General features: G+C 67.6%; 54 protein-coding genes (1 of these 54 cut by a window edge). 20 read left to right on the forward strand and 34 right to left on the reverse strand.

All coding sequences use genetic code 11. From position 1 onward, the window contains the following. Positions 1–589, forward strand: the 3' portion of a protein-coding gene (locus CA237_RS04530; RefSeq protein ID WP_066688531.1) for a hypothetical protein. It extends 17 nt beyond the left edge of the window; the window shows 589 of its 606 coding nt (coding positions 18–606); its start codon lies beyond the left edge, outside the window; it ends in the stop codon at positions 587–589. Next, positions 552–1100, forward strand: a complete 549-nt coding sequence (locus CA237_RS04535; protein WP_232307862.1) for a 5'-methylthioadenosine/S-adenosylhomocysteine nucleosidase — start codon at positions 552–554, stop codon at positions 1098–1100. The genes CA237_RS04530 and CA237_RS04535 overlap by 38 nt, the downstream gene beginning before the upstream one ends. 178 nt (positions 1101–1278) lie before the next feature. On the opposite strand, the gene CA237_RS04540 is transcribed toward CA237_RS04535, so the two are convergent. Genes CA237_RS04540 through xseA form a run of 5 tightly spaced genes read right to left on the reverse strand, consistent with a single transcriptional unit; the run spans position 1279 to position 5439 of the window. Next, positions 1279–2355, reverse strand: coding sequence for a lactonase family protein (locus CA237_RS04540; protein WP_066688526.1), 1077 nt, complete (start codon positions 2353–2355; stop codon positions 1279–1281). A 35-nt stretch (positions 2356–2390) separates the two neighbouring features. Beyond that, entirely contained in the window at positions 2391–2912 is a 522-nt protein-coding gene (locus CA237_RS04545) for a superoxide dismutase family protein (protein WP_232307866.1), read from the reverse strand. A 59-nt stretch (positions 2913–2971) separates the two neighbouring features. After that, positions 2972–3763 (reverse strand): M23 family metallopeptidase, encoded by a 792-nt coding sequence (locus CA237_RS04550; protein WP_066688524.1) that lies wholly within the window; start codon positions 3761–3763, stop codon positions 2972–2974. Beyond that, positions 3760–3957, reverse strand: coding sequence for a DUF2093 domain-containing protein (locus CA237_RS04555; protein ID WP_066688522.1), 198 nt, complete (start codon positions 3955–3957; stop codon positions 3760–3762). Before CA237_RS04555 ends, CA237_RS04550 begins: the two co-directional genes overlap by 4 nt. A gap of 12 nt (positions 3958–3969) precedes the next feature. Then, complete coding sequence (xseA, locus tag CA237_RS04560) at positions 3970–5439, reverse strand: exodeoxyribonuclease VII large subunit (protein ID WP_232307865.1); 1470 nt, start codon at positions 5437–5439, stop codon at positions 3970–3972. Positions 5440–5461: 22 nt separating this feature from the next. Here xseA and purD point away from each other — a divergent pair, with 22 nt between their 5' ends. Together purD and CA237_RS04570 are read left to right on the forward strand one after the other, a co-directional pair. Continuing rightward, complete coding sequence (gene purD, locus CA237_RS04565; protein WP_066688516.1) at positions 5462–6733, forward strand: phosphoribosylamine--glycine ligase; 1272 nt, start codon at positions 5462–5464, stop codon at positions 6731–6733. Between the two features lie 4 nt (positions 6734–6737). Continuing rightward, positions 6738–7343: a hypothetical protein gene (locus CA237_RS04570; protein WP_066688513.1), complete on the forward strand. Its 606-nt coding sequence runs from the start codon at positions 6738–6740 to the stop codon at positions 7341–7343. A 21-nt stretch (positions 7344–7364) separates the two neighbouring features. On the opposite strand, the gene CA237_RS04575 is transcribed toward CA237_RS04570, so the two are convergent. Together CA237_RS04575 and CA237_RS04580 are read right to left on the reverse strand one after the other, a co-directional pair. Further along, a complete protein-coding gene (locus tag CA237_RS04575) occupies positions 7365–8624 on the reverse strand; it encodes a cation:dicarboxylase symporter family transporter (RefSeq protein ID WP_084401306.1) in 1260 nt (419 codons plus the stop codon). 64 nt (positions 8625–8688) lie between these two features. Continuing rightward, entirely contained in the window at positions 8689–9993 is a 1305-nt protein-coding gene (locus CA237_RS04580) for a hemolysin family protein (RefSeq protein WP_126013120.1), read from the reverse strand. A 173-nt stretch (positions 9994–10166) separates the two neighbouring features. Here CA237_RS04580 and CA237_RS04585 point away from each other — a divergent pair, with 173 nt between their 5' ends. Beyond that, on the forward strand, positions 10167–10844 hold the full coding sequence (locus CA237_RS04585; RefSeq protein ID WP_066688507.1) for an OmpA family protein: 678 nt from the start codon (positions 10167–10169) through the stop codon (positions 10842–10844). 128 nt (positions 10845–10972) lie between these two features. Here the strand turns inward: CA237_RS04585 and map are convergent, their stop codons facing one another. Genes map through CA237_RS04605 form a run of 4 tightly spaced genes read right to left on the reverse strand, consistent with a single transcriptional unit; the run spans position 10973 to position 12726 of the window. Then, entirely contained in the window at positions 10973–11746 is a 774-nt protein-coding gene (gene map, locus CA237_RS04590; RefSeq protein ID WP_126013177.1) for a type I methionyl aminopeptidase, read from the reverse strand. 1 nt (position 11747) lies between these two features. Then, on the reverse strand, positions 11748–11954 hold the full coding sequence (locus CA237_RS04595) for a ParD-like family protein (RefSeq protein WP_066688503.1): 207 nt from the start codon (positions 11952–11954) through the stop codon (positions 11748–11750). Positions 11955–12002: 48 nt separating this feature from the next. After that, the gene (locus CA237_RS04600) at positions 12003–12437 is read right to left on the reverse strand and encodes a nucleoside deaminase (protein ID WP_066688605.1); all 435 of its coding nucleotides are present in this window, start codon (positions 12435–12437) and stop codon (positions 12003–12005) included. Between the two features lie 58 nt (positions 12438–12495). Further along, entirely contained in the window at positions 12496–12726 is a 231-nt protein-coding gene (locus tag CA237_RS04605) for a hypothetical protein (RefSeq protein WP_055791532.1), read from the reverse strand. Positions 12727–12889: 163 nt separating this feature from the next. Between CA237_RS04605 and rpmB the strand changes: the two genes are divergently transcribed. The 3 genes from rpmB (at position 12890) to CA237_RS04620 (ending at position 14327) form a co-directional block, all read left to right on the forward strand. Beyond that, a complete protein-coding gene (gene rpmB, locus CA237_RS04610; protein WP_066688500.1) occupies positions 12890–13189 on the forward strand; it encodes a 50S ribosomal protein L28 in 300 nt (99 codons plus the stop codon). Between the two features lie 230 nt (positions 13190–13419). Continuing rightward, positions 13420–13836 (forward strand): NUDIX domain-containing protein, encoded by a 417-nt coding sequence (locus CA237_RS04615; RefSeq protein WP_066688498.1) that lies wholly within the window; start codon positions 13420–13422, stop codon positions 13834–13836. Continuing rightward, positions 13833–14327 carry a DUF523 domain-containing protein gene (locus tag CA237_RS04620; RefSeq protein WP_126013123.1) on the forward strand — a complete coding sequence of 165 codons (495 nt, stop codon included), beginning with the start codon at positions 13833–13835 and terminating at the stop codon, positions 14325–14327. Before CA237_RS04615 ends, CA237_RS04620 begins: the two co-directional genes overlap by 4 nt. A gap of 169 nt (positions 14328–14496) precedes the next feature. Here the strand turns inward: CA237_RS04620 and CA237_RS04625 are convergent, their stop codons facing one another. Both CA237_RS04625 and CA237_RS04630 read right to left on the reverse strand, forming a co-directional pair. After that, positions 14497–15663, reverse strand: coding sequence for a nucleotide sugar dehydrogenase (locus CA237_RS04625; RefSeq protein WP_066688494.1), 1167 nt, complete (start codon positions 15661–15663; stop codon positions 14497–14499). Positions 15664–15781: 118 nt separating this feature from the next. Continuing rightward, positions 15782–16753, reverse strand: coding sequence for an esterase-like activity of phytase family protein (locus tag CA237_RS04630; RefSeq protein ID WP_066688492.1), 972 nt, complete (start codon positions 16751–16753; stop codon positions 15782–15784). Between the two features lie 69 nt (positions 16754–16822). Between CA237_RS04630 and dapE the strand changes: the two genes are divergently transcribed. Then, on the forward strand, positions 16823–17989 hold the full coding sequence (gene dapE / locus CA237_RS04635) for a succinyl-diaminopimelate desuccinylase (RefSeq protein WP_066688490.1): 1167 nt from the start codon (positions 16823–16825) through the stop codon (positions 17987–17989). Here the strand turns inward: dapE and CA237_RS04640 are convergent. Together CA237_RS04640 and CA237_RS04645 are read right to left on the reverse strand one after the other, a co-directional pair. Beyond that, positions 17974–18954, reverse strand: a complete 981-nt coding sequence (locus tag CA237_RS04640; protein ID WP_066688488.1) for an NAD-dependent epimerase/dehydratase family protein — start codon at positions 18952–18954, stop codon at positions 17974–17976. The genes dapE and CA237_RS04640 overlap by 16 nt on opposite strands. 64 nt (positions 18955–19018) lie before the next feature. Further along, positions 19019–19486 (reverse strand): PilZ domain-containing protein, encoded by a 468-nt coding sequence (locus CA237_RS04645; RefSeq protein ID WP_164523831.1) that lies wholly within the window; start codon positions 19484–19486, stop codon positions 19019–19021. Positions 19487–19870: 384 nt separating this feature from the next. On the opposite strand from CA237_RS04645, the gene CA237_RS19990 reads away from it, so the two are divergent. Then, positions 19871–21178 carry a sugar transferase gene (locus CA237_RS19990; protein WP_232307861.1) on the forward strand — a complete coding sequence of 436 codons (1308 nt, stop codon included), beginning with the start codon at positions 19871–19873 and terminating at the stop codon, positions 21176–21178. Between the two features lie 90 nt (positions 21179–21268). Here CA237_RS19990 and CA237_RS04655 read toward each other — a convergent pair whose 3' ends face one another. The 3 genes from CA237_RS04655 to CA237_RS04665 form a co-directional block, all read right to left on the reverse strand. Beyond that, a complete protein-coding gene (locus tag CA237_RS04655; protein WP_066688483.1) occupies positions 21269–22642 on the reverse strand; it encodes an HlyD family type I secretion periplasmic adaptor subunit in 1374 nt (457 codons plus the stop codon). A gap of 4 nt (positions 22643–22646) precedes the next feature. Further along, positions 22647–24404: a type I secretion system permease/ATPase gene (locus CA237_RS04660; RefSeq protein ID WP_126013126.1), complete on the reverse strand. Its 1758-nt coding sequence runs from the start codon at positions 24402–24404 to the stop codon at positions 22647–22649. An 88-nt stretch (positions 24405–24492) separates the two neighbouring features. Then, positions 24493–25431 (reverse strand): glycosyltransferase family 2 protein, encoded by a 939-nt coding sequence (locus CA237_RS04665; RefSeq protein ID WP_066688481.1) that lies wholly within the window; start codon positions 25429–25431, stop codon positions 24493–24495. Positions 25432–25693: 262 nt separating this feature from the next. On the opposite strand from CA237_RS04665, the gene CA237_RS04670 reads away from it, so the two are divergent. The 5 genes from CA237_RS04670 (at position 25694) to CA237_RS04690 (ending at position 30216) form a co-directional block, all read left to right on the forward strand. Then, a complete protein-coding gene (locus tag CA237_RS04670) occupies positions 25694–26473 on the forward strand; it encodes a WecB/TagA/CpsF family glycosyltransferase (protein WP_066688479.1) in 780 nt (259 codons plus the stop codon). Beyond that, positions 26473–27546 (forward strand): acyltransferase, encoded by a 1074-nt coding sequence (locus CA237_RS04675; RefSeq protein WP_066688477.1) that lies wholly within the window; start codon positions 26473–26475, stop codon positions 27544–27546. The genes CA237_RS04670 and CA237_RS04675 overlap by 1 nt, the downstream gene beginning before the upstream one ends. After that, on the forward strand, positions 27543–28460 hold the full coding sequence (locus CA237_RS04680) for a glycosyltransferase (protein WP_066688475.1): 918 nt from the start codon (positions 27543–27545) through the stop codon (positions 28458–28460). The genes CA237_RS04675 and CA237_RS04680 overlap by 4 nt, the downstream gene beginning before the upstream one ends. 99 nt (positions 28461–28559) lie before the next feature. Continuing rightward, the gene (locus CA237_RS04685) at positions 28560–28820 is read left to right on the forward strand and encodes a hypothetical protein (protein WP_066688474.1); all 261 of its coding nucleotides are present in this window, start codon (positions 28560–28562) and stop codon (positions 28818–28820) included. Between the two features lie 4 nt (positions 28821–28824). Next, positions 28825–30216, forward strand: a complete 1392-nt coding sequence (locus tag CA237_RS04690; protein WP_126013129.1) for an SGNH/GDSL hydrolase family protein — start codon at positions 28825–28827, stop codon at positions 30214–30216. Between the two features lie 49 nt (positions 30217–30265). Here the strand turns inward: CA237_RS04690 and CA237_RS04695 are convergent, their stop codons facing one another. The 12 genes from CA237_RS04695 to CA237_RS04750 all read right to left on the reverse strand — a co-directional run bounded on the left by CA237_RS04695 (position 30266) and on the right by CA237_RS04750 (position 43192). After that, a complete protein-coding gene (locus tag CA237_RS04695) occupies positions 30266–30577 on the reverse strand; it encodes a hypothetical protein (protein WP_126013132.1) in 312 nt (103 codons plus the stop codon). Between the two features lie 57 nt (positions 30578–30634). Continuing rightward, positions 30635–31573, reverse strand: a complete 939-nt coding sequence (locus CA237_RS04700) for a glycosyltransferase family 2 protein (protein ID WP_066688467.1) — start codon at positions 31571–31573, stop codon at positions 30635–30637. Between the two features lie 84 nt (positions 31574–31657). Further along, positions 31658–32686, reverse strand: coding sequence for an acyltransferase (locus CA237_RS04705; protein WP_126013135.1), 1029 nt, complete (start codon positions 32684–32686; stop codon positions 31658–31660). Between the two features lie 10 nt (positions 32687–32696). Then, positions 32697–34157: an O-antigen ligase gene (locus tag CA237_RS04710; RefSeq protein WP_084401299.1), complete on the reverse strand. Its 1461-nt coding sequence runs from the start codon at positions 34155–34157 to the stop codon at positions 32697–32699. 3 nt (positions 34158–34160) lie between these two features. Beyond that, positions 34161–35612 (reverse strand): MOP flippase family protein, encoded by a 1452-nt coding sequence (locus tag CA237_RS04715; RefSeq protein WP_066688455.1) that lies wholly within the window; start codon positions 35610–35612, stop codon positions 34161–34163. Beyond that, the gene (locus CA237_RS04720) at positions 35609–36439 is read right to left on the reverse strand and encodes a glycosyltransferase family 2 protein (protein ID WP_126013138.1); all 831 of its coding nucleotides are present in this window, start codon (positions 36437–36439) and stop codon (positions 35609–35611) included. The genes CA237_RS04715 and CA237_RS04720 overlap by 4 nt, the downstream gene beginning before the upstream one ends. Continuing rightward, positions 36432–37703 (reverse strand): hypothetical protein, encoded by a 1272-nt coding sequence (locus CA237_RS04725; protein ID WP_066688448.1) that lies wholly within the window; start codon positions 37701–37703, stop codon positions 36432–36434. Before CA237_RS04725 ends, CA237_RS04720 begins: the two co-directional genes overlap by 8 nt. A gap of 69 nt (positions 37704–37772) precedes the next feature. Next, positions 37773–38504, reverse strand: coding sequence for a P-loop NTPase (locus tag CA237_RS04730; protein ID WP_066688445.1), 732 nt, complete (start codon positions 38502–38504; stop codon positions 37773–37775). Positions 38505–38524: 20 nt separating this feature from the next. Continuing rightward, positions 38525–39865 (reverse strand): GNVR domain-containing protein, encoded by a 1341-nt coding sequence (locus CA237_RS04735; RefSeq protein WP_066688443.1) that lies wholly within the window; start codon positions 39863–39865, stop codon positions 38525–38527. Between the two features lie 37 nt (positions 39866–39902). Then, complete coding sequence (locus CA237_RS04740) at positions 39903–41114, reverse strand: ATP-binding protein (protein WP_066688441.1); 1212 nt, start codon at positions 41112–41114, stop codon at positions 39903–39905. Positions 41115–41143: 29 nt separating this feature from the next. Beyond that, entirely contained in the window at positions 41144–41947 is an 804-nt protein-coding gene (locus CA237_RS04745; RefSeq protein ID WP_066688439.1) for an SLBB domain-containing protein, read from the reverse strand. Between the two features lie 18 nt (positions 41948–41965). Next, on the reverse strand, positions 41966–43192 hold the full coding sequence (locus CA237_RS04750) for an outer membrane beta-barrel protein (protein ID WP_066688435.1): 1227 nt from the start codon (positions 43190–43192) through the stop codon (positions 41966–41968). Between the two features lie 359 nt (positions 43193–43551). Here CA237_RS04750 and CA237_RS19585 point away from each other — a divergent pair, with 359 nt between their 5' ends. Beyond that, entirely contained in the window at positions 43552–46920 is a 3369-nt protein-coding gene (locus CA237_RS19585) for a family 16 glycosylhydrolase (protein WP_164523832.1), read from the forward strand. 67 nt (positions 46921–46987) lie between these two features. Here the strand turns inward: CA237_RS19585 and CA237_RS04785 are convergent, their stop codons facing one another. The 3 genes from CA237_RS04785 to CA237_RS04795 are packed head-to-tail and all read right to left on the reverse strand — an operon-like array spanning position 46988 to position 49456. Next, the gene (locus CA237_RS04785) at positions 46988–47542 is read right to left on the reverse strand and encodes a Smr/MutS family protein (protein WP_066688429.1); all 555 of its coding nucleotides are present in this window, start codon (positions 47540–47542) and stop codon (positions 46988–46990) included. Beyond that, on the reverse strand, positions 47523–48809 hold the full coding sequence (locus tag CA237_RS04790) for a murein transglycosylase A (protein ID WP_206432946.1): 1287 nt from the start codon (positions 48807–48809) through the stop codon (positions 47523–47525). The genes CA237_RS04785 and CA237_RS04790 overlap by 20 nt, the downstream gene beginning before the upstream one ends. Positions 48810–48814: 5 nt before the next feature. Beyond that, positions 48815–49456: a Tim44/TimA family putative adaptor protein gene (locus CA237_RS04795; RefSeq protein ID WP_157092677.1), complete on the reverse strand. Its 642-nt coding sequence runs from the start codon at positions 49454–49456 to the stop codon at positions 48815–48817. Between the two features lie 183 nt (positions 49457–49639). Between CA237_RS04795 and secB the strand changes: the two genes are divergently transcribed. From secB to CA237_RS04815, 4 genes are all read left to right on the forward strand, one after another. Further along, complete coding sequence (gene secB, locus CA237_RS04800) at positions 49640–50140, forward strand: protein-export chaperone SecB (protein ID WP_066688424.1); 501 nt, start codon at positions 49640–49642, stop codon at positions 50138–50140. 255 nt (positions 50141–50395) lie between these two features. Then, complete coding sequence (gene murJ, locus CA237_RS04805) at positions 50396–51976, forward strand: murein biosynthesis integral membrane protein MurJ (RefSeq protein ID WP_066688422.1); 1581 nt, start codon at positions 50396–50398, stop codon at positions 51974–51976. 15 nt (positions 51977–51991) lie between these two features. After that, positions 51992–52996, forward strand: a complete 1005-nt coding sequence (gene trpS / locus CA237_RS04810; protein WP_066688421.1) for a tryptophan--tRNA ligase — start codon at positions 51992–51994, stop codon at positions 52994–52996. Between the two features lie 103 nt (positions 52997–53099). Beyond that, positions 53100–54728, forward strand: coding sequence for an alpha-D-glucose phosphate-specific phosphoglucomutase (locus CA237_RS04815; protein ID WP_066688416.1), 1629 nt, complete (start codon positions 53100–53102; stop codon positions 54726–54728). Between the two features lie 328 nt (positions 54729–55056). On the opposite strand, the gene dnaA is transcribed toward CA237_RS04815, so the two are convergent. Beyond that, positions 55057–56475: a chromosomal replication initiator protein DnaA gene (gene dnaA, locus CA237_RS04820; RefSeq protein WP_066688415.1), complete on the reverse strand. Its 1419-nt coding sequence runs from the start codon at positions 56473–56475 to the stop codon at positions 55057–55059. Between the last annotated feature and the right edge of the window lie 128 nt (positions 56476–56603).

Here is a 56603-nt window from a genome sequence, read left to right on the forward strand (position 1 = left end):
GCGGCACGACGGGTGGACGCCGCAGCGGCAGCGGGCGTTTCTGCGGGCGCTGAGCGAGACGGGGTGCGTGCGCGATGCCTGTGCGCGGGCGCGGATTTCGACCACTTCCGCCTATCGGATGCGGCGGCGGTCGGAGGCGTTCGACCGGGCGTGGCGGCGGGCGCTGGCGAAGGTCGCGCCGACGATCGAACAGGCGGCGTTCGAACGCGCGGTCAACGGGTGGGAGGAGCCGGTTTGGCATGGCGGCAAGATCGTCGGGCATCGGCGGCGCTATTCGGACGGGTTGTTGCGGTTGTTGCTGACGCGGGGCGCGACGCAGGGGGCCGAGGACGACGACCGGCGGATGCGGAGCGGTGGCTGGGACCGAGCGACGCAGGCAGAGACCGATGCGATGCTGATCGCAAACATCAGGGCGTTCAAGCGGCAGCAGGACGCGAATGCGGCGCGGAAAGCCTTGCCTGCGCCCGCCCCTGCCGCCACCACGCGGCCGGTCGAAGAGGGGAATGGCGATGCAGGTGATGCGAATCGGGGGACGGCGGGTGCTGTTCGTGATGGCGACGGACCACGAATATGGACCCTGCCTCGCTGAACGCTTCGTGCCGCTGATGACCGGGGTCGGGCCGGTCGAAGCGGCGATCGGGACCACGCAGGCGCTGGCCGGGATGACCGAGCTGCCCGATCTGGTCGTGTCGATCGGGTCGGCGGGGTCGCGCAGGCTGCCGCTCGGGTCGATCTGGCAGGTCGCGAGCGTGTCGTGGCGCGACATGGATGCGACGCGGATCGGCGTGGCGAAGGGGGTGACGCCCTTTGCCGACCACCCCGCCGAGATGGCGCTGGCGACGCCGATCGACTGGCCGGTGGCAAGACTGTCGACCGGGGCGAATATCGTCGGGGGCAGCGACTATGACGGCATCGATGCCGATATGGTCGATATGGAGACGTTCGCAGTGCTGCGCGCGTGCGGGCGGTTCGGGGTGCCGGTGATGGGGTTGCGCGGCATTTCCGATGGGCCGGGCGAGCTGGAGGCGCTGGGCGGGTGGACCGCGATGCTGGGGGTGTTGGACGAACGGTTGGCGGAGGTAGTGGACCGGTTGGGGTAGGAATTGGGTTCACGCGGAGGCGCGGAGACGCGGAGGGGTTGCGACCCGGGCGAAGCGCTCGCGAACGGCAGACGTCTTCCTGCGCTGAACCGCAGAGCAAAGCCCGCTGGCGCGGGAATGATCGCCGCAAGCGCAACCTCTTCGCGCCTCCGCGCCTCCGCGTGAACCAATGTCTACGTCACGCCCGGTCGAGGAACACCACCCCCGGCACCTTGATCCGCGCCGCCGTCGGGCGGACCGGGCCGTCGACGGTCACGTCGAACAGCGCGACGTCGCCGCTGCGTTCGTTGGCAACGAGCAGCTGGCCGCTATCCTCGAGCAGCAGGAAGAAGCGCGGCCAGTCGCCGCCGCAGTCGACATGCTGGGCGAGGGTCGCGGTGCCGTCCTCGGCCAGGTCGAACACGGCGATGCTGTTATGCCCCCGGTTCGAGGCGTAGAGGCGGCGGCCGGCGCTGTCGATCGCGATATGCGCCGCCTGCGACGTGCCCTGCCAGCCGGGCGGGAGCAGCGAGGTGGTGGCGCGGTCCTTCAGCGTGCCGTCCAGCTGCGCGTCGAGGGTGACGAGCGTGTTGGCGAGTTCGGTAACGACATAGGCGATCGGCAGCGTCGGGTGGTACGCCAGATGACGCGGGCCGGCCCCGGCGGGGGCGCGCCATGCGATGGCCGGTTCGGCGATCTCTCCGGTCGACAGCGGATAGACGAACACCGCATCGGCGCCGAGATCGACCGCATGCAGGAAGCGATTGTCGGGCGTGAAGCCGACCCAGTGCGCGTGCGGCCCCGCCTGGCGATCGGCGCGCGGGCCGGTGCCCCGGTGCTGGCGGATGATCGGGGGTTGCGGCATGCCGGCGGCGAGCGGGTAGAGTGCTACCGTGCCCGAGGAATAATTGGCGACGGCGAGCAGCGCGCCGTTCGGAGCGATGGCGACGTGGCAGGGATCGTCACCGCCGCTCGGCAGGTCGGCGAGGATCTTGCCGGTGCGGTCGGTGGCGACCATCCGGCCAGCGGCGGATTCGCGGACGAAATAGCGCATGTCGCCGCGGGAGACGCCGAACGAGGCATTGGTCAGCGCCGGATCGGCGGGGCCGACGCGCCAGCTGCGGCTGCTGGCCGGGAGGGTGTAGAGGCCCGCCCCGCCCTTTCCGGCATAGGTGCCGGCGATCAGCGAGGTCCGCCACGCCTGCGCACGGGCTGGCAGGGCGGACAAGGTGGCGGTGGCGGCCATGCCGGCCAGAACGGAGCGTCGCGTGGTCATGGACCCGCTATGCTCCGCTCCGGCCCCTTCCGCAATCAGGCGGCGGTGAACACGCCGCAGGCGATGCGGCCGCCCGAATTGCCCGACGGGTCGGTCTTGTAATCGTCGGCCTGCGCATGGATCACGAAGGCCGAGCCATCGGTGTCGAGCAGCCCGTCCATCGTGCCGGACGGTAGCATGATCGTCAGCGAGCCGCTGCCGTCCGCGCCGATGGTCAGGTTGGGCGCGTCGCCGGCGTGCGGGCCGGCGGGGTTGCTGGTGCCGTGCTGCCTGGCCGTGGGGTTCCAGTGGCCGCCGGCGGTGGTGAAGTCGGGCGCGTCGCAGCGGCCGACCGCGTGGACATGCGCGCCGTGCAGCCCGGCGGGCATGCCGCGCGCGTCGATCCTGATCTGGATGCCGCCCGCCATCTCGGTCGCGGTGACGGTGCCGACATCGGCCCCGGCTGCGGTGCGCAGCGGTGCGGTGGCGGTGCGGCCGGCGGGCGCGTCGGTGGAGCCGGTGGTGGTGCAGCCGGCGAGCGCGGTGGCGGCGATGGCGGTCAGGAAGGTGGCACGCAGCATGATCGGGTTCCCCTTTGATACCGTTGCGAAATGTTTCGTGGGCGCGGGCGGTTCCGTCAGGGCGTCATCGGCCCGGCGAGCAGCAGCGGATCGATCCGCGCGTCGTGCCACTTCATGCCCCAATGGAGGTGCGGGCCGGTGGCGCGGCCGGTGGCGCCGATCGCGCCCACCACCTGCCCCTGCCGCACCTGGTCGCCGGGCTTCACGTCGATGCGCGAGAGATGGAGGAACGCGCTGTTCAGCCCCATGCCGTGATCGATCATCAGCAGATTGCCCTCCAGCGTGAAGGGCGCGGCCGCCGCGAGGATGACGACGCCATCGGCCGGCGCGGCGACGGGCGTGCCGGTCGGGCGGGCGACGTCGACGCCGGAATGATAGGCGCCGGGTTCGCCGGCATAGATGCGCTGCGACCCGAACAGGCCGGAGATGCGGCCCCTGACCGGCCAGACGAAGCGTTGCCGCCAGCCCTGCGCGTCGGTCGCCATGTCGCGCGCGGCCTCGATCTGCGCCAGTTCGGGGGCGCGGCGGCGCCGGAATTCGGCGGAGGGTTGGGAAATGCGCGGCAGGGTCGGCAGGCGCTCGATCCGCCATGCGCGGGGGGCGACGCTCAGGGGACGGACGATGCGCTGGCCGTCGGGGAGCGTCGCGAGGAGCGTGGCCGCGGGGCCGGCGTCGCGGTCGAAGGCGATCAGGAAGCGGCCATCGGCGGCGACCGCGACCGGTTGGCCGTCCAGTTGCAGCGTGGTGCCCGGCGGCACGCTGCCGGTCAGCGCCGCCCCCTGCCCCGGCGTGCCGTCGAGCGCGAGGACGGCGGGGGCCGCCGCGATCAGGGCGGCGGCGGCGATCATTGTGGGGCGAGCGCCCTGGTCGAGGCTTCGGCATCGACATAGGCTTCCTGCCGCGCCGCGCTCCAATAGCGCAGCTCGTCGAGCGGGATGCGCGTGCCGGTGACGGCGCAGGTCACGAAATCGCCATCGGCCAGCACCCGGAAATTGTTGGTGAGGTAATGGAGCTTGGCGGGGCGGCTTTCGGGTTTCAGCATGGCAGGTCCGGGTCAGAGCAAAGTGGGTTGCGTGGGTTCGACATAGGCGCGGCCCCCGGAGCGCTCAACCTTCGCGTCGAGCACGCCGTCGCGGAAGTGGAGCTGGAGCGCGCCGGCGGTGCGGGCATCGGCGGCGGAGGCGACCGTCTTGCCGTTCGCCTTCGCGACGACGCGGACATAGCCCTTTTGCAGCAGATTGTCGGGGTTCACCTGTTCCAGCATGCGCGCGGTGCCGTCGAAACTCGCCCGCGCCTGCGCCAGCCGCTGGGTCAGCATGGCCGGGCGCAGCGCATGGCCGTGGCGGTCGAGGCTGCGGCGCGCCGTCGCGACGCGGCGTTCGAGCGCGAGCGACAGGCGGCCGGCGACATCGTCCAGCCGCTGACGCTGCGGCCCCAGCAGCGCGTCGCGGCGGGGCATCACGCGGACCAACGCCGCCAGCTGCTCGCGGCCCCGGTCGTGATAGCGGCGCGCGCAACGCTGGGTGCGGAGCGACAGGGTGGCGATGGTGTGGGCGAGGTCGGCGCGGACGGGAACGGCGAGTTCGGCGGCGGCGGTCGGCGTCGGCGCGCGCAGGTCGGCGGCGTGGTCGCACAGTGTCGTGTCGGTTTCGTGGCCGACGGCGGAGATGACCGGGATCGGCGAGGCGGCGACCGCGCGGACGACGACTTCCTCGTTGAAGCACCACAGGTCCTCGATGGAGCCGCCACCGCGGGCGACGATCAGGAGGTCGGGGCGGTAGATGGTAGCATCGCTCCCCGTCGACCCCCCGCGCAGGCGGGGGTCCAGGGTTTCACCCACGGACGTCGGTGCTTCCGGCTCTGGCCCCCCGCCTGCGCGGGGGTATGGTTGTGGTTCACCTAGGGTCGGCCTCTCGGGAAGGGCCGCGAACCCCCGCACCGCCGCAGCGATCTCGGCTGCGGCGCCTTCGCCCTGCACCTTGACCGGCCAGACGAGCACATGGGTCGGGCAGCGATCCTCCAGCCGGTGGAGGATGTCGCGGATCACCGCGCCGGTCGGCGAGGTGACGATGCCGATGGTGCGCGGCAGATAGGGGAGCGGGCGCTTCTTCGCGGCGTCGAACAGCCCCTCGCCCGCCAGCTTACCTTTAAGCTTTTCGAGCAGCGCCATCAGCGCGCCTTCGCCGGCCAGTTCGAGATGGTCGATCACGATCTGGTAGCGCGAGCGGCCGGGATAGGTGGTGAGCTTGCCGGTCGCGATCACCTCCACGCCGTCCTGCGGGGTGAAGGCGAGGCGGCCGGCCGATCCGCGCCACATCACCCCGTCGATCAGTGCGGCATCGTCCTTCAGCGCCAGGTAGACATGGCCCGACGAAGCGCGCTTATAGCCCGAGATTTCGCCGCGCAGGCGGACGCGACCGAACTCCCCCTCTACCATGCGCTTCAGCCGGCCGGCGAGTTCGCTGACGCTTTCCGGCGCGGCGTTGTCGTTCGCGCGCGGCTCGGCTACGAGCCGGCTCGACATAAAATCGGGGAAACGATCGTCCATGAATGTCCTGTTGATCGGATCGGGTGGGCGCGAACATGCGCTGGCGTGGAAGCTGGCGCGCTCGCCGCTCCTCGATACGCTTTATGCCGCGCCCGGCAACCCCGGCATCGCGCAAGTCGCGACGCTGGTGCCGCTGGACGTGACCGATCACGCCGCGGTGGTGCGGTTCTGCGTCGAACGGGCGGTCAAGCTGGTGGTGGTCGGGCCGGAAGCGCCGCTGGTCGCGGGACTCGCCGACGATCTGCGAGCCGCGGGCATCGCGACGTTCGGGCCATCGGCGGCAGCGGCGCAGCTGGAAGGGTCGAAGGGCTATACCAAGGATCTGTGCCGCGAGGCGGACATTCCGACCGCCGGCTATGTCCGCGTGACCGCGCTGGACGAGGCGATCGCCGCGCTCTCCCCCTTCTCGCTGCCGGTGGTCATCAAGGCCGATGGCCTTGCCGCGGGCAAGGGCGTGACCGTGGCGATGGATCGTGCCGAGGCGGAGGCCGCGCTCCACGCGATCTTCGAAAAGCCGGGCGGCGAGGCGGTGATCGAGGAGTTTCTGGCCGGCGAGGAAGCCAGCCTGTTCGTGCTGACCGATGGCGTGTCGCTGCTGCCGTTCGGGTCGGCGCAGGACCACAAGCGGGTCGGCGACGGCGATACGGGTCCGAATACCGGCGGCATGGGAGCCTATTCGCCCGCCCCGGTACTGACGCCCGCGCTGGAGCAACTGGCGATCGACACCATCGTCGCGCCGACCGTGGCGGCGATGGCGGCGCGCGGCACACCCTATTCGGGGGTGCTCTATGCCGGATTGATGCTGACCGAGCGTGGGCCGAAGCTGATCGAGTATAATGCGCGGTTCGGCGATCCCGAATGCCAGGTGTTGATGGCGCGGCTGGACAGCGATCTGTTGCCGGTGCTGCTGGCGGTTGCGCAGGGCACGCTGGCGCAGGTCGAGCCGCCGGTGTTCAGCGCCGATACCGCGCTGACGGTGGTGATGGCGGCGCCGGGCTATCCGGGCACGCCGGAAACGGGCCGGCCGATCGGCGGGATCGACGCGGCGGAAGCGACCGGCGCGACCGTGTTCCATGCGGGAACCCGTTCGGCGGGTGAAGGCGTTGTGACCGCCGGTGGCCGGGTGCTGGCCGTGACCGCGCGGGGGGCGACCGTGACCGCCGCGCAGGAAGCGGCGTACCGCTCGGTCGATGCGCTCGACTTTCCGGGCTTCTGCCGCCGCGACATCGGCTGGCGCGAGGTCGCGCGCGAAGCGGCGATGAAGGATTGAGACGATGGACAGCACCTCCCCCCTGCAATCGCCCGGCTTCCTGGGCGTGCTGACGACAGCGCATCTGGTCCTGATCGCCGTGCTGGCGGTGGTGACGATCATCGGCATCGCGTACGGCATGAAGCTGGCCCGCGCCCGGCGGCAGGCGTCGCGCGAGCTGGAGGATGCCGGGCATCTGGAGCGCGGCGATGCCCCGGTCAGCGAGGCGGAGGTCGTGCAGCGGCCGGCCACGCCGGTGGATCGGACGCCGGAGCCGGTTGCGCCTGCGCCGGCGGAACCGATCGCGACGTCGGTCGCACCGCCCGCACCGGCGGCGGCCCCCGTCGTGCCGCCCGCCCCGGTCGTGACCGCCCCGCCGGCTCCGGTTGCGGGCGACACCGACCTGACCCGGCTGAAGGGTCTGGGGCCGAAGGTCGCGGCGATGCTGGTCGAACGGGGGATTCCCGATATCGCGACGCTGGCCCGGCTGGATGCCGCGCAGGCCGACGCCGTCGCCGCGCAACTGGGCATGTTCGCCCCGCGCATGGCGAAGGATCGCTGGGTCGAACAGGCACAGTTCCTGGCGGCGGGCGATATCGCCGGGTTCGAGGCGAAGTTCGGGAAGCTGTAGCGCGCGCCGCTTGGGATTTGTTTAGAGCCCCTGCTCCGTCGTTCCCCCGCGCGTGGCGATCACGGTCGCGATCAGGTCGTAGGTGACGTTGGCGACGGTTCGCGCAATGTCCGGGATGACATCGACCGCGACGAGGACGGGGAGCAGCTCGATCGGCGCGCCCAGCGCAACGACCGACGGGGCCGCGCTGGCATAGGTGCTGACCGCGCCGGGCAGGCCGAGGATCAGCAGGCTGGACAGCACCGCCAGCGGGATCGCCATCGCGACCTGAAGCGGCGACACCGGCACCCCGCCCATCCACGCGAGCGTCAGCGCCAGCAACAGCGTGTTCGACGGCGCGGTGATCTTGAACACTGCCACCGCGATCGGCAGCGCGACCGACGCGTCGCGGTCGGCGACGCCCAGCGCCCGCGCGCTGAGGAACATCGCCGGCAAGGTGGCGAGCGACGATTGCGTGCTCGCCGCGATCACCTGTGCCGGGGCCGCCGCGCGAGCGAAGCGCCACAATCCAATGCCGCCGGCCAGCCGCATCAACCCATAGCCGATCGCGATCAGCAGCAGCGACAGCGCGAGCGAGGCGGCGACATATTGCACGAGGATCGCGAGCACGCTCACCCCCGCGGACGCCCCGACCGAAAAGGCAAGCGCCCCGATCCCGAGCGCACCCAGGCGCAACACCCAGCCGATGACCACGATCATCGCATCGCCAAGGCCGCGGAGCGCGAGGAGCAGCGCGGCGGACGGACCTTCCTCGACCTTGCCCAGCGCCAGTCCCAGCACCAGCGCGAAAAGGACCAGCGGGACGATCGCTCCCGAGGCGGCCGAGGCGACCGGATTGGTCGGGACCATCGCGCGGATCGATTCGACCGGGCCGGGCACGACCGGCGGGACCTCTGCCGCGACCATGGTGCGCAGCGCGGCGATGCTGTCCTGCGGGATCGTGAACCGGTCGATCAGCAGCGGGGCGACGATGGCGGTGACGATCGCCGACAGGAACAGCATGCCGATCAGCACGAGCGGCAGGCGCCGGCCGAGCGCGGCACCCTCGGCCCCGGTCGCCGAGCGCAGCCGCGCGACCCCGGTTACGACCAGCGCGAACACCAGCGGGATGATCGTCATGCGCAGCGCATCGAGCCACAGCCCACCGATCAGCCCGGCTGCCGTCAGCGCCGTGGCGTTCCCGCCGGACAGCGCCCCGGCCGCGAAGCCGGCGACCAGCGCCAGCATCAGCCATGCCGGTGCCGGCATGCGCCGGAGCGCCGCGAAAGATCGTGCTGCCATGATAGCCCCCCGCGGCGATGATCGGTCCGCCACCCGGTCGAGTCAACCGGCGCGCCGGCAGCTGCTAGGCCGCTTCCTCGACCAGCAACTTGTCGATCTTGCGGCCGTCCATGTCGACGATCTCGAAGCGCCAGCCCTGTTCGGTGAAATATTCGCCTTCGGTGGGCAGATGCTTGAGCACGGCGAGCGCGAGGCCGGCGACGGTCGCATAGTCGCGGTCTTCGGGCAGGTCGATGCCGATGCGTTCGGCCAGCTGGTCGGCGGGCGTCTGGCCCGACACCAGCAGCGACCCGTCCTCGCGCCGCACGATATGCGGGTGATCGCCTTCCTCCGCATCCGATGCGAAGTCGCCGGCGATGGCGCGCAGCAGGTCGGCGGGGGTCACGATGCCTTCGAAATGGCCATATTCGTCATGGACGAGGCCCATCGGCACCGCCGCACGGCGGATCGCCTGCAACGCGTCCATCGCGTCGACCTGATCGGGCAGCACCGGCGCTTCGTGCAGCAGCGTGCGCAGGTCGAGCGGCTCCCCGCGACAGATCGCCGCGACGATGTCGCGCGCCTGCACGACGCCGATCACCGCATCGACCGATCCTTCGGCGACCGGCAGGCGGGTGTGCGGCGTCGTCGCCATCGCCGCGCGGATGCCGGCATCGTCGAGCGTGACGTCGAGCCATTCGACCTCGGTCCTGGGCGTCATCACCTCGCGCACCGGGCGGTCCGCCAGGCGGACGACGCCCGAGATGATCGAGCGCTCATGCTCCTCGATCACGCCCGACTTGCTGGCTTCGGCGACCAGCAGGTGCAGTTCCTCCGCCGTCACCCGGTTTTCGGATTCGCGGTTCATCCGCAGCAGCTTGAAGATCAGGCCCGAGGTCGTGTCGAGCAGCCACACGAACGGCGCGGTGATCCGCGACAGCCACAGCATCGGCACCGCGACCAGCACCGCGATCGGCTCCGGACTGCGCAGCGCGAACTGTTTGGGCACCAGCTCGCCGATCACCAGACTGGCAAAGGTCGTGACGCCGATGACCAGGCCGAAGCCGACATTGGCGGCCAGCGATTCGGGCAGGCCGAGCAGCACCAGCCGCTCGCCGACCGGCCCGCCGAGGCTTGCGCCCGAATAGGCGCCCGACAGGATGCCGATCAAGGTGATGCCGATCTGGACGGTCGACAGGAACTTGCCGGGATCGTCGGCCAGCCGCATCGCGGTCTGCGCGCCCCTGCCCCCCGCTTTCGCCAGGCCTTCCAGCCGTGCCTTGCGCGCGGAAACGATGGCGAGTTCGGACATGGCGAACACGCCGTTCAACGCCACCAGCGCGAGGATGATGACGACGTCGAACCAGGGGAAGGGTGTGAGAGGTTCCATTGAACTGGCCCATCCATGCCGCAATGCCGCGCTGCGCACAACCGGCGAGTCGTCCGGTCGTTGCGATTAGCGCGCCCGGTCAGTCAGGAACCGTTCAAAACGGCTGCGGAACAAGTACCGCGTTACCCGGTTTTTCCGGGCAAGACCCGAAATCGGATACGCTGGAGGACAATATGGCGAAGGGCTCGAAATTCTGGATCGCGGGCGCACTGTCGGCGGCGCTGCTGACCGGCGGGTGCGTGACCGATCCGGAAACCGGCGAGCGCAGCATCTCGCGCGCGGCGATCGGCGGGATCGGCGGCGCGGTCGGCGGCTATCTGCTGGGCGACCTGGTCGGCGGCCGGCGCGACCGGACCGAGAAGATTCTGGGCGCAGGGATTGGCGGCCTCGCCGGGGCGGGCATCGGTGCCTATATGGACAAGCAGGAGCGCGACCTGCGCGCCCGCACCGCCGGCACCGATGTCGAAGTGACGCGGCGCGGCGACGATCTCGTGCTCAACATGCCGGCGGGGATCACCTTCGCCTATGACAGCGCCAATGTGCAGCCGCAGTTCCGTGCGACGCTGGACCAGGTCGCCGACGTGCTGCGCGATTACAACCAGACCTATATCGACGTGTACGGCCACACCGATTCGACCGGATCGGACGCGTACAACCAGACGCTGTCGGAACGCCGCGCCGCTTCGGTCGCCAGCTACCTGACCTCGCGCGGGGTGCAGTCGGCCCGCATCGGCACGCGCGGTTTCGGCGAGACCCAGCCGATCGCGTCGAACGAAACCGAGGAAGGCCGCGCTGAAAACCGCCGTGTCGAGATCAAGATCGTGCCGATCGAGCAGGATCAGCTGCGTTGATTGGACGGTAAATTCGCCTTCTTCGTCACCCCGGCTCGACCCGGGGTCCCACTTCCTTTGACCGAAGTAAGAAGCGGGACCCCGGATCAAGTCCGGGGTGACGACTTGTCTACGGTTATGGCTGCCCATTACCGCCGGCGCGGCGGCGTTTCGTCGCTGCGCAGCGTCAGCACCTCGACGCCGGTCGCGGTCACCGCGACAGTATGTTCGAACTGCGCGGACAGTTTCCCGTCGGCGGTGACGACGGTCCAGTCGTCATCCTCCTGCACCAGCTTGCGCGACCCCTGGTTGACCATCGGTTCGATGGTGAAGGTCATCCCCTCCTGCAGCACCGCGCCGGTGCCGGGGCGGCCGAAATTGAGGACCGAGGGTTCCTCGTGCATCTCGCGGCCGATGCCGTGGCCGCAATATTCGCGTACGACGCTGTAGCCCTGCTTCTTGGCATGGCGTTCGATCGCCGCGCCGATATCGCCCAGCCGGGCGCCGGGGCGGACCTGCGCGATGCCGGCCCACATCGCGCCCTGCGCGGCCTGTACCAGCCGCCGCGCCTGCGGCGTCACCGTGCCGATCATATAGGTCTTGGACGAATCGGCGATGAAGCCGTCCTTCTCCAGGGTGATGTCGAGGTTGATGATGTCGCCGTCGCGCACGATCGCCGCAGCATCGGGCACGCCGTGACAGACGACGTCGTTGATCGAGCTGTTGAGGACATAGGCAAAGCCGTACTGCCCCTTGCTCGCCGGGCGCGCTGCGCAGTCCTCGACGATGAAGCGTTCGACCATGTCGTTGATCGCCATCGTCGACATGCCGGCGAAATTCCGCCGGTCGAGCATCTCGAACACGCTGGCGAGCAACCGCCCCGAGGCGCGCATCAGCTCGAGTTCGGCGGGCGATTTCACCACGTCAGGCGGCGACCGCATCGACCGCGCGGACCTGCGCGGCGGCGAGGCGGGTGCGGACGATATCGTTGAACGACAGGTCGGGGTTGGCCTCGGCGATCATGCCGATCGTCATCCAGAATTCGGCCTGTGCGTTGATCGAGCGGCACAACACCCCGCTCGCCCGCCGCACTTCCTCGTGCAGCGCGTCGTCGATCTTCACGATACCCATGGCCGTCCTCCCGATATACGAACCATATATGATCCGTATATCGTGCGGTCAAATCCCGCGGCGGTCGGCGAAGAAGTCGCGCAGCAGCGCTGCCGATTCGGCCTCGGCGATGCCCGGATAGATGTCGGGACGATGGTGGCAGGTCGGCTGCGTGAAAAAGCGCGGGCCATGTTCGACCGCTCCGCCCTTGGGATCGGACGCGCCATAATAGAGCCGGGCGATGCGGGCATGGGCGATGGCGCCGGCGCACATCGCGCACGGCTCCAACGTCACCCATAGGTCGCAATCCTCCAGCCGGTCGCGGCCCAGTGCCTGCGCCGCCGCGCGAATCGCGAGGATTTCGGCATGGGCGGTGGGGTCGGCGAGCGCGCGCGGGGCATTGGCGGCGGTCGCGATGACCCGTCCCGCCTGCATCACCACCGCGCCGACCGGCACTTCGCCCGAATCGGCGGCGGCGCGGGCGGCGGCGAGTGCCTGGCGCATCGGGGTGGCGTCGAACATGCCCGTCCCCATGCCAGCGCCGCGCGGCGGCAGCCAGCCGTTACTGGCCGGCGGGGCGTTCGACCTTGATCGCCGGGACCTCGACCGAACGGTTGACCGTGCCGACCTCGACCTTGCCGACCTCGACATCGAATTTGGGCGCCTGCCCGCCCTCCACCTTCACCTGCGGCAGGGCGGCGCGCTGCGTCTGGTCGATATTGATGAAGTTGAACGCCATCAGCCCCGCGACGATCAGGACTACCACGCCCAGCAACCCCAGAAATCCGCGCATCCACCGTCTCCCACGCTTGTCATCATCCGAATCGTTGCCGTAACAACGCAGCCGTGGGCGGACGGGTTGCACCCGCACCCTTGTGGTTGACGCGAGGACCGTTCGACGCTATCCGCGCCGTCTTTCCGGGGCATGTGTCCCGACACAGAATCAGGATCATATCATGTCGCGCATCTGCGAGCTGACCGGCAAGGGCCGGCAGGTGGGTCACAATGTTTCCCACGCCAACAACAAGACCAAGCGCACGTTCCTGCCGAACCTGCAGAACGTCACGCTGATGTCGGAAGCGCTGGAGCGCTCGATCCGCCTGCGCGTGTCGACCCACGGCCTGCGTTCGGTCGAGCATGTCGGCGGCCTCGACAACTGGCTGCTGAAGACCAGCGACGACGACCTGTCGCTGCGTGCCCGCCGCCTGAAGCGCGACGTGAAGAAGAAGGCCGCAGCGGCAACCGCCGCCGCCTGATTCGGTCACGCCGGTTAAGATGACGGACCCGCCGGGGCGCTGCGCAGCGACCCGGCGGGTTTTGTCGTGCGTGGCGTTCGTCGAGATTGGCTGCCGAAGTTGGGCCGGATGATGTCGCTCGACCGGTCGAGCGTCGGAAAGCCGGAGCTGACGGAGTCGGTTTCTCCGAGGCTCCCGCTCCGGGCACGATCGCGCTTGCGGTCGCGATTCGCCGGTATCAGAATCGGACCATGGCCGACCCCGACATGATCCGCATCGCCGCCGCCCTGATTGAAGACGGAAACGGGCGTATGCTGCTCGTCCGCAAGGCCGGCACTCGCTGGTTCATGCAGGCCGGTGGCAAGATCGAGACCGGGGAACAGCCGGTCGACGCGCTGTGCCGCGAATTGCACGAGGAACTGGACCTCGTCGTCGACCGTGCCGCCGTGGCCTTTCTCGGCCACTTCGCAGCGCCGGCAGCAAACGAGGCGGGACGGATGGTCCATGCCGAGCTGTTCCATGTCCGCAGTACCGATGATCCCGCCCCCCGGCTGGAGATCGAGGAAGCCTTGTGGGTCGACCGGGCGGCAGCGGAAACGATGCCGCTCGCGCCGCTCACCCGCGATCACGTCCTGCCGATCTTCGCGAGGCTGACGACAAGCGCATGACGGTGTCAAAGATCCTGGTCAGCGCCTGCCTGCTCGGTCGACCGGTGCGGTATGACGGATCGGCCAAGACGCTGGAGGACACGCTGCTCGACCGCTGGGTGGCGCAGGGCCGCACCGTGTCGGTGTGTCCGGAGGTCATGGCCGGATTGCCGACGCCCCGGCCACCGGCGGAAATTGCGGAGGGCCGGGACGGCGCGGCGGTACTGGGCGGCGACGCTCGCATCATCGAGATCGGCGGGGCGGATGTGACCGCTGCCTTTCTGGCAGGTGCGGGAATCGCGCTGGACCAGGCGATGCGCCACGATTGCCGTTATGCACTGCTGACCGATGGCAGCCCGTCCTGCGGCAGCGGCTTCATCTATGACGGCAGTTTCAGCGGGCGGCGAATCGATGGCGCGGGGGTGACGGCGGCGCTGTTACGGCAGCACGGGGTCGCGGTGTTTTCGCACCGGGACATCGGCGCGCTGGCGGCGGTGTTGGGGGAGTCGTAGCCGGGGGCCGCAAGATCGCGCTGACGCGAAGGAGGCCTGGGCCTGCCCCAACGTCACCCCGGGCTTGACCCGGGGTCCCGCTTCTTCTTCGACGGCAGCAAAAGAAGCGGGACCCCGGATCAAGGCCGGGGTGGCGAAATAGCCAGTCCGTCCAGCCCCAGCCCCCGCCTCAATCCGACCCGAAGATATCCCGGGTGAACAACCGGTCGCCGATATCGCCCAGTTCCGGCGCGGCGCGGTTGGCGATGATCACGTCGCATTCGGCCTTGAACGCATCGAGGTCCCTGACCACGCGCGAGCCGAAGAAGTCGGCGTCGTCGAGGCTCGGTTCGTGCACCACGACCTCGATCCCCTTGGCCTTGACCCGCTTCATGATCCCCTGGATCGACGACTGGCGGAAATTGTCCGACCCCGCCTTCATCGTCAGGCGATAGACCCCGACCTTCTTCGGACGACGCGCGATGATCTGGTCCGCCAGGAAGTCTTTCCGCGTGCGGTTCGCGTCGACGATCGCGCGGATCAGGTTCTGCGGGACCTCGGAATAGTTCGCCAGTAGCTGCTTGGTATCCTTGGGCAGGCAATAGCCGCCATAGCCGAAGCTGGGGTTGTTGTAGTGCATGCCGACGCGAGGATCGAGGCCGACGCCCTCGATGATCTGCTTCGTGTCCATGCCGCCGGCGATGGCATAGCTGTCGAGTTCGTTGAAGAAGGCGACCCGCATCGCGAGATAGGTGTTGGCGAACAGCTTGATCGCCTCCGCCTCGCGGCTGTCGGTGAACAGGATGGGCGCGTCCTTCTTCTCCGCGCCCTGCAGCAGCAGGTCGGCGAAGATTCGCGCGCGCTCCGAACGTTCGCCGACGATGATCCGCGACGGGTGGAGATTGTCGTAGAGCGCCCGGCCCTCGCGCAGGAATTCGGGGCTGAACACGACGTTCGGCGCGTTCAGCCGCTGGCGCACGTCGTCGACGAAGCCAACCGGAATCGTCGACTTGATGATGACCGTCGCCGCCGGGGCATGCTCGACCGCCAGCTTGATCACCGCCTCGACCGAGCCGGTGTTGAACTTGTCGGTCTGCACATCGTAATTGGTCGGGGTGGCGACGATGACATAGTCCGCCCCGGCGAGTGCAGTGGCGGCATCGGTGGTCGCGGTCAGCTGCAGTTCGCGCTCGGACAGGAAGTTTTCCAGCTCGGCATCGATGATCGGCGACTTGCGGTCGTTGACCAGCGCGACGCGATCTTCCGAAATATCGACCGCCACGACATCGTTATGCTGCGCCAGCAGCACCGCGTTCGACATGCCGACATAGCCCAGCCCAAAAACCGCGATCTTCATTCGAACCATCCCCGTTATCCGGCCGCGCCGCGTCCGTCAGGTGCTGCGCAACGTCGCGCGACACCTCTTGCTGCAATACAGCATAAGGCGCCGGCGCGGTTCGCGCCAGTCCGCTCGCTCAATAGGCGACAGCGAACTTCAGCAGATAGGTGCGCTGGAACAGCGACTGGTTATCGTCCGACACCATCCACAGGATCAGGCGGTCGCCTTCGCGGGTGAGCGCGATCCCTTCGAAATTGTCGTGCAGCACGGGACCTTCGAACATCGCGACGGTCTTTCCCTTGACCCCTTCGTGATGCTTCAGGTTGCGGACATCGGCGACCTGCAACCGCGCGGTGAAGAAATCGCGGATATTGGCGCTGCGGGTCAGCACCAGCAGCCGGCCGTCGGGCAGCGCCGCCGCATCGGACACCGCATAATGCAGGGGCGGATAATAGTGGAACACGCGGGGCTTCGCCCCCGCTACGGTCGGATCGCCTCCGGGATAGCGCAGCGCGACGAACCCCCAGCGGCGGGGCCAGAGATACGCCTCGCTCATCACGATGGTCGACCCGTCGGGCATATGGGCCATCGCCTCGGCGCCGCTATTGTCCGACCATGGCTTCATCAGCGACGGGGCGGCGTGGGCGACGGGGCGCAGGTTGCGGTCGAAGCGCCAGACCTGGTTATGGCGTTCATAGCCGACCAGCATGTCGCCGTTCGGCAGCATGGCGAGCGATTCCGTGTCGCGGTCGCGCTTTTCCCAGCCGGTGCCCGGCCCGGCCAGTTCGGTGACATGCGGGTCGCGGACCTGCCAGTCGGCGCCCATGCGGAATTGCAGCAGCGCGCCGCCGTCCGACAGCAGGCGGAACCGATCGCCCGATACGTGCAGCGCCGAAAAACCGCCGAACGCCGGGTCGGGCGAGGTCAGCTCGACCCCGCCGAGATAGGTCAGCACGCCGTTCTTCACCCGCTTGGGATCGCCCGGAAACAGCGCGACGGGCTTGCTGTGGATGACCGGCGTCCCGCGATAGAGCGGCAACCGCTCGCTGCCCGCCCAGGTGGGCACCAGCAGCAGCACGGCAAGACAGACCAGGAGGACACGCAACATCCGCGCGCCTTAACCGATCGCACCGCCGCCCACCTAGCCATTTTCCGCAATTGCGATACAGCGCCGGCCATGCACAGCGCGGGAAAAGGGTCGGAGCCGGTGGTGGATGTCGTGGATCTGGCGGCACGGTTGATCGCGTGCGACAGCGTGACCCCGGCGCAGGGCGCCGTGTTCGACCTGCTGGGGGCTGCGCTGGTGCCGCTGGGCTTCGTGGTCGACCGGTTCGTGACCGGCGAGGCGCCCGACGGCCCGGTCGAAAACCTGCTGGCGGTGCGGGGCAGCGGCGGACGGCATGTCGCCTTTGCCGGCCATGTCGATGTCGTCGCCCCCGGTCCCGGCTGGGCCAGCCCGCCCTTCGCCCCCGAACAGCGCCACGGTCTGTTGTTCGGGCGCGGCGCGGTCGACATGAAGGGCGCGGTCGCCGCCTTCGTCGCTGCCGCCGAACGGGTGCCGGCCGATGCGGGCACGATCAGCCTGATCATCACCGGCGACGAGGAAGGGCCGGCGGTGTACGGCACCCGCGCGCTGATCGACCGGATGGCGGCACGCGGCATCGCCCCCGACCTGTGCCTGGTCGGCGAACCCACCTCGCAGCAGCGGCTGGGCGACATGGTCAAGATCGGGCGGCGCGGGTCGGTCAATATCTGGATCGACGTGCCCGGACGGCAGGGGCATGTCGCCTATCCGCACCTGGCCGACAATCCGATCCCGAAGCTGGTCGCGGCGCTCGGCGCGATCGAGGCGGTGACGCTCGACACCGGCAATGCATGGTTCCAGCCATCGAATATCGAGGTGACCGACATCACCGTCGGCAATCCCGCGACCAACGTCATTCCCGGCCACGCCGCCGCGCGCCTGTCGATCCGCTTCAATGACGAGCATCGCGGCGACGAGCTGGTCGAACGCATCACCGCGATCGTCCACGCCCATGCGCCCGAAGCACGAGTCGAGGGCCGGATTTCAGGCGAGGCGTTCCTGACCCAGCCCGGCGCATTTTCGGCGCTGGTATCGGCGGCGATCGAGCGTCACACCGGGCTGACGCCCGAACTGTCGACCACCGGCGGCACGTCGGACGCGCGGTTCCTGTCGCGGCTATGCCCGACGGTCGAGTTCGGGCTACTCAACGCGACGATGCACAAGGTGGACGAGGCGGTGGCGGTCGACGACTTGCGGGCGCTGGTGGCGATCTATGCCGACATCGCGCTGGCCGGATTGGCGACTCAGCCGACCCGGTAATAGTCGCGATACCACGCGACGAAGCGGGTAAGGCCCTCGGCCAGCATCACCTTCGGCCGATAGCCGGTCAGCGCATGGAGCCGCGACACGTCGGCGAAGGTGACCGGCACGTCGCCGGGCTGCATCGGCCGCATCTGCTTCACCGCCTCGCGACCCAGCGCCGATTCGAGCGTCGCGATCATTTCCATCAGCGATACGGGATGGCTGTCGCCGATGTTGAGCAGCCGGTGCTCCCCCCGCTCCGGCACATGGTCCAGCGCACCCACCACCCCGTCGACGATGTCGTCGATATAGGTGAAGTCGCGCGCCATGCGGCCTTCGTTGAATACCTCGATCGGTTCCCCGCGCAAAATGCGGTCAGTGAACGAGAAATAGGCCATGTCGGGCCGGCCCCACGGGCCATAGACGGTAAAGAAGCGCAGGCCCGTCTGCGGAAAGCGGTAGAGCTTGGCATAGGCGGCGCTCATCAACTCGCATGACCGCTTGGTCGCGGCATAGAGCGAGACCGGCGCCACCGCCGCGTCGCTTTCCGAAAAGCCGCGTTCGCCCATCTCCCGTTCGCCATAGACCGAGCTGGACGAGGCATAGACCAGATGGACGAACCCCGGCGCATGACGGCACGCCTCCAGCACCGCCAGATGGCCGGCGAGATTGGCGTGCTGATAGGCGAAGGGATTGTCGATGCTGTACCGCACGCCGGCCTGCGCCGCGAGATGGACGACGCGGGTCACACCGTGGTCGGCGATCAGCCGCGCGATCAGGCCCGGCTCGACGATATCGCCACGATGGAAGGTAAAGCCGTCGCGCGCGGTCAGCGTGGCGAGACGGGCGTCCTTGAGCGCCGGATCATAATAGTCGTTGACGATATCGATGCCGACGACCCGCTCCCCCCGGTCGAGCAACCGGTGTGCCGTCGCGTGGCCGACAAAGCCGGCCGCACCGGTGACGAGGACGGGTCCGTTCATGGAGCGTCAGATTCCCAAGGCAAAGACGACCGATTGCCTGTCCGCGGGACAGGATGCAACGGCGTCAGCGCAGCAGCAGTACCGCCACCGCGCCGACCACCGCCCAGCCGACGACGCCGATGGCGGCCACCGCCGCGACCTGCTGCCGGGGCGGCAGCTTCGCCCCGCGTGGGATCGGATTGTCGGCGCCGACGAGCAGCTGCTCCAGCCGGACGACGTTGCCGCGACTGGCATCGGTCACCGCGCCGGAGGGCAGCCGCGCCAGGAACTCGCAGCCATAGCCGACCGTGCTGGAACGCACGACGCGCGCAGTGACCGTGCCGATCCCGGCCAGGCCCAGCTCGATCCGCTGGTCGGCGGTCAGGACCGCATCGGTTTCGATCAGGCAGCCGTCGCGGGTCAGATCGACCAGCGTGACCGGGGTCGAGCGCTGCGAATCGATCCGCAGCACGGCGGAACGCTGGATACCGACGCGTTCGTGGACACGACGATCGGTATTGGACGCGGTAACGGACTGAGCGGGTTGCGGCACGACGTTCCCCAAATTGGCTGACCTGCCAAGTTGTAGGACGAAGTGCTTACGAAAGGGTTGTCATATGCGGGATCGTCGCAGCCAATAGTGTCAGCAGGACCGCAATCGTTCCGCAACCTCTCTGCAACAGTCATGGTAACCAAATGGTTAATGCATGATTCTTGGAATCCCAGATCGGATCATCCGACATTAGCATCGGATCGTGGCGAAATTGTTGTTCGCAGTTGCGGAACGGCGCGCGGATCGGCTAGCAGCGCAGGAAGGTTCGACCGGTCCACACCGGCACCGACAAGGGAAGCCTCTGACAACATGGACGCGCGATTGGCCAATCCTGGCAGGACGGACGAACGCAAGTTTTCGGCGTTCTGGGGACAGCCGCACTCCGTGCGGGTCCGACTATATATCGTCATGCTGCTGGTCGACGTCACCGCGATCGGTATCGGGTTCGCCCTGCCCGCGCTGCTGATGCGGCCCGAGGCGCAATATGTGCCGATGTTCATCGTCGCGGCGGCGATGTATTCGGTCATCGCGTTCAACGCCGGCGCCTTTTCGGTCGGCATCAACGACCGGCTGGCGGTGGAAACCGGGCCGGCGATCCGGTCGCTGATGTTCACCTATGCGACCTTCTTCCTGATCGCCTATTTCTTCCGTCTCGATCGCGACCTGTCGCGGTTGCAACTGATCATCACCATGGTGTCGGGATCGATCCTGCTGATCGTGTTCCGGCAGATCATGGCCGCCTATGTCCAGCTGCGGCTGCGCGCGAAGCTGGTCTATCAGCTGCTGATCCGCGACCGGGTGGACGCCCGGATTCCCGACGGCTTCCGCCATTTCGATACCGATACGGTGGGGTTGCGGCCCGACCTGAAGGATCCGGCGATGCTGAACATGTTCAGCAACCTGATCGGCGGATGCGAACGCGTGGTCATCGCCTGCCCGTTCGAGGAGCGCAAGGCATGGGCCATGATGCTGAAGGGCGCCAATGTCCGCGGCGAGATCATCGCGCAGGAAATCGACCAGTTCGGCGCGCTGGGGGTGTCGAAGCTGGAACGCGCGCCGACCCTGCTGGTGTCGGTCGGCCCGTTGCAGCTGCGCAAGGCGATCGCTAAGCGCGCGTTCGACCTGATGTTCTGCATCCCGGTGCTGATCCTGATGGCGCCGGCGCTGGCGATGGTCGCGCTGGCGATCAAGCTCGACAGCCGGGGGCCGGTGCTGTTCCGCCAGCGCCGCGTGGGTCAGGGCAATGCGTTCTTCGACATCCTGAAGTTCCGCAGCATGCGCACCGACATGAGCGATGCCAGCGGCAGCCAGTCGACGCGCCGCGACGACGATCGCATCACCCGCGTCGGATATTTCATCCGCCGGACCAGCATCGACGAACTGCCGCAGCTGTTCAACGTGCTGATGGGGCAGATGAGCATCGTCGGCCCGCGCCCGCACGCGCTGGGCTCGACGGCGGGCGAGCGGCTGTTCTGGGACATCGACGAGCGTTACTGGCACCGCCACGCGCTGAAGCCCGGCATCACCGGACTGGCGCAGGTGCGCGGATTCCGCGGGGCGACGCACCAGGAGGAGGATCTGACCGGGCGCCTGCAGGCCGACCTCGAATATATCTCGAAATGGTCGTTCTGGCTCGACCTGACCATCGTCGTCATGACGTTGAAGGTGCTGGTCCACAAGAACACCTATTGATCGGTCGCGCCATGTAGCGCCGGCCAAACAAAACGCCGCCCGTTCCAGCGTGGAACGGGCGGCGTTTTCGTGTCCGACTATGGCGATCGATCAGCGCTGCGCGAACACGCTTCCGCTGCGCGAAAGGAGCGGCCCCAGCAGGAAGTCGAGCGCGGTGCGCGACTGGGTGGGGATCATCACCTCGACCGGCATGCCCGCGCGGACGCCGCCGGCGAAATTGCCCGAACGGACCGCCGCCTGCGCCGCAGCCGGCGACACCCGCACGGTGACGACATAATAGGACGCCCCGGTGCGGTCGTCCTGCACGCTGTCGGCCGACACCCGCGTGACCGCCGCGTCGAGCGGGGGCAGCGTCTGCATCCCCGGCCCCACCATCCGTACCCGTGCCGCCTGACCCGGGCGCAGGTCGGCGGCTTCGTTGATCGGCACGCGCATCTCGACCGCCATGGTGCGGGCGTCGGGCACGATCTCCAGCAGCGACGCACCGGCGGCGACGACCGATCCCGGCACCGGCAGATGGGTCGCCGATACCGTGCCGGCGATCGGCGCATGGACCGTCATCCGCTGCAATTCCGCCCGCGCCGCGCGCCAGCCGGGCAGCACCGTGTCGAGTTCGGTCCGCGCGAGGCGCAGCCGGTCGGCGGCCGCCGCCATGCGTTCGTTGCGCATCTGTTGCAACTGCAACCGCGTCTCGCCCACCTGCGTCCGCAACCGCGCGATGTCGGCGCGGCTGCTGCCCGCCGCCCCGCCCAGATCGGCGACCGAGCGTTGCAGCGCCAGCAGGCGCGTACGCGTCGACAGGCCCTTTTCATAGAGCCGCTGATAACCCGCCAGTTCGTCGCGGCTGAGCGCTTCCTGCTGGCGCAGCGAGGCGAGGCGTTCGCCGACGCCGTCGATCTGATGCGCGATCTGGCGCGAACGGTCGGCCATCACCGCAGCTTCGGAGCGTTGCAGCGCGCGTTCGGCGTCCAGCTGCGCCTGTTGCGCGGCCAGCGCCGCCTGTGCCTGCGCCTGATCGGCACCTTGCAGGCCCGCAAAGCCGGCGGGTGCCGGCACGCGCGATTCGCCGCGCAGATCGGCTTCCAGCCGGGCGATCTCCGCCTGCAGCCCCAGCGCACGGGCGGCGAGCGCCCGTTCCTGCGCCAGCGCATCGGAAGTGGTGAAATCGATCACCTTCTGCCCGGCGCGCAATGTCGCGCCATTGGCGACATGGACCGCCGAGACGATGCCGGCGGCGGGCGCCTGCACGACCCGTCGCGAATCGGCGAGGCGGATGACCCCCTGCCCCACGACCGCCGCGTCGAGATGGCTGACGACGGCCCAGCCGCCGACGCCCAGCACGAGAACTGCGGCCAAGGCCGCCCCCGCGCGCACCTCCCGCCCCGGATCGTGCAGCGCACGGGCGCGGCGCGGCGTGGCCGAGGGCGACGGTCGCAGCCGGTCGATGGTGGTCGAAAAATCCATGGGGTTACGCCTTTGCGAACGAGGTCGGCTGCTCCTGGTCGGGCTTGCGCCGCGACCGGAGGCCGAAAAGGGGGCCGAACCGTTCGATCCGCCCCTGATCGAGCAGCATCAGCCGGTCGGACGCAGCGAGCAGGTCGGGGTCGTGGCTGGCGAACAGGATGGTACGCTGATCCTGTCGCAGCGAGGCCAACAGCCGCGCCAGCGCCTTCTTGCCCGCCGTGTCGAGATGCGCGGTCGGTTCGTCGAGCACGAGGATCGCCGGATTGCCGAACAGCGCGCGGGCAAGCGCGACACGCTGCGCCTGCCCGCCGGACAGGCCGGTTCCGCCGACGCCGAGGATGGTGTCATAACCCTGTGGCAGCGCGGTAATCATGTCGTGTGCGCCCGCTGCCTTGGCGGCGCCGATCGCCGCCTCGTCCAGCAGCGCCGCGCCGGCGGCGTCGAGCCCGACATAGAAACGGACGATATTTTCCTTCACCGTCCCGTGAAACAGCACCGGGTCCTGCGGCATATACCCGACATAGCGGGCCAGCCGTTCGCGGTCCCAGTCGGTTCGGCTGATCCCGTCGAAGCGGACATGGCCGGCATCGATATCGACCGCGCCGACGATCGCGCGCAGCAGCGTCGACTTGCCCGACCCGCTGGGGCCGGCGATGCCGATCACCTCACCGGCACCGATCGCACCGTCGATCCCCGACAGGATGGGCCGCCCGTCGAGCGGTGCGGCGATGCCGACCGATTCGAGCGTGATCGCCCCCTTGGGTGCCGGCAGATTGGTGCGATCGGGCGTGTCGCTCGACGGCAGCGACAGCAGGCGGTCGAGCCGGCCATGGGCGACCCGTGCCTGCACGATCGTCTTCCATCCCGCGACCAGCTGATCGATCGGCGCCAGCGCGCGTGCGGTCAGCAGCGAAGCGACGATGATCGCGCTGGCCGAAATCGCATCGTCGACGACCAGCACCGCGCCCAGCGCCAGCGCACCCGATTGCAGCGCCAGCCGGACGAACTTGATCGCCGCCTGCAGGCTGCTGCCGGCGAAGCTCGCACGCAGTTGCAGCAGGCCGGCGATGCCGCGGTCGCGTTCGTGCCGGGCAGCCAGCGTATCGACCATGCCGAGCGCGCGGACTTCGGACGCATGGGCGACGCCGTGGTTGAGCCGGGCATAGGCGATGCTCTGCGCCTCGCTCGCCTGCTTCATCGGCTCGGCAGTTCGCTTCTCGTTCAGCCAGGCGAGCCCGACCAGCAGGACACCCGACACCACCATTGACGCGCCGAGCAGCGGGTGGAGCAGGAAGCCGACGAGGATGTAGATCGGGGTCCACGGCGCATCGAGCGCGGCGAAGATCGCCGGACTGGAAATCGCCTGGCGCAGCGTGTCGACGTCGCGCATCACCTCGCCGCGTTCGAGCCGCGACAGCGACGGCTGGCTGAGCGCGACGCGCAGCGCCGGCCCGGCCAGCATCCGCTCCGCCTGTACCGACGCGCGGATCAGCACGCGCGAGCGCAGCCATTCGAACACCGCCAGCGCCGCCAGCGCGCCGAGCATCAGGACGCTCAGCGCCGCCAGCGTGCCGAGACCTCGGCTGGGCAGCACGCGGTCATAGACCTGCAGCATGTACAGCGACGGCGCGAGGTAGAGCAGATTGCCGATCGCGCTGAACACCGCAGCCGCGACAAGATGCGTCCGGCAGCCGCGCAGGGCGATGCTCAGGCGCGAACGCGCAAGCGGCGGGACGTGCCCGGCCGAGGAAACGGGGATCATCCGCAAACTTTCAACAGGCGGACATGAGCATCCGCAGGCCGTCAGCCTAGTTGAAAGTCGTTAAGATTCCGCTGATTGCCGGGGCGCCTCAGGCCCCCGGCGCACGCCTCCCGAAGACATAGGCGATGCCATTGGCAACACGCTGATATGCCGTCGTAGGAAGCAGCACCTGCGCGCCGACAACCAGCGCCAGCTTCGGCGGATAGGCGCCATGCACGAGTGACTGGAAATACAGTCGCGCGCCGTAAATACGCTGTGCCCGTGCCGCCCCGCGCGCCGCATGCCAACCGCGAAACGCCCAATAAGCGCGTTCCGACACATGCACGCCGCGCATCCGGTCGATCCATTGCAGCAGGGGCACATATTTCGGCTGTTTCGACACGCGCTTCGGGTCGAACACGTCGTCACCGATCGACAACGCTTCGGGCACATACACGAATTTCAGTCCACTCGACGCGCACCGGATCGCGAAATCCGTATCCTGCGACGATGGCAGCGATTCGTCGAACCGGACCTCTCGCGCGACGTGGGTCGGCAGGATCATGGTCGAGGTCGGCACCCAGCCGCGCGCGCAGAACAGATATTCATCGATCCGCTCCTCGGCAGCGGGACCGCGCGGCGGCTTCAGCCAGAAGGTGCCGGTGCCGCGGTCCATGGCGATCTGCGTGAACAGCATGCAGTCGCCCGGCTGCTGCGCCAGAATGCCGGCAGCATGTTCGAGCTTGTTCGGCAAGAACTGATCGTCGGAATCGAGCAGCGCGACATAGGGCGCGCGCGCTTCGTCGAAGCCGGTGTTGCGCGCCGCGCTGGCGCCGCGATTGGGGGTGCGGATGTAGCGGAAACGATCGTCGCCCAGCGCGACGATCACCTGTTCCAGCGCCTCGCCGTCCTTCGATCCGTCATCGACGACCAGACATTCGAAATCGGCAAAGGTCTGCGCCTGCAGCGACGCCAGCGTCGGCCCAATCTTGTCCGCGCGATTATACGCGGGGATGACCACCGAAAACATGGGCTGCAGATTCGTCATTCGCCTACCCTAACGACACAGTATGTTCGTACAAGTTCCGACCCTGTCTGCGCCATGTTTGCCGCGATCCTGCAGACGGCATCCCCCTGCCCCGCTATAATACTACACCGCGAAATGCTGCACCGCAAACCGGATAGTAAACAAATGCTGCATGCGCTATAGCCCCGCCGCTTTCGACCCTTGCGCTTCGATAGGGAAGGCCGGGGCGATGAAAAGGGTGGCAAGCGCGATGAACGGTAAGGCAGCAACGAACCGGTCCGGCATGGAAACGACCAGGATCGCCGGATTTCCGGTAGTTACCGCGGGTCGTCAGGCGCTGACCGACCGGATGGCTGCCGATTGCAAGCGCGGTCCCGACGGTGCCGGACGCGGATCGGTACTGGTGTTCGACATCAACGGCCATGGCATTTCGATGGCGGGGACGAACCGTGCCTATCGTGACGCGCTGCACCAAGCCGACATGATCCATGCCGATGGCGGTGTCTGGGTCGCCATGTCCCGGCTGACCGGCACGCCGATCGAGGAACGCAGCGCCACCACCGACATGATGACCGACTTCGCCGCACGCTGCGAACGCGACGGCCTGTCCTTCTACATCCTGGGCGGCACCGAAGAGGTGAACCAAGCGTTCTGCGCGTTCTTGAAGCGCGAATATCCCCGGCTACGCATCGCGGGCAGCCGCAACGGCTATTTCAAGGCCGAACAGGATGCGGAAGTGATCGAACAGATCGCCGCGGCGAAGGCCGACGTCATCTGGGTCGGGATGGGCAAGCCGCGCGAGCAGCAATTTTCGATCGCGCTGCGCCGCCGGCTGGACCATGGCTGGATCGTCACCTGTGGCGGCTGCTATAACTATTTCGTCGGCGAATATACTCGCGCGCCGCAATGGATGCAGTCGGCCAACCTCGAATGGCTGCATCGCATGGCGACCGAGCCGCGGAAATTCGCATGGCGCTACATCACCACCAACCCGCATTCACTGGCGCTCGGGCTGTGGGATGTGCTTAAGCTGAAGGCCTCACGTTCGACCAAAGCCCGCTGATGCGGGTCGATTCGCTGACCGGCGTTCGCGGTGTCGCGGCGATGGCGGTCATGCTCTATCATATCCCGCAGCAGCCGGCCTTTGCCACGTTTCGAATGACCCTGTTCGATCGGGCCTATCTGTGCGTCGACCTGTTCTTCGTGTTGAGCGGCTTCGTCATGGCGATCGGCTATCGCGACATGATCGCCGAACGTCCGATTGCTGCGCGCTGTGGTGCATTCCTGCGGCAGCGGCTGGCCCGGGTGTTTCCGCTGCACCTCGTCGTCACCTTGGCGTTCCTGCTGCGGGCGATGGTCGATATGTCCGGTGATGGCGGACGGCCGGGTACGTTCGACGTCGTCGCCAATCTGGTAATGATCCAGTCCTGGGGGCTGGGTACTGCCGCGCTGGCCGGTAACAGCTGGTCGGTCAGTACCGAATGGGTCGCCTATCTGCTGTTTCCGCTGATCGCTATCGGCGCCGCATCGCGGCTGCGGCTCGCATTGGTGGTTGGCGCCGTCGCATTGCTGGCGCTGGTCGCACTGTCGGGGATCGGCATCCAGGGGCCGATGGACGTTGTGCAGCGCACCTCGATCCTGCCGGTGCTGCGCTGTCTGGGCGGGTTCACGCTGGGCGTGGTGGCGTATGGTTTCGCCGACCATCCCGCCGTGCGGGCGCGGCTGAGCGGTGACCGGGCGTTCGGCATCGTCTGCGCCATGATCGCGCTCGCATTCCTGGTGCCGGAAGGTGACCTGATCGTCGTCCTGTTGCTGCCGGTGCTGATCCTGTGCTGCTTCTTCGAGGGCCGGGCGGTTCGGGCGATCCTCGCGAACCCGGTAATCCTGCGGTTGGGCGTCACCTCCTATTCGCTCTACCTCTGGCATCCACTGTTCCGGGACATGGGTGCCTGGATCGTCGGGATGCTGCATCGGGCGGGCGTCACGCAGATCGACGCGGTCGCCTATCTGCTGCTGATTGTCGGCACGCTGATCTTTTGCGAGCTGAGCTATCGCGGGATCGAGGTGCCGGGCCGTCGCATCCTGCTGTGGCGGGCCAGCCGTCCCCTGCGCCCCATGGCCGGAGTACCGGCATGACCCATGTCGTCATCGCCGTGCCGACCTACCGTCGCCCGGACCAGTTGCGCAAACTGCTCGACTCCCTGGCGGTGCAGGTCGATGCGCCGCCGATGACCGTCGTCATCGCCGACAATGACCGCGTTCGCCACGAGGGCGTCGCCATGGCTGAAGCGATGCTTGCGGCCGGATACCCCCATGCGATCGATGCCTTTGTCGTCGACACGCCCGGCTTGTGCCATGCCCGCAACGCGCTGGTCGACCACGCGCTGGCGGTGGACGCGGCGACGCATGTCGCGATGCTGGACGACGACCAATGGGTCGCCCCCGACTGGCTGGCCAGGCTGCTGGCGGCGCATCGCCGGCACGGCGCGGACATTACCGGCGCGCCGGTCCGCTACCAGTTCGATGGCGCCCCGCCGCACTGGAACGATGCGCTGTTCGTGTTCCAGCCGGAGAGTCGCGACGACGGGCCGACGTCGATGCTGTTCAGCCTGACATCGGCGGTTGCCGATCGCCGCCTGTGGGAAACGACCCCCGCCCCCCGGTTCGACACGCGGCTGAACCAGATCGGCGGCGAGGACCTCGACCTCTACACTCGTTGGGCGGCCGAAGGGCGCCGCTTCGGCTGGACCAACACCACCGACGTGTTCGAAGCGGTCCCGGCGGATCGCACCACGCTGCGCTGGGCATGGCGGCGCATCTGGCGGGTCGGCAACACCGATACGATCGTGGCCTGGAACCGATCCGGTGGCGCGCGGCGGGTAAAACTGGTCGCGCGAACCTTGGCGATGACCGGCGCGGCGCTGCTGCTCTGGCCGCTGTCGGTGCTGTCGCGCCGACGCCGGCTGCGCGCGACCGGCCGGGTCATCCGCCAGTTCGGGCGGATCGCCGGGCTGAGCGGCCATGCCTTCAAGGAATATGCGGGCGGATAGCCGGCAGGCGCCCCCCCGAAACAACTTTCCTACAGATAAAATTTGAACATATAGGGAACGCCTGCCGGCATAATCGGGTGCCGGCGACGGAGGCGTTCCATGGCATATAGCAACCATCCCGACACGGCGACCGGGCCGGCGCGGGCTCCCTTTCCGATCATCCCCAGCGATACCGCCGAACTGCCGGCCTTCCCTAAGGGCATCTATGTCGGCCGAGGCGGCGACGTCACGCTGCGCGGCATCGAGGGGACGGCCGACGTCACCTATCGCAACCTGCCCGACGCGTCGTATATCGCCGTCCGCGCGCGCTATGTCCGCGCCACCGGCACCACCGCGTCCGACCTGATCGCGGAGGCCTGATCCCATGACCGCACGGCAATCGGGAGCGCAGGGCGGAATGACCGACCGGGCGCTCGACATGAAGCTGGCGACGCGCAACCTGCGCATGCCCGCCAACAACCGGGTCGCGGTTTTCGGCCCCAGCCATGCCGCGCAGCATTTTGCAGGCACCAATGCGTCAGGCGAAGTGCCGACATTGCTTGGCCAGACGGTCGGTGCGGTCCATTGGGCCAATTTCCTGTCGGGCGGGCGGGCGCTGCTGGAGCCGGCCGACATGGTGGCGCGTAACGGCGAATGGACCGGGCCGATGGCGTGGAACGGCATCGACTATCCCGGGCTGATGTCGCGCGTCGAGCGGCTGCTGGCGACCGGTGTCGGCCATGTCGTGATGGTCGCGCCCAGCGCCAACGATCGCAACGCGTGGACCGCCGCCCAGTCGATCGCGAACCTGACCGCGATCGTCGATCGCATCGTCGAGGCGGGGATGCTGCTGACCATCCTGCTCGATTATCCCCACGGCGCGGCGGCCTATACCGTGATGCGGCTGTCGAACACTGCGGCCAGCCCGCAGCTCGACCATTGGAACGTCGTCAATCGCTGGCTGCTGACGCTACACGGACAGCGCGGCATCCGCGTCGTTGATACGCCCGCGATCCTGGGCGACCTGACCAGTGCCGAGGGACAGGCGGCGTCGGGCGTCACGATCGACGGGCTGCACCTGTCGACCCAGGGTGCCTATCTGGTCGGGCGGGTGCTGGCCCGCGAATGGCGGCGCCTGTATCCGCTGGGCAATGTCCTGCCGTTCGGACAGGCGGAGCGCCCCGGACAGGCCGGCGTCAATCCCGGTGCGATAGTGTCGACCCAGCCCTATTTCGGCGGCACCGGCGGGACTCCCGGATCGGGGGCTACCGGGCAGATCGGCACCGGATGGACGACAGCGCTGGCCGCCGGGGTCAGCGGCACCTATTCGAAAGCCACGACGACCGGCTTTGGCGGGCGCAACTATATCGACGAGGACGGTCCGCCGACCAAGGACTGGCAGCAGATCGCGCTGTCGGGAACGGCGAGCGGCACGGCCGACGTCATCCTGCTACGCCAGGCGATCAATCCTGCGATCGGCGATCCGCTGCGCGCGGTGGCCGAGATCGAGGTCGATCCCGGCACCACCGGGCTGTCGGGGATCGGAATCTACATCTTCCACAGCGGCAGCGGGCAGCAGATCCGCGCGTTCGGCACACCGCCGAGCGGGCTGGCCGATCCGTGGCCGTCGCAGGGTTTGGCAGGAGTGATGCGGACCCCGCGGTGGGTCGCCGACAGCAATCTCTGCTACCTGCAACTGTCCGCCAAGCCGATCAACGGCGGGGCGGTGTCCGCGACGCTTCGCGTGCGCGGCATGGCGGTCGGCAAGACGCTGTAGCAGGACGACGACCGGGCGACGCATGCGCTGCCCGGTTGTCGGTCGCACGTCAGGGAATGCGCTGCGCCGAACAGTCCAGTTCACCGCGCACGCCGCCTTCGAAAAAGCTCGGCTTGCGCAATTCGCAACCGGTCGTCCGTTCGGCAGCGGTGCGGAACCGTTCCATGATATTGTTGTTGCGCGGCGCGGCGGGATCGCCGCCGGTGATCTCGGCCGTGTCGGGCGACAGGCGCCGCACCAGATAGGGCCAGCCCGCAACCTCGATCCGGGGCGTATCGTCGATCACCGCCGGTTTGGGCGCAGGACGCGGCGGCGGGACCGGCAGCATCGTCTGATAGGCGATCAGGGCAAGTAGCAGCATGGGTTGGAGATGGCGCTTAGCGCCGCCCTGTGCAACCGTCGAGTTGATGTCGCGCGGTCAGACCGGCGGGACGACCGTTCCCCGGAACCAGTTGCGCACCGCAATCCACTGATCGGCTGCCCGGCGATAGGCATTTTGCGGCATGAAGATCTGCAGAAACACCGTTGCTGCCAGCCGCGGCGAATAGGCGCCGCGCAGCACCGCCGCGAGATACAGCCGCAAAGCCCCTGCCGCATCCGAATGGCGTACGACCTTGGCGATGTGCCAGCCGAAATAACCGCGATAGGCTCGTTCGGGGATATGTGGGCGCAGGTCATTCAGCCACTGCACCTTTTCCGCGCGATGGCCGTTGGCCGACAAGCGGTCGTCGCGCGGATCGTCGGCCCACACCACACTGGGGGTCGTCGTCATGCGAAAGCGGCAACCGGCCAGCGCAAGGCGAATGGCGAAATCGGTATCGTCGCCGAACGTCACGTCCGACCGGTAGCGAACCTGCGCGGCAATCGCGCGCGGCACCAGCAGCCCGCTGGTCTGCACGAAGCCGCGATCGCACATAAGATAGGATGCCATGTCTTCGCCATCGCCGATCCCACGCGGCGGCTTGACGACGAACCGGCCACCGCCGCGATCGGCAACGACCGCCGAATAGGCGGCGACCTTCAGGTCCCCGCCGGCCAGTGTCATCAGGTCGGCCAGGTGATTGGGCAGGAACCGATCATCGGAATCGAGCAATGCGATATAATCGCCGCGCGCCAGGTCGAACCCGCGGTTGCGCGCCGGGCCGGCGCCGCCATTGGTGACGGCGACCACGACCAGTCGGGGATCGTCGATCGCCCGCAACCGATCCACGCTGTCGTCTTGCGACCCGTCATCGATAACGATGACTTCCAGCGGCGAGAAATCCTGCTTCAATGCAGATTCCACCGCCGCCACCACCGCATCGGCCCGGTTGTAATTGGGAATGACGACCGAAACCGTCGCGCGGGGTACGTTCATCACAACCCGCGTTCGTCCAGACCGTCTCGCCTTCCCAGCGCCACCCCAATTCCCCTTTCACACACCCGGCGGCACAGGGCCGCATCAGGCAATATATTTTCCTGCCCGTCGCACGACCGGCAGCCGAACGATCACCGCGCGTGCAACGATAGGCCCTATTATCCCCGCTAACATCAACACACTAAGGAACGGTGCGTTCCATGCTCCGTCCGCTGGGAACAAACGAAGCCAGATTAGTTTCGCCACCCCAATACAGATGGTATTCATGAGATAGATTGCCATCGAGTTAGCCCCGACGATCTGCAAAAGCCGCGAACGCTGCGCCGCGGGGAACAGCATCGCGCCGTGCAGGGCCGGGATGGACAGCAGGCCGCAATACAGCAGTGCGAAGGGATGCCATGGCCCCTGCGATGCCGCGGCAGCAAACAGCAGTGTCAACGGTAGCCACCAGCGCTTGAAGCGCGTCACGCACCAGTCCCAGTGCAGCCACGCCCAGCCGCCGACGGCGAAGAACACATAATATCGCAGCAGCCGGGCGAGATAAAATCGCTCGGTAACCATAAAATATTCGGCCGCCATGGATACGACCAGTGCGATACCGACCAGCAATGCCATCCTTCCCCGGAAACGGGCTAACAGGAACGGCGTCACCAGCGAATAGATGAACAGGACGAGCAGGTACCAGATCGAAATGTTCGGATTGTCCGGCGTATTCGACAGCACCCGCCACAGGCCGGTCGAGACATTGCCGACGCCTTCATGGACTTCGCCGAACTGCGCAGCCGCCGCCTTGCCCAGGATGATGACGATCCCGAAGAACGCGAACGGCACCAGAAGCCGGTCGGCGCGCGACGTCACCAAGGACCGCCAGGCCTTGCCGAGCCGCAGATGCGCCTGGGTCAGGAAAAAGACATAGCCGCTCAGGTACAGAAAGAACGGCATGTGAAAGGTGTAGATGATATCGCGCGTCGTCGCATACCAAGCCGATTCACCAGGCGAATTGGCCTGTACCAAATGGCCATAGACCACCAGCAACATGCCCAGCCCCTTGGCCACATCGATATGCAGCAGGCGCTGTCGCGAGCGATCCGGGGCTGGACCTTCCTGTACCATAGCCGGCCCTTCAGACCTGTTGCTGCGGACGATAGCGCCGGGACCAGCCACGACGACGAACCGTGCGCGTCGTGTCCCAGTTCGTATCCGCCAGCCACTGGGTTTCGCCCCGCTTCGCTGCCACGAAGCGGGTATGCATCACGAGGATGAAGACCACCACGAACGACCAGCTTTCCTTGTCGGGGGCGAAGAACTGCGCTTCGGTGAAGTTCTGCACCACACCGAAGAACCACACCCCCGCCCCCATCGACGCCAGCGGGATATCGCGGTCGGATGACGTCCAGAACCGGTAGAACGGCAGAAACACCAGCGCGACCAGCGCGAGAACGAAGCCGATGATCCCCGTCGTCAGCAGAATCTCGAAATAGCCGGAATGCGAGTGGCCGACCGCCGCGACGACCTTGTTCACGCCCAGTCGCAGCATCGGCGACGCCTCACCGATGGCATAGAATGACCCGTAGCCCGACCCGAGCAGGAAATGCTCGCGGATATAGGGCATGATCGACGCCCAGATCGCCACCCGCCCGGAGAGAGTCTCATAGTCTGAGAAATAGGCGTACACGAGGTCCCAGTTGATGGCGACCAACATACCCGCAGTGGCGATCAGCAGGATCAGGCCATACCAGAACAGGATGCGCTTCGACGGATTGCCGACCCGGCAGCGGTACAGGATGTACGAGAACATCAGGCTGATGCCGACCCAGCCGAGCGAAGTCTTGGAATCGGTCTTGAACAGCACGAACGCCGCGCCGAAGAACAGGGCGATATCCAGCCAGCTACGCCGCCGCCAGCTGTGGTGGAAGAAGATGATCGTGGCATATGCCATGACCGCACCGGTCACGTTCTTGTGCCGGAAAACGCCCTTCCACGTCCCGATCAGTTCGGGATCGAGTTCGTTCGCCGGATGGACCGCGAACGAAAACAGCGGAATCGACGACAGGCACGCGGTGATGATGGATACCACCACGCTCAAGCCGAGAAAGATGTACATAAGACGCACGGTCTGGCGCGCCCCAAGAATGTCGATGGTGAACGCCATGCTGGCAAGCACGACGACCATCCCCAGCGATCGGCGGATCGAAATGCCCGGATCGATAGCCCATGTCGCGCTCAACAAACACCAAATGCACGCGATCAGATAGGCATAAGAAATTGCGTGGAAGTTCTTTAGGCCGCGCATGTAGAATACGATCGCGGTAACGATGCCGAACAGCGCGAAATAGAAGAACTGCCGAAACGCGCTTCCGGCCTGCGCTGCCAGCACTTCGCCGTCCAAATTCTCGGCGGCGGCATACGCATCGTTCGCCGGCGCATAACGCAGGTTGACGCAGATCATGTAGAACAGTGCCAGCAGCACGATCTGGAAAAACAGCTGCACGCGCTTGTCATAGCGCAGCATCTCCACCGGGCGGTGCCAGCTGCGCCGCTGCGGGGATGCCATGCCTGCGGAGTCGGGGATCGTCGTCGCCATGGCTCAAGCCTCTGCCTTGCGCCGGCCGACCAGCGCCATCATGGACAATACCCAGCGCCGGTTGAGAAACCAGCTGCTGCCGAGATAGATCAACCCACCTGCGATACCGCCGGCCACGATCCGGATGAAATGGTCGGTGATCGGCAGCGCCACGAACAACCCTACCCCGGCGGCGGCAGCGGTCGCCAGCAGCGGCCGAAGCCATTGCAGATTATATTCGACGAACCCCGCACCGGTAATCGGCCGGATGACCCCGGCCCATAGTGCGATGGCGAAGACCGCATAGAAGATCGTGATGCCCACCGCGACGCCCATCGCGCCCCAATGCGCGGCGATCGCGGCGGTGATCGCCAGCGTCACTGCGACGGTCAGCGACTGGATCAGCGCGACCTTCGACTTGCCGGTGCCATAGAGCAGACTGCCGACCGGATTGCCGAGCGACCGGAACATGCCCCACAACGCGAACATGCCGAGCAGGTCGGCGGCATTGCCCCAGCGTGGCCCCAGCGCGATCAGCGCCACGTCCTGCCGGAACGCGGCGATGAAGCCGTAGATCGGGAAATTGATCGCCGAGGTCATCGCGAGCGTCGTCAGATAGACGTTGCGGATGCGCCCCTTGTCGTGCTGCACCTCGGCCAGCAGCGGCGTACCGACCCGGGTGATGATCGGGTTGGTCGCCATCATCACCTTCAGGCACAATTCGCGCGGCACCGAATAGATGCCGAGCATCGTGCTGCCCAGCAGCCGCCCGACGATCAGGATGTCGATCTGTACCGCCGCGGTGTTGGCCAGGCTGGCGCCGAGCAGATACATGCCGGAGCCGAGATAGGGCCTGGCATCGGCGAAGTGGAAATAGGCGCGCAGGTTCCAGTCGTTCGACCGGGCGAACAACCAGTAGAACAGGCTGTTGCAGCCACTGAGCAACAGGATCGCCGCGACCAGCGCATAGACCCCGGCCCCGTTCCACGCGAGGATGATCGCCGCCAGCGTGCTGATCGCCGCCGAACACAGCTCGACGATCGCGATGGTGCGGAATTCCAGCCGCTTTTCGGCCAGCACCTTGATCTGCTGCCCCAGCGCCAGGAACAGGAAGGACAGCCCCGACAGCGCCAGCGGCAGCGCCGCGCGAGAATCGCCCAGAAAGCTGGCCAGCGCGGGCGACGCCGCCGCGACGATCCCCGCCAGCACCGCGCCGATCGCGACATTCAACCAGTAGAGCGTGGTCAGCGCATCGTCCGAAATCGTCCGGCTGTGGATGATGACCGAACTGACCCCCAGATCGGCGAACAGCTGCACAAAGGCGGTGACGGTCAGCACCATCGCCATCAGGCCGAAATCATGCTGCGTCAGCAGACGGGCGAGGACGAAGATCTGCAGGGTCTGCAACAGCACCCGCCCCGCCGTGGCGAAGCTGGTCCAACGCACCGCGGCAACCGCGCGGCCCTTGATCGTCACCGGACATTCTCCGGCACGCCATACGCCTCGACGATCTGTGCGATCTGCCGATCGTTGTTCGAACCGTTGACGAAATTGACGTTCATCAACGCCACTTCCTGCGACCCCGGCCATTCGCGGAACCGCCGGCGCGGGCCGACCCGGCGCACCGTCGCGCCCGACAGCCGCGCCATCCAGTTGAGCCACACATCATCGGTCGTCGGGCACAGTTCCAGCAGCCGATCGACGCGGGTGACATCGGGATGGAAGATGCCCGGCGGATAGAGGATCCCGCCGATGCCGGTCCCGAACAGATTGGGGCTGTCGCCCAGATCGTCGACCTGATGCTCCCATTCGACATAGGGGGCGAGGCCGTCGCCCTGCCGCTTCATCCGATGGGCGCGGGTGCACAGGATTTCGCGGCGGTCGGCGCGCCAGTCGTCGACCAGATACCCCAGCCAGTCGGCCGGATAATAGACATCGTCATCGGCGGTGACGATCGCCGCATCGGGATAGGCTTCCAGAGCGGGAATGATCTTCTTGTACGACCGCAGGTCGGGCGTGGTGCGGATCGTCAGCCCATGGGCTTCGAGCGCGCGCACCTCGGCGGGCAGCGCATCGATATCGGCCGGCGCGATCCACAGCACCGTCGCATCGGCCTTCACCTCTTGCGACAGCAGGGTGGCGAGGGTCGGTGCCAGCGTATCGAACCGCTTCGAGTAGGATGTCAGCGACACGACCAGCGGAAAGGGCAGCTTGTGCGGACGCTGCTTGACGGTGCGCAGGCGGACAAAGGCGTAGCGGCGCAGCGCCGCCAGGTACAATGTCTTCGCAAGAGCCTTAACCATCGTCCCGTTCCCTCGATACCGTTTCGCGGCCATCGCGGCGCCAGCGCCGCTCCGCGACCACGACGCCCCACATCATCACCGCCTGCCCCAGCAGGATGCCGACCAGCGACCAGGCGGCGGCAAAGCTGGTCAGCACCAGCGCGACGCCCGCGACCGACACGCCGCACGCGACCATGCTGGCGGTCGCCAGGGCGCGGAAGCGGTCGGCCGCCTGCAACAAAACGCTTGCCGGCGTCATGATGCATTGCAGCAAAGCGATCGCTCCGGTCAACACCACCGCGATTTCGACCGACCGCGCGTCGAGCTTCGCCGGCACGACCGTTCCGGGCACCAGCCACAACATGCCGGCCGCCAGCGCGATCGTACCCGCCCACAGCAGCAGCAGGACCAGCAGGAAATGGCGCCGCGACCGCTCGGCGGCATCGACCCGTCCGGCGCTCAGGTCGCGCGCCATGCGCGGACGCTCGGTCTGGGTCAGCGCGGTGATGCAGACATTCAACGGCCGCAGGAACAGCGCCGCAACGCTGAGCGGCGCGAACGCATCCGGCCCGAGCATCGCCGTCACCAGATAGGCATGGCCGTTGGTCGTCGCCTCGCTGGTGACGACCCCGACCAATGCCCAGCTCGCCTGATCGCGCCAGATCGGACGATAGGCGCCGAGCGACGCGATCCCGACCAGTGCGCCGATCACCGCGGTGAAGGGCACCAGGGCCAGCAGCGTCGCGACGACGAACCCCGCGGCGATATGCGCCAGCCCGCCGCCCAGCCACAGGACGGCGCCCGCCCACAGGCCGAGGATCGCGGCATAGATCAGGTCGGACAGCGCGGCGCGGACCGGCTGGTCCTCGGCATAGGCATGGTTGCGCCCGAACCAGCGGATCAGTGCGAGGAAAGCGGTGGCACCAAATCCCAGCGCGACCGCCAGCGAGGAAGCCCCGACCCCCATGACGACCCCGACCAGCACGCCATAGCCCACCGACAGCGCCAGATTGACCGCGCGTAGCGTGCGCAGCCCGTCCGTCCGCCCGTCGGTCCGGTGGATCAGGATCGAATAGGGCGCGCAGACCAGCGCGTTCGACAGGCCGAAGCCCAGCTGGATCAGGACGATGGCAAAGGCGAGCAGACCGACGCCGCTGGCCGGCAATCGCGCGATCGCGACCAGCTGGATCGCGAAATGCGCGACGGACACGAACGCCGACGAGCCGCTCACCAGCCCATAGCGGCGCAGCACGTCGGTCCATGGCGGGGCGGAGCGCGAGGTCATGCAGACGTGCTGGTCATCGTTCGATGGCCCGGCGCGGTCAGGACGACATCGCCGGGCCGGAACAACGGATCAGACCAGAACCGACCCGGCGACCGGAATGCCGCGCTGGTCGAGCACGTCGACGATGCGGCGGATGTCGGCGATCTTGGTGCGGTGCTTTTCGGCGACCACCACGACATTGTCGAACCCGGCCAGCAGGTTGCCGAGCGCCAGGACGCGGTCGCCCATCGCCGGCAGCGCGACGATGATCTGGCGTACGCCCGGCATCGACCATTGTTCGACCTGTTCGACCAGCGCGCCGCGTTCCAGGTGGCTCGCCTGCGACGCCGCATCGCTGCCGGCGGGCACGACGAACAGTCCGGGGATCGCGGTCCGCTGCGCGGTGATCGTCGCGTCGGGGGTGCGCAGGCAGTCGGCGACGCCGGGTGCCTCGGGAACGCGCAACAGCGACGCGATCGCCGGATCGGCAAGGCCGGCATCGACCAGCCCGGTGACCGTGCCCATCTGGGCGAACACCGTCGCCAGATTGGCGCTCAGCACCGATGGCGCGTCGCCCGGCGACACGCCGACCACGGCGGTCAGCGCGATGCGGGTGTTCAGCCCGTTCTGCTCGCTGGTGGCGGCGATGACCTTGGCGCGGATCGCGCGGATCTTCGCCACCATGTCGTCGCTGCGGAAGGCCGCGACGACCAGCGGATCGACCCGGGGGTCGCCCATCTGCAACAGCGACCGGGCGTCGTCGTTGCCCGGAACGGAATCATCCCCCGCCCCCTGGCGGTGTACCGTCGATTTCAAACGCATAGGATGTACTTTCCCAAAGCTTAGGCGTGACGGAGCGCAAGGGCGGAGGACTTGTCCGAGCTGCCGTCGGTGAAGTCGGCCAGGACGTCGAGGTCGGTCGCCTTGGCAAGGCCACTGGCCGAGCGCGCACGGGGCGATGCGATTTCGAGGATGAGCGCCAAGCCGCAGCCCAGCACGCCGCCGAACACCAGCCCGCCCAGCAACCACAGCAGCACGTTCGGCTTGAACGGCAGCAGCGGTGCGGTCGCACGGTCGAGGACCGTGGTGTTCGCCCGCGACACTTCGCTCTTGAGCGCGGCATCGTTCAGGCGTTGGCGCACCGTGTCATAGGTCTGGCGCGCGGCATCGACGTCACGCTGCAGCACCGACAGCTGGTCCTGGGTGCCCGACATCCGCAGCATCCGCGCCTGCTGTTCGGCCAGCCGGTTGCGCAGGTCGGCCTCGCGCCGCACCGCCGCGCCGCTCGCGGCTGACAGGGCGTTCGACTGAATGCCGCGGGTCGCCGCCAGCTGGGCGCGCAACGTCGCCAGCTGGGCCTGCGCCGCGATCATCTCGGGATGGTTCGGCCCCAGCGTGCGGCCGAGTTCGGCGGCTTCGGCCGACTTGATCGCCACCTGCTGCTGCAGCCCCTGCACCGACAGCGCGGCGTTGACCTCTGGCATGTTCGCGCCACCGGCCTTCGACCGTGCCTCGGCGGCGGCGGCTTCGGCGCTGGTCAGCTCGGCCGACAGGCTCTTCAGCTTCTCCGCCTCGACGTCCATGCGGTCGACACCGATGATGCCGTTGGCGCGCTGGAAATCGGTCAGGCGGCGCTGCGCCTGTTCGAAACGCTCGCGCACCTCGGCGGTCCGCTGGTCATACCAGCGCGCATTGACGCGGGCCGGGTTGACACGCAGCTCGACCTGCTTCGCCAGGAAGGTGTCGGCGAACAGGTTCGCCACCCGCGCCGCCGTTTCCGGATCGCGGTCGATATAGCCGATCGTGATGACGTTGCTCTGGCGGTCGGTATCGACGCTCAGATTCTTCGCGATCTCGTCGCGAACGCGCTGCACCTCGACCGGGTCGTTCGGCTTTTCGATCAGGCCGGACTTGGCCGCCACTTCGGACAGCACCAGCTCGCTGCGCAGCACGCTGACCTGCGTGCCGATGATCGAATCGATCACCGCGGCGCTTTGCTGCTGGTCCTTTTCGGACTGGTCGGTCTGGGCCAGATCGACCAGCAGCGACGATGTCGCGCGATACTGGCGGGGCTGGATCAGCGCCAGCGTCGCCGCCAGCGCGAACACGACCCCGCCGACCAGCAGGATCAGCATCAGACGGGTCCGTACGACCTGCCATAGATCGGCTAAGTTGAAGCTCATTCCGTCACACCTTTCCGGGGCAGGCCCCGTCCCCCGATCACTGGCCGCCGATCCGGCGCACCCCGACCCCATGTTCGATCATCAGTCCCAGGAACTGCGGCGCCAGGCTGTCGCGGAACATCACCGCGCCATGCGCCATCGTCACCAGCGCCGGCCCCACCTGCTGCATCACCCGTGCCAGCGCCGCATCGTCCAGCGTGTCGCGGCCCAGCGTCGTCCGCTCGACCAGCCGCAGCAGGTCGTCGTTCGTCGCCGGGTCGCCGATCGCCCGGGTGAAGATGCGGTGGTCGTTGCCGCTGATATCGGCCCAGCCGGCAAAGGCGCGCTGGAAGCCCTGCGCCACATCCGCCGCCTCGATCCGGTCGCTGCCGCGCGCATCGGCGACCAGCGCCGCCTCCAGCCCGAACAGCCGCGCGTGATAGGGCGATCCATAGGCCGAATGCACGACCGCCGCGGCCGCATCGGGTGCGAAAGCCATGCCGCACTTGTCCGCGCAGCTGTCCAGCAGGGTGCGCAGGTCGTCGGCCGCGATCGGCCCGACCGGCACGACCAGCATGTGCCGCCTAAGCGACGGATGGCCGCTGATCAGGTCATCGACATTGGCCGCGATCCCGACGATGACGATCTGCACCCGCGCATGCATGTCGCTCAGCAGCTTCATCAGCGCGGCGACCTCCGACTGCACGGCGGCATCGTCGATCCGGTCGAATTCGTCGAGAACCAGCACGGTCGGCTGCCGCACCTCGCCCAGCGCGGTCGCCAGTTCGCGCGGACCGAAGGCCACGTCGTTCAGCGCCGCCAGCCGCTGCATCAGCGCGGTGTCGCGCCCGGTGCCCGGCAGCGATTCGAGGAACGGGCGGAACAGGTCGGTGAAGCCGATATTGCCGCTGGTCGATTCGTACAGGACGATCTGGCCCACCTCGTCGGCGAAATCGCCGAACACGCGGACCAGCGACGTCTTGCCCGACCCGCGCGCGCCGAACACGACGACGTGCTTGCGCTCCCACACGACACCGCGCACCATCCGGTCGACTTCCTCGGTGCGGCCCGACAGGCCGAACCGGTCCTCGACCGGCAATGCCGCGGCAAAGCCCCGATGGATGCGCAGCCGGCGATCGGGCTGTGCGACCGGCGCGGCGGGTTCCGCCGCCGGCGGAAACGGCACGACCCGCTCGATCCGGAGCGGGCGGTGCCGCGGGGGATCGATCAGCCGTGCGAACATGGTCTTCAAGCTGGCGAACACGCCCATGCGAAATTTCCTTTAACCGCCGGTCGCGATCAGAACAGCTTTTCCTTGATGATCAGCACGTCTTCGGGCTGCACCACGTCGTCCAGGCCCAGGCCGTTGACCTTCTGGCCACCGCGCCGCACCTCGATCCGCCGCGTCGATCCGGCGAGCGTCGGACCGCCCGCGCGCGCCAGCGCCTGGCGATAGGTCATCCCCGGCTGCACCGCGAAGGCGCCCGGCTCGTTCACCTGGCCATAGACATAGACCATCTCCGCCGGCGGCACGAACAGCGTGTCGCCCGGCCGCACCAGCCGCGCCCCGCCTGCGCCCAGATCGGCGAGCGACAGGCGTTCGGGCGCCCCGTTCATCGGGGTCAGCACGACGACGTTGGCGCCATCGGCGCGCACGCCGCCGGCCCGCGCGATCAGCATCGCGACGGTATAGGGGCGGTCGAGCGGATAGTTGCCGGCATTGGGCACATTGCCCAGCACCGTCGCCGACCGGCTGACATAGTTCGACACCTCGACGCTGATCGACGGCTTGGTCAGATAGCCGCGACGCGAATATTCACTGGCCAGCGTGCGCGACAGGTCGGCGGCGGTCATGCCGGCGGCCCGCACCGGGCCCAGCAGCGGCATGTTGACCGTGCCGTCGGCGGCGATGCGGGTCTTCACCGCCATGTCGGTCCGGCCGTAGACGCTGATCGCGACCTCGTCGTCGGGACCCAGGATATAGCCCGCCTGCGGCAGCGTGGCGGCCGGCGCGGTCGCCGGGGTCTGCGCCGGCAGGACCGACGGGAAGGTGATCGCGGCGAACATCGCGCCGCCGATCAGGCGCATCTTGGTGCTGTTCATCTTGGCTCAGCCTTTTCCTCAGAATCGCATTTCGGCGGACGCAGTCACGCGGGTCGCATCGAAATCGCCGATCGACGGCTCCGTCTTGCGCCGCGAATGGGTCGCGTCGAGTCGCAGAAACAACCGCCCCGTCATCTGCCGTGCCAAACCGGCACGGAAAATCGGCGACTGGTCCTTTTCCAGCCCGCCACGCACGCCGCCCGGCGGCGCGCGGAAATCGCGGGTCCGGTAATCGAAGCCCAATGTGGCGGAGGTCAGTTCGTTGACCTGCATCTGCCCGACCAGGCTGTAGCTCGACTGCACGGCATAGGCGGTGGTCAGCAGCGTATCGAACACCACCGACCGCGCCGCCGTCGCTTCGATCTTCAGCGGGGCCAGCGCCCGGCTGACCACCTGCGCGCGCCAGCCGAGACCGCCATAATCCTCGATCAGCGGGTCGTCGCTGCGCACCGACAGCCAATGGACGTCGACGCTGGCGGTCAGCAGCGGCGACACCGCCCGATCGAGCGCCACGCCGGCGCGATCGACCGAACTGCCGCCGCGCACCTGGTTCGGACGGGTGATGTCGTCGCGGCGATAATAGGCCAGCGCCTGCCCCAGGCTCGGCCGGCGATAGCCGATGCCGACGATGCCGGAGGTCGTCCGCTGGTCGGCATAGTCGAACTCGCCGTCATTGTCCGATTCATACCGCTCGGCCGACAGCAGCGGATAGAAGCCCGCTGGCCGCTGGCACGTCGCGGTCGCCCCAAAGCGCGTCTGGCGGATGGTGTTGTCGAGCGGCGCGTTGAGATCGCCGAAATCGGTGCGCTGGCGGTTATATTCGCCGTAGGGCGTGATGCTGCACGTGCCCGCAATCCCCGCCGTGCCCCGCGCGCCCAGCGCCAGACGCGGCCGGCTGCGGTCGGGATTGAAGGTGAAGATTTCATAGCCGTACAGCGCGTTCGCCGTCACCTGCGCCCCGCCCAGGATGCGGTCGATCCGCGCCGATACCGCCGGCGCGACGATCAGCTCGTCGGTGCGCCCATCGGCCCCCTTGATCGTGCGAAAGATATTGTCGTCATAGGCGACCGACAGCGCGGGCGTGATGATGATGTCGTTTTCGCGCAGCGACAGCGGCGCCGACGCGACCGCCGACGGCAGATAGAGCGACAGGGGCTGCTGCACATCGCGCGAGCGTCCCGCCACTTCGCGCGGCTGGGCGAACGCGGGCAGCGCCGACGCCAGCATCGCCGACGTTAGCATCATGGCCGCACAGGAACGCCGACATGTGCTGATTCGCCGATCGATTGGCACCTGCATCTCCAAGCTGCACCGGTTCAAGTCTCGCGCTCGCCTAACCCAGGAAACAGGCGACGTCAAAAGATTGCTGCATTGCAAAAAAACTAATGGTTAGCGCGGGATCTCACGCCACCGTCCGGACCATAGCATGGCGCGGAAATCGGTACCGCGCAAAACGCTGTACGCGAACAGACCTACCGCCGGTGGCCCGAACGCCGCGTCAGCTATGCAAATTAAGATGAACAAAGATTTAACCGCGTGCGCAAGCCGAAATTTTACAGGGAATCAGCGATCTGATGCGGGCTTGGTCAGAGGAACTCGTCCCCATGGTTTACGTTAATGGCGCCGGAAAAACGTTGTCGGTTTCGGGTGCGGTAAAGAGTAACGCCACCCGCAATGCCGATGGCAGCGTCAGCACCGGCAACGCCGACAACAACGCGCTGCACAGCGCAGGCTATGGCAGCGGCGTCCAGAGCGTGATGACCGGTGGTGATGGTGACGACACCTATCACCTCTGGTCGAAGGCGACCGTCACTGAAAAGGCCGGTGGCGGCATCGACACGGTCTACAGTCATATCGAGGCAGCCTATCTGCCCGATCACGTCGAGAACCTGACGCTGTCGGGGGCAAGCGCCCGGTTCGGTTTCGGCAACGCGCTCGACAACGTCCTGACCGCGGGCGACACCGGCAGCGAATTGAACGGGGGCCTGGGTGACGACGTCATCGTCGGCGGCAAGGGCGTCGACACCGTCATCGTGCGCAAGGGCGAGGGATCGGACGCGGTCTATAACTTCAATGTCGCGCAGGACAATGTCCGCCTGAGCGGCTTTGGCTATCACGATTTCGCCGACCTGAAGGCGCGCATGACGCAGACCGGGGCGGACGTGACGATAACCCTGTCGGACGATCAGAAGCTGGTGTTGCGCGACACGCAGGTCGACGCGCTGTCGGCGAAGAATTTCGAACTCGAACTCGATCGCAGCACGCTGAAGCTGACCTTCGAGGAGAATTTCGACAAGCTGGTCACCCAGTCGCAGGGTGGATTCTGGCGCACCGACTGGGGCAATGGTGGCACGAACGACAATTACCGTCCCGGTGAAGTCGGTGCCTATGTCAACGACACCTTCCAGGCCGCATCGAAGCTTCTCGGCGTCAATCCCTTCTCGATCGACAATGGCGTGCTGGCGATCACCGCCAAGCCGGCGGGCGCGCTGTCCAGCCTGATCGATGGTCGCACCTACACGACCGGGGTGCTGTCGACGAAGGACGCTTTCTCGCAAAAATACGGCTATTTCGAAATCCGTGCGACGCTGCCCGAGGGCAAGGGCTTTCTGCCCGCCTTCTGGCTGAAGTCGGCCGATGGCCGCTGGCCGCCCGAGCTCGACGTCGTGGAAGCGATCGGCGACCGGTCCGACACGATCTACATGAGCAGCCATACCGCCGCCGAGACGGGCTCGCACACCTTTCAAACCCAGACGACGCATGTCGACTCCAGCGAACCGCACACCTACGGCATGAACTGGACCAAGGATTCGCTGGTCTGGTACATCGATGGGGTCGAGGTCGCGCGCTACAAGTCGCCGACGGATGCGACGGCCGAATTCTACATGATGATCAACCTGGCGGTCGGCGGCAGCTGGCCGGGCGCGCCCGATGCCACCACCGGGACGGGCCAGTTCAAGGTCGATTATGTCCGCGTCTATGCGAACAGCGATACCGAAAGCTACACCAGCAAGGGCGAGACCTTCTACCTGAACGACAGCGTGCCGCACACGCAGGGTACGTTCGGCGACGACCTGCTGACCGGCGGCACCGGTGCCGATGTGATGGACGGCCGCGCGGGCAACGACAGGATGTTCGGCGGCGCCGGCAACGACACCTTGACCGGCGGGGCGGGCAACGACCTGCTCGACGGCGGGACCGGGGCCGACGACATGGCCGGCGGCGATGGCGACGACATCTATTATGTCGACAATGCCGGCGACCGGGTCAGCGAATATTACAACAACGGCAAGGGCGGCTATGACAAGGTCTTCGCCTCGGTCGATTATACGCTGACCGCCAATGTCGAGGACCTGACGCTGATCGGCACTGCCCGCAGCGGCACCGGCACCGAACAGGACAATATCCTGACCGCCAACGACCTCGGCAACACGCTGCGCGGGCTGGGCGGGCACGACACGCTCAACGGCGGGCGCGGCGACGACATCCTCGATGGCGGCGCAGGCAATGACAAGCTGTATGGCGGTGCCGGCAACGACAGGATGTACGGCGGCGATGGCTATGACGTGCTGTACGGCGGCGACGGCAACGACGTGATCGACGGCGGCGCGCACAACGACACGCTGTATGGCGATGCCGGCGAGGACAAGCTGTATGGCGGTCCGGGCAACGACACGCTGATCGGCGGTTATGACGCCGACTTCATGGCCGGCGGCCAGGGTGACGATCAATATCATGTCGACCATGTCGGCGACGTGATCGAGGAACTGTTCGGCGAAGGCTATGACCGGGTCCGCGCGTCGGTCGACTATACCCTGTCCGACAATGTCGAAGAACTGCAGCTGGTCGGCCCGGCCATTACCGGCATCGGCAACGCCCAGAACAACACGCTCTACGGCAACGAGAACGACAATCGCCTGTTCGGCGGCGGCGGCGACGACGTGCTCACCGCCGGCCTCGGCAACGACCTGCTCGACGGCGGGACGGGAGCCGACCGGATGACCGGCGGCGACGGCGACGACACCTATTATGTCGACAATGTCCGCGACAGCGTGATCGAGTTCTTCAACGGCGGTGCCGGCGGCTATGACAAGGTGTTCGCCTCGGTCGACTATACCCTGACCGCCAATGTCGAGGATCTGACCCTGACGGGGTCCGCGATCCGCGGCACGGGCAATGCCGGCCACAATGTCATCACCGGCAACGACATGGACAATATCCTGAACGGCGGCGACGGCAACGACACCATCTATGGCGGTGCCGGCAACGATACCATCTATGGCGGGACCGGCTGGAACTCGCTGTATGGCGGGACCGGCAACGACACGATCCATGGCGGCAGCGGCAACGAGACGCTGGTCGGTGACGAAGGCGACGACCAGCTGTTCGGCTATGCCGGCGACGACCGGCTGATCGGCGGCGACGGCAACGACGTGCTGAACGGCGGTGTCGGGGCAGACCGGATGGAGGGCGGCGACGGCGACGACATCTATTATGTCGACAATGCCCGCGACACCGTGACCGAATATTTCCACAACGGCCAGGGCGGCCGGGACAAGATCTTCGCCTCGATCGACTATGTGCTGGGCGACCATGTCGAGGACCTGACGCTGATCGGCAACGCGGTGCGTGCCACCGGCAACGCGCTCGACAACTTCATCACCGGCAACAAATGGAACAACGGCATCGACGGCGGCGCCGGCAACGACCGGCTGACCGGCGGCGGCGGGGCCGATACCTTCCTGTTCAGCGGCGTGTCGGGCAACGACGTCATCACCGACTTCGACTGGGACGACCGCATCGACCTGCGCGGCTGGTTCGCTGACGGGGTCGTCGACATGAAGAAGCTGTCGATCGTCAATGGCGAGCATGGCGCGATCGTGTCGATGGAGGGCCATGGCTCGATCGAGCTGCTCGGCGTCGCCGCCAACGAGCTGTCGATCAAGTCGTGGGGCATGATCACCCACGCCTGACGCTGGCGACTTCGGGGGGGAGGCTCCGGCACGCGCCGGGGCCTCCCTTTCTACGTGCGGCGAAAGACTACCGCGCCGCCGGCCGCCGCAGGATCAGGTACAGCGCCCCCTGCCCGCCATGGCGCGGATGCGCGGGGCGGATCGAGGCCACGCGGTCGGCATGCCGCCCCGCCAATATCCAGTCGCCCACCGCCGCGCGGATCGCGCCGCGCGCATGCGGCCGTTCCGATTCGGGGCGCGGCGGCTTGCCCGTCACCAGCAGCAGCACCCGGTCGCCGCGCTGAATCGCGCGTGCCAGCCCCTGATCGAGCAGCAGATGCGCCGAATGCAGCGTATGCCCGTGAAGATCGATCGTCGATTCCGGGCTGACCAGCCCGCGCGACAGCCGCCGGTCCCAGCTGGCGTCGAGCGTCGCGCCCGGCGTCCGCGCCTTGGCCGGCACCGGCGCCGCGGCAGGCGCCTTCGCCCGCACCGGCTTGGGTGCCGGCGCGCCGTGCTTCTCCAGCTTTTCGAACAGCGCCGGCGCGACCGGCACCGGGCGCACGGCATGGAGCGGCTTTACCGCCGCGACCACCCGCGCCCACAGCGCCGCTTCGCCGGGGTCAAGGCGTCGCCCGGCCACCCGCGATCCGCTGAACGGTGCCGATCGGCAGCAACAGGAAGGCGGTGCCGCGCGCGCTCATGCCGCCGGCGATCGCCCGCGCCTCGTCGCCCGCACCCCAGAAGGTGTCGAAGCGGTTGGTGCCCTTGATCGCACCGCCGGTATCCTGCGCGACCCACAGCCCGGTGGCATCGGTGCGGTCCATCGACAGGAACACCGGCGCGCCCAACGGCACGAAGCGCACGTCCGCCGCGACGCTCGCCTGCCCCGTCACCGGCAGCCCCAGCGCGCCCAGCGGCCCCGGCCCGGTCAGTTCGCGGAAGAACACGAAGCTCTTGTTCTCGCGCATGATCGCGCGGCCCTGTTCGGGATTGGCGCGCAGCCACGCCATCAGCCCCTGCATCGACGCCTGCCCCGGCTGCACCAGCCCGCGGTCGCGCATCAGCTTGCCGATGCCGGTATAGTCGCGGCCATTCTGCCCGGCATAGCCGATGCGCATGACGCCGCCATCGGGCAGCCGCAGCCGGCCCGACCCCTGCACCTGCAGGAAGAACATCTCGACCGGATCGGCCGCCCACGCGATCTCAAGACCCCGCCCGGCCAGCGCGCCTTCCTCGATCGCGGTCCGGTCGTAATAGGGAACGAAGGCCTTGCCATCGACCCGCCCGCGAAGCCGCTTGGCCTTGAGGTCGGCCGAAAACAGCCCCAGGTCCGCCTCGACCAGATCGCCCGGCACGCCATAGATCGGCGTCTCGTACCCGCTGCGCCGGTCGCGCGACCCATGGATTTCGGGTTCGTAATAGCCGGTGGCGAACGCCTTGCCGTCACCGACCTGCGCCGTTTCGAACCAGCGCGCGAAAAAGGCCCGCGCCCCGCCCGCACCGACGCCGCGCGCCGCATCGCACGCCGCCTGCCAGTCGGCTGGGCGGGTCAGCCCGGTCGGATCGGCCTTGCGCGTGACGGAGGGGCAACTGATGCGGAACGCCGCCAGCGCGCGCTCGGCCGCGTCGTCGGTGATCGGCAGGCTGGCGACCGGCGGCCCGGCGACGACTCCGGCGGCCAGCGCGGTCGCAGCACCGTCGACCGTGCCCACGCCGGTGATCGGCGGCAACGGCACCGATGCGGTCGGCTGGCGCACCGGCAGGGGGCGGCTCGGCGTGCCGCGCGTAATAGCGGGCCGCTCGGGCGCCGGCCGCGACGCGGCACTCTCCGCGCCCCGCGGCACGATCGCATTGGAACAGCCGGCCAGCAGCAGCGCGGCGAGTGCCGCCATCCCCCCCTTGTTCATGACGCTCAGGCTTCGTCGGTGTCGGCGAGCTTCCAGTTCGGGTCGCTGCTCTTCAGCACCCGCAGGAACGTCCACACGTCATGCGTCTCGACCGCGTCCGACAGCGACCCGGCGATCATGTTGCCATCGGCATCGCGGGTGATCGCGGCGATATCGGCGTCGAAGCGTACCGCGACGCGGGCGACGCCGCCCTCGACCGATGCCTCGGTCACGACCGCACGCTCGATCGACACCAGCCGGTTGTCGAGGACATGGCCCGCCGCATTGCGCTCGGCGATCGCCTGCGAAAACGCCTCGCGCACATCGCGCTCGGTCAGCCATTCGAGGGTCGATTCGTCGCCCTTCCAGAATGCTTCGAGGATCATGCGATAGGCCGACTTGGCGCCTTCGATGAACTGCGCGACGTCGAAGGTCGGATCGGCGGCGATCAGCGCGCGCAGGCCGCCTTCGGCACCGCTTTCGACATGTTTCGGCCCCAGCACCCGTGCCTCCGGCGCCGCCTCGACCGGGCGGGCGAGCGGCGGCGTGCCGATGCGTTCCTCGGCCGTGCGCGGCAGGGGTTCATGGCCGGTCCGCTTGCCGAGCACGGCATAGAGCCGCATCGCCAGAAACGCCGCAACCATCGCGAGCAGGACGACAAAAACCAACATGCCTTCACTTCCTTCCGTCGACCGGACATAGGACCGATCGGGCGCGGATACAAATGATGCGGCGGCCTTCTGGTTCGCCGGGCGGGTCGACCCGTTGAATCGCGGTCCTGCCGCTGCTAGTCCGCGCCATCTTAACGCGGCAAGCGCCAAAGCTTTCCGCCTGAGCGGACAGGGATTATCATGGAAGATCAGAACGACGCCACCGGCATCGACGCGTTTGCCAACGGGGACGACAGCCAGCCGTCGGTCAACGTCATCACCCAGTACGTCAAGGACCTGTCGTTCGAAAACCCGAACGCGCCGGGCGTGTACCAGATCGCGGGCAGCCCGAAGCTGGACGTGCAGTTCAACATCGGCGCCAACATGGTCGGCGACGGCGTGCACGAAGTCGTGCTGAAGATGGAGGCGCGCGCCGAAATCGAAGGTCAGGTGATGTACCTCGTCGACCTGTCGTTCGCGGGGCTGTTCGGGCTGCGCAACATCCCCGACGAACATCTCCAGCCGTTCCTGCTCGGCGAAGCGCCGCGCATCCTGTTCCCCTTCGCCCGCCGCGTGCTGGCCGACGCGGTCCGCGACGGCGGCTTCCCGCCGCTGATGCTGGAGCCGATCGACTTCGCGCAGCTCTACATCGCGCAGGCCGAACAGCAGGGCGCGCTGGGCGAAGTCGCCGGCCACGCCTGATCTTCGGGGCGGGCGGGCTTGGCTTTTATCGGAATTGCCCCCTGCCCCCGCCCCGTTCCGTACCCCCGCGCAGGCGGGGGTCCAGGGTCAAGCAAGGCAACGGCTTGCCTATGTCGCTCTGGATCCCCGCCTGCGCGGGGATACGCTTAAGGGCGACCTCACCAAGGTCTCGAACGCGTCCGGCATGACGAACGTCGCGCCCCCTCCGATCAGGAACGGCACCGGGAACAGCGGAATGTCGATGGGCTACCGGTCATGAAACTCGCCAAATCCTTGGGGTCGGTCGGCGGGCTGACGCTGGCCAGCCGAATACTCGCGCTGGTCCGCGACTCGCTGCAGGCGACCTTCGTCGGCGCAGGCTTCGCCTCCGACGCGTTCCTCGTCGCCTTCCGCCTGCCCAACATGTTCCGCGCGCTGTTTGCCGAAGGGGCCTTCAACGCCGCCTTCGTACCGCTGTTCAACAAGAAGGTGGCCGAAGGTGACAGCGCCGCCGAGGGACAGGGTCTGGCGACCGGCATCGCCTTTGCCCGCGACGTGCTGTCGGTGCTGCTGCCGGTACTGATCGCCGCGACGGTCGTCATGCTGATCGCCGCATGGCCGCTGACGTACCTGCTGTCGGGCGGGTTCAACGATCCGACGCCCGACCAGTTCGCCTATGCGGTCACGCTGTCGCGGATCACCATTCCCTATCTGCTGCTGATCTCGATCGTGTCGTTGCTCGGCGCGATCCTCAATTCGCTCGACAAATTCTGGGTCAATGCCGCGGCCCCCATCCTGTTGAACGTCGCGATGGTCGCCGGACTGGTCTTCTTCCACGGACCCGATCCTTACGCGACCGCTCGCGTCCAGGCATGGGCAGTGACGGCGGGCGGCGCGTTGCAGCTCGGCTGGCTGATGTTCGCCTGCCGCCGCGCCGGCGTCTCGCTCAAACCCCGCCGCCCGCGCATGACCGACGATGTCCGCGCGATGCTGAAGCTGATCGTGCCTGCCGCCGCCGGGGCGGGCGCGATGCAGTTCAACCTCGTCATCTCGACCGCGCTGTCGGGCAAGCTGCTCGACGCCGGGTCGATCTCCTACATCTATTATGCCGACCGGCTGAACCAGCTGCCGCTCGGGCTGATCGGCATCGGCCTTGGCACCATCCTGCTCCCCACCATCTCGCGCCAGCTCAGCCGCAAGGACGATGCCGGCGCGATGGACACGCAGAATCGCGGTATCGAGCTGGCGCTGCTGCTGACGCTGCCCGCGACCATCGCCTTCCTGACCGTCGCCGAACCGATCATCCGCGCGCTGTTCCAGCATGGCGCCTTCACCGCGCAGGACACGATCCGCTGCGCCCAGTCGCTCGCCGCCTTCTCGCTCGGGCTGCCGGCCTATGTCCTCATCAAGGTGCTGACCCCGGGCTTCTATGCGCGGGAGGATACGCGGACGCCGGTGCGCTTCGCCATGTGGTCGATCGGCATCAACATCGTGCTGAACCTCGCGCTGATCCCGACCGTCGCCCATGTCGGCCCGCCGCTCGCCACCGCCGTGTCGGCCTGGGTCAATGTCGCGATGCTGTACGTCACGCTCAGGCGGCGCGGGCATTTCGCGCTCGACAGGCAATTGACCCACCGCCTGCCGCGCTTCGCGCTCGCCTCGCTGCTGATGGGGGCGGCGCTGTTCTTCGCCGATACGCTGGTTGCCCCGTGGACGACGGGCGCGGTGGTCACCCGCATCCTCGGCATGGTCGCCCTCGTCGGCGCGGGCGCCATCGTCTATGGCATCGCCTGCCTGGTCACCGGAGCGTTCCGGCTGGCCGATCTTCGCGCGCTGCTCCGGCGGCGTGCCGCGTAACACAGGAAACCATTCATGCGTGTCGTCTCCGGCATCCAGACCACCGGCAATCTCCATCTCGGCAACTATCTGGGCGCGATCCGCAACTGGGTGCGGTTGCAGGACCGAATGGGCGCGGACGATGTGTGCCTGTTCTTCCTGGCAGACCTCCACGCGCTGACCGTGACGCAGGACCCGGCGACCATGGCGTCGAACACGATCGAGATGGCGGCGACCCTGCTCGCCGCCGGGATCGATCCCGACCGCTCGATCCTGTTCAACCAGGCGCGCGTGCCCGCGCATAGCGAACTGGCGTGGATCCTGGGCGGCACGGCGCGGGTCGGCTGGCTCAACCGCATGACCCAGTGGAAGGACAAGGCCGGCAAGAACCGCGAAGGGGCCAGTGTCGGCCTCTTCACCTATCCGGTGCTCCAGGCCGCCGACATCCTGGCGTATCGCGCGACGCACGTGCCGGTGGGCGAGGATCAGAAGCAGCATCTGGAATTGGCGCGCGATATCGCCACCAAGTTCAACCTCGACTTCAACGTCGACCTGTTCCCGCTGCCCGAACCGATGATCCCGGAGGACACGCCGCGCATCATGAGCTTGCGCGACGGCACCGCGAAAATGTCCAAGTCCGATCCGTCGGACATGAGCCGCATCAACCTGATCGATTCGGACGACCAGATCGCGGCCAAGTTCCGCAAGGCCAAGACCGACCCCGAACCCCTTCCGTCCGAAGTTGGCGGCCTCGCCGAACGCCCGGAAGCACGCAACCTCGTCACCATCTATGCCGCGCTGTCGGGGGAGACATCGCAGGACGTGCTCGCCAACTTCGGCGGCCAGGGGTTCGGCGCGTTCAAGCCCGCACTCGCCGATCTGGCGGTCGCCAAGCTCGGCCCGATCCGCGACCGGCTGGTCGCCCTGCTCGACGACCGCGCCGCCGTCGGCGCAACGCTCGCCAAGGGCGCGGCCAGGGCCGATGCGCTGGCCCGCCCCACCCTGGTCGCCGCGCAACAGGCGCTGGGCCTGCAAATCTGAACATTTGTTTTGGTTAATCGGGTGCCACGGCCAAATTAATGCTGTCCGTGGCACCTTCCCCACCTTATGCGTTCGGCAACGCCCACCACAGGGGAAGCCGTTCGTGACCAGCACCGTCGAAACCAAGCCCTTCACCGACCAGAAGCCCGGCACCTCCGGCCTGCGCAAGAAGGTCCGGGTGTTCCAGCAGCCGCACTATGCCGAAAATTTCATCCAGTCGGTGTTCGACGTGGTGGAGGGCAAGGACGGCGCGACCTTGGTGATCGGCGGCGACGGCCGCTATCTCAACCGCGAAGTCATCCAGACCGCGATCCGCATGGCCGCCGCCAACGGCTTTGCCCGCGCGATCGTCGGACAGGGTGGCATCCTGTCGACCCCCGCCGCCTCCAACGTCATCCGCACCCGCGGCGCGATCGGCGGTCTCGTCCTCTCCGCCAGCCATAATCCCGGCGGCCCGGACGAGGATTTCGGCATCAAGTACAATGTCTCGAACGGCGGCCCGGCGCCGGAGAGCTTCACCGACGCGCTCTATGCCCGTACGCTGGAAATCGACCGCTACGTCATCAGCGACATGACCGATATCGACCTCGACACGCTCGGCGAGACGACGGTCGACGGCCTGACCGTCGAGGTAATCGACCCCGTCACCGCCTATGCCGAATGCATGGAAGGGCTGTTCGACTTCGCCGCGATCCGCGACCTGATCGCCGGCGGCTTCCGCCTGTCGTTCGACGCGATGCACGCGGTCACCGGCCCCTATGCGACCGAGATCCTCGAGCGTCGCTTGGGTGCCGCCCCCGGCACCGTCGTCAACGGCGCCCCCCTGCCCGATTTCGGCGGCCATCACCCCGACCCCAATCTCGTCCACGCCCATGAACTGTACGAGCGGATGATGGGCGACGACGCCCCCGATTTCGGCGCGGCATCGGACGGTGACGGTGACCGCAACCTGATCATCGGGCGCGGCATTTTCGTGACGCCCTCCGACTCGCTGGCGGTGCTGGCGGCCAACGCGCACCTCGCCCCCGCCTACAAGGACGGCATTGCCGGCATCGCCCGCTCGATGCCGACCTCCGCCGCCGCCGACCGCGTGGCGCAGGCGCTGGACGTGCCGCTGTACGAAACCCCGACCGGCTGGAAATTCTTCGGCAACCTGCTCGACGCCGGCCTTGTCACCATCTGTGGCGAGGAGAGCGCGGGCACCGGGTCCAACCATGTCCGGGAAAAGGACGGCCTGTGGGCAGTCCTGCTGTGGCTCAACATCCTGGCGGTCCGGCGTCAGCCGGTGGCCGAGATCATGGCCGACCATTGGGCGCGCTATGGCCGCAATTACTATGCGCGCCACGATTATGAAGGCGTCGAGCAGGCTGGCGCGGACGCACTGATGACGTCGCTGCGTGAGCGTCTGGTGACGCTGCCTGGCACGACGATCGGCGACCTGACCGTCTCGGAGGCCGACGACTTCGCCTATCACGACAGCACTGATGGCTCGGTCAGCCGCAAGCAGGGCATCCGCATCCTGTTCGCCGACGGATCGCGCATCGTGTTCCGCCTGTCGGGCACCGGCACGCAGGGCGCGACGTTGCGCGTCTATATCGAACGCTACGAACCGGCGGACGGCGATCTGGCGCAACAGACCGGCGATGCGCTGGCCCCGCTGGTGGCGGCTGCGGAGACGGTTGCTTCGATCAAGCAGCACACCGGGCGGAACGAGCCGGACGTCGTTACGTAAGAAATTGGGTTCACGCGGAGGCGCGGAGGCGCGGAGGGAGTGCGATCGGGGCACCTCCTCCGCGATCGGGAGATGCTTGCGCTAGCGATAGCCCTAGAGATGAGGCTGCTGCCGCGGCAAGCGCTTGCCCGACGCGCACACTCTCCGCGCCTCCGCGTGAACCCTTCTGCCCCCTTCCCCGCAATCCGTTCGGTTCGAGCAGCTTCGAGCTTGTCGAGAAGCGTCTGTCGAGAACTTGGTCGTTTGGGGCAGCCCCTTCTCGACTTCGGTTCTCGACAGGCTCGAACCTGCGCTCGAAGCAAACGGCAGGGGCGTTGGGTAAGGGGCTTCAGCCCTCGAGCGAGCGCATCAGCGTGCGGACCGCTGCGTCGATTTCGCGATCCACCCCACGCAGTTCCTCGATCCGCCGAACCGCATGGATCACGGTCGAATGGTCGCGATTGCCGAACTTGCGGCCGATCTCCGGCAGCGACCGGGTCGTCAGCCGCTTGGCGAGATACATCGCCACCTGCCGCGGCCGCGCGATCACCTGCGCGCGGCGGGCCGATACCAGGTCGAGCTGCTTCACCTCGAAATGCGCTGATACCGCACGCTGGATATCGTCGATCGTGACGCGCTTGGCCGGCCCCGCCAGCATCTCGCCCAGCGTCGCATGGGCGAACGCCATGTCGATGGTCTCACCGGTCAGCGAGGCATAGGCGACGAGGCGGTTGAGCGCGCCTTCCAGCTCGCGCACGCTGCCGTGAATTCGCCCGGCGAGCAGGTCGATCACATCCTCCGGCACCGCGGTACCCGGCACCTCGGCCAGCTTGGCGGCCAGGATTTCGTGACGCAGCTCGGTCTCGGGCGTCTTGATATCGGCGACCAGACCGCCGCCCAGCCGCGACAGCAGCCGCGGGTCGATCCCGTCGAGCAGCGCCGGCGACCGGTCGCAGGCGATCACCACCCGCTTGCCCGCGTCCATGAACGCGTTGATCGTGTGGAGGCATTCCTCCTGCGTGGCGTCCTTCCCGGCGACGAACTGCAGGTCGTCGATCATCAGCAGGTCGACGCCGCGCAAACGGGCCTTGAAGCTGTGCGTGTCGCGCGCGCGCATCGCCGCGACGAATTCGAACATGAACCGCTCGGCCGGCAGATAGACTGCGCTCGCGCCCGGATCGGCCTCGAGGAACGCATGGCCGATGGCGTGCATCAGGTGCGTCTTGCCGAGGCCCGTGGCGCTGTGGAGGAACAGCGGGCTGAAGCGCGGCACGCCCGGTTCGGCCAGCGCCTTCGCCGCGTTGAACGCCACGCGATTCGACGGGGCGACCACGAACCGGTCGAATCGATAGCGCGGGTCGAACGCCGGACGCTCGGCCGGGGCACGCTGCGGCATGGCGGGCATCGGTGCGGCGGCGGCGGCCGCCATCAGCGGCAACGGCGCTTCGGCCGGTGCCGAATCGAACAACGGAGCGGGCGGAACGATTCGGGTGGGCAAGGCGGTGGCGGTTTCGACGGTGACGTCACGGACATGGGGCAGCTGGGCACGGAATTCATGCGCCAGGCGCTCGGCATAATGGTTGCGGACCCAATCGGTCATGAAGGCCGATGGCAGCGTCAGGCGGACCACGCCGTCGCCATCGGGCGCGACCAGCTCCATCGGCTTCAACCACCGGTCGAACAGTCGCTGCCCGGCGGACACGCGCAGGTTCTGGCGCACGCGGGCCCAAGCCGCTGCCACCTCCACCTGTTCATGATCCACCGGCATCGTCACTGAAACATACCTCTCCCGCGCCGGGAAGCATGCCTCCCGGCCCTGTCGGTCCGTCGTCTAAAAATCCCCCCTCGACCGCGCCGAAGCGTCGGTCGCACGCGAAGATTCGCGTGGGCCCCTGC

Source organism: Sphingomonas sp. ABOLH, assembly GCF_003951715.1.
In the GTDB taxonomy this organism is placed as follows: domain Bacteria; phylum Pseudomonadota; class Alphaproteobacteria; order Sphingomonadales; family Sphingomonadaceae; genus Sphingomonas; species Sphingomonas hankookensis_A.

What these genes read in the sequence shown, in the direction of transcription:
- CA237_RS04535 (WP_232307862.1), top strand. Translation starts at nt 552, where the DNA reads ATGGCGACGGACCACGAATATGGACCCTGCCTCGCTGAACGCTTCGTG.
- CA237_RS04540 (WP_066688526.1), bottom strand. Translation starts at nt 2,355, where the DNA reads ATGACCACGCGACGCTCCGTTCTGGCCGGCATGGCCGCCACCGCCACC.
- CA237_RS04550 (WP_066688524.1), bottom strand. Translation starts at nt 3,763, where the DNA reads ATGATCGCCGCCGCCGCCCTGATCGCGGCGGCCCCCGCCGTCCTCGCG.
- CA237_RS04555 (WP_066688522.1), bottom strand. Translation starts at nt 3,957, where the DNA reads ATGCTGAAACCCGAAAGCCGCCCCGCCAAGCTCCATTACCTCACCAAC.
- xseA (WP_232307865.1), bottom strand. Translation starts at nt 5,439, where the DNA reads ATGTCGAGCCGGCTCGTAGCCGAGCCGCGCGCGAACGACAACGCCGCG.
- purD (WP_066688516.1), top strand. Translation starts at nt 5,462, where the DNA reads ATGAATGTCCTGTTGATCGGATCGGGTGGGCGCGAACATGCGCTGGCG.
- CA237_RS04570 (WP_066688513.1), top strand. Translation starts at nt 6,738, where the DNA reads ATGGACAGCACCTCCCCCCTGCAATCGCCCGGCTTCCTGGGCGTGCTG.
- CA237_RS04575 (WP_084401306.1), bottom strand. Translation starts at nt 8,624, where the DNA reads ATGGCAGCACGATCTTTCGCGGCGCTCCGGCGCATGCCGGCACCGGCA.
- CA237_RS04580 (WP_126013120.1), bottom strand. Translation starts at nt 9,993, where the DNA reads ATGGAACCTCTCACACCCTTCCCCTGGTTCGACGTCGTCATCATCCTC.
- CA237_RS04585 (WP_066688507.1), top strand. Translation starts at nt 10,167, where the DNA reads ATGGCGAAGGGCTCGAAATTCTGGATCGCGGGCGCACTGTCGGCGGCG.
- CA237_RS04595 (WP_066688503.1), bottom strand. Translation starts at nt 11,954, where the DNA reads ATGGGTATCGTGAAGATCGACGACGCGCTGCACGAGGAAGTGCGGCGG.
- CA237_RS04600 (WP_066688605.1), bottom strand. Translation starts at nt 12,437, where the DNA reads ATGCGCCAGGCACTCGCCGCCGCCCGCGCCGCCGCCGATTCGGGCGAA.
- CA237_RS04605 (WP_055791532.1), bottom strand. Translation starts at nt 12,726, where the DNA reads ATGCGCGGATTTCTGGGGTTGCTGGGCGTGGTAGTCCTGATCGTCGCG.
- rpmB (WP_066688500.1), top strand. Translation starts at nt 12,890, where the DNA reads ATGTCGCGCATCTGCGAGCTGACCGGCAAGGGCCGGCAGGTGGGTCAC.
- CA237_RS04615 (WP_066688498.1), top strand. Translation starts at nt 13,420, where the DNA reads ATGGCCGACCCCGACATGATCCGCATCGCCGCCGCCCTGATTGAAGAC.
- CA237_RS04620 (WP_126013123.1), top strand. Translation starts at nt 13,833, where the DNA reads ATGACGGTGTCAAAGATCCTGGTCAGCGCCTGCCTGCTCGGTCGACCG.
- CA237_RS04625 (WP_066688494.1), bottom strand. Translation starts at nt 15,663, where the DNA reads ATGAAGATCGCGGTTTTTGGGCTGGGCTATGTCGGCATGTCGAACGCG.
- CA237_RS04630 (WP_066688492.1), bottom strand. Translation starts at nt 16,753, where the DNA reads ATGTTGCGTGTCCTCCTGGTCTGTCTTGCCGTGCTGCTGCTGGTGCCC.
- dapE (WP_066688490.1), top strand. Translation starts at nt 16,823, where the DNA reads ATGCACAGCGCGGGAAAAGGGTCGGAGCCGGTGGTGGATGTCGTGGAT.
- CA237_RS04640 (WP_066688488.1), bottom strand. Translation starts at nt 18,954, where the DNA reads ATGAACGGACCCGTCCTCGTCACCGGTGCGGCCGGCTTTGTCGGCCAC.
- CA237_RS04655 (WP_066688483.1), bottom strand. Translation starts at nt 22,642, where the DNA reads ATGGATTTTTCGACCACCATCGACCGGCTGCGACCGTCGCCCTCGGCC.
- CA237_RS04660 (WP_126013126.1), bottom strand. Translation starts at nt 24,404, where the DNA reads ATGATCCCCGTTTCCTCGGCCGGGCACGTCCCGCCGCTTGCGCGTTCG.
- CA237_RS04665 (WP_066688481.1), bottom strand. Translation starts at nt 25,431, where the DNA reads ATGACGAATCTGCAGCCCATGTTTTCGGTGGTCATCCCCGCGTATAAT.
- CA237_RS04670 (WP_066688479.1), top strand. Translation starts at nt 25,694, where the DNA reads ATGGAAACGACCAGGATCGCCGGATTTCCGGTAGTTACCGCGGGTCGT.
- CA237_RS04675 (WP_066688477.1), top strand. Translation starts at nt 26,473, where the DNA reads ATGCGGGTCGATTCGCTGACCGGCGTTCGCGGTGTCGCGGCGATGGCG.
- CA237_RS04680 (WP_066688475.1), top strand. Translation starts at nt 27,543, where the DNA reads ATGACCCATGTCGTCATCGCCGTGCCGACCTACCGTCGCCCGGACCAG.
- CA237_RS04685 (WP_066688474.1), top strand. Translation starts at nt 28,560, where the DNA reads ATGGCATATAGCAACCATCCCGACACGGCGACCGGGCCGGCGCGGGCT.
- CA237_RS04690 (WP_126013129.1), top strand. Translation starts at nt 28,825, where the DNA reads ATGACCGCACGGCAATCGGGAGCGCAGGGCGGAATGACCGACCGGGCG.
- CA237_RS04695 (WP_126013132.1), bottom strand. Translation starts at nt 30,577, where the DNA reads ATGCTGCTACTTGCCCTGATCGCCTATCAGACGATGCTGCCGGTCCCG.
- CA237_RS04700 (WP_066688467.1), bottom strand. Translation starts at nt 31,573, where the DNA reads ATGAACGTACCCCGCGCGACGGTTTCGGTCGTCATTCCCAATTACAAC.
- CA237_RS04705 (WP_126013135.1), bottom strand. Translation starts at nt 32,686, where the DNA reads ATGGTACAGGAAGGTCCAGCCCCGGATCGCTCGCGACAGCGCCTGCTG.
- CA237_RS04710 (WP_084401299.1), bottom strand. Translation starts at nt 34,157, where the DNA reads ATGGCGACGACGATCCCCGACTCCGCAGGCATGGCATCCCCGCAGCGG.
- CA237_RS04720 (WP_126013138.1), bottom strand. Translation starts at nt 36,439, where the DNA reads ATGGTTAAGGCTCTTGCGAAGACATTGTACCTGGCGGCGCTGCGCCGC.
- CA237_RS04725 (WP_066688448.1), bottom strand. Translation starts at nt 37,703, where the DNA reads ATGACCTCGCGCTCCGCCCCGCCATGGACCGACGTGCTGCGCCGCTAT.
- CA237_RS04730 (WP_066688445.1), bottom strand. Translation starts at nt 38,504, where the DNA reads ATGCGTTTGAAATCGACGGTACACCGCCAGGGGGCGGGGGATGATTCC.
- CA237_RS04735 (WP_066688443.1), bottom strand. Translation starts at nt 39,865, where the DNA reads ATGAGCTTCAACTTAGCCGATCTATGGCAGGTCGTACGGACCCGTCTG.
- CA237_RS04740 (WP_066688441.1), bottom strand. Translation starts at nt 41,114, where the DNA reads ATGGGCGTGTTCGCCAGCTTGAAGACCATGTTCGCACGGCTGATCGAT.
- CA237_RS04745 (WP_066688439.1), bottom strand. Translation starts at nt 41,947, where the DNA reads ATGAACAGCACCAAGATGCGCCTGATCGGCGGCGCGATGTTCGCCGCG.
- CA237_RS04750 (WP_066688435.1), bottom strand. Translation starts at nt 43,192, where the DNA reads ATGATGCTAACGTCGGCGATGCTGGCGTCGGCGCTGCCCGCGTTCGCC.
- CA237_RS19585 (WP_164523832.1), top strand. Translation starts at nt 43,552, where the DNA reads ATGGTTTACGTTAATGGCGCCGGAAAAACGTTGTCGGTTTCGGGTGCG.
- CA237_RS04790 (WP_206432946.1), bottom strand. Translation starts at nt 48,809, where the DNA reads ATGAACAAGGGGGGGATGGCGGCACTCGCCGCGCTGCTGCTGGCCGGC.
- secB (WP_066688424.1), top strand. Translation starts at nt 49,640, where the DNA reads ATGGAAGATCAGAACGACGCCACCGGCATCGACGCGTTTGCCAACGGG.
- murJ (WP_066688422.1), top strand. Translation starts at nt 50,396, where the DNA reads ATGAAACTCGCCAAATCCTTGGGGTCGGTCGGCGGGCTGACGCTGGCC.
- trpS (WP_066688421.1), top strand. Translation starts at nt 51,992, where the DNA reads ATGCGTGTCGTCTCCGGCATCCAGACCACCGGCAATCTCCATCTCGGC.
- dnaA (WP_066688415.1), bottom strand. Translation starts at nt 56,475, where the DNA reads ATGCCGGTGGATCATGAACAGGTGGAGGTGGCAGCGGCTTGGGCCCGC.